The 56,186-nt window shown below is 71.4% G+C and carries 57 protein-coding genes, 1 tRNA gene and 1 riboswitch (1 of these 59 running past the window's edge); of the genes, 28 read left to right on the forward strand and 30 right to left on the reverse strand.

Annotated features, from left to right (window positions below; translation table 11 throughout):
* Nucleotides 1-36: 36 nt before the first annotated feature.
* Nucleotides 37-306 (reverse strand): DUF3892 domain-containing protein, encoded by a 270-nt coding sequence (locus VHA73_12655; GenBank protein HVX18876.1) that lies wholly within the window; start codon nucleotides 304-306, stop codon nucleotides 37-39.
* A gap of 333 nt (nucleotides 307-639) precedes the next feature.
* On the opposite strand from VHA73_12655, the gene VHA73_12660 reads away from it, so the two are divergent.
* On the forward strand, nucleotides 640-846 hold the full coding sequence (locus VHA73_12660) for a hypothetical protein (GenBank protein ID HVX18877.1): 207 nt from the start codon (nucleotides 640-642) through the stop codon (nucleotides 844-846).
* 173 nt (nucleotides 847-1,019) lie between these two features.
* Here the strand turns inward: VHA73_12660 and VHA73_12665 are convergent, their stop codons facing one another.
* Entirely contained in the window at nucleotides 1,020-1,613 is a 594-nt protein-coding gene (locus tag VHA73_12665) for an isoprenylcysteine carboxylmethyltransferase family protein (protein ID HVX18878.1), read from the reverse strand.
* A 64-nt stretch (nucleotides 1,614-1,677) separates the two neighbouring features.
* On the opposite strand from VHA73_12665, the gene VHA73_12670 reads away from it, so the two are divergent.
* Nucleotides 1,678-2,673 carry an ABC transporter substrate-binding protein gene (locus VHA73_12670; GenBank protein ID HVX18879.1) on the forward strand — a complete coding sequence of 332 codons (996 nt, stop codon included), beginning with the start codon at nucleotides 1,678-1,680 and terminating at the stop codon, nucleotides 2,671-2,673.
* Between the two features lie 10 nt (nucleotides 2,674-2,683).
* Here VHA73_12670 and VHA73_12675 read toward each other — a convergent pair whose 3' ends face one another.
* From VHA73_12675 to VHA73_12690, 4 genes are read right to left on the reverse strand one after another with little or no spacing between them, the layout of a single operon-like run.
* Nucleotides 2,684-3,514: an ABC transporter ATP-binding protein gene (locus tag VHA73_12675; GenBank protein HVX18880.1), complete on the reverse strand. Its 831-nt coding sequence runs from the start codon at nucleotides 3,512-3,514 to the stop codon at nucleotides 2,684-2,686.
* Entirely contained in the window at nucleotides 3,511-4,314 is an 804-nt protein-coding gene (locus VHA73_12680; protein ID HVX18881.1) for an iron chelate uptake ABC transporter family permease subunit, read from the reverse strand. The genes VHA73_12675 and VHA73_12680 overlap by 4 nt, the downstream gene beginning before the upstream one ends.
* A gap of 5 nt (nucleotides 4,315-4,319) precedes the next feature.
* Nucleotides 4,320-4,625, reverse strand: coding sequence for a hypothetical protein (locus VHA73_12685; protein ID HVX18882.1), 306 nt, complete (start codon nucleotides 4,623-4,625; stop codon nucleotides 4,320-4,322).
* Nucleotides 4,622-5,698 carry an iron chelate uptake ABC transporter family permease subunit gene (locus VHA73_12690; GenBank protein HVX18883.1) on the reverse strand — a complete coding sequence of 359 codons (1,077 nt, stop codon included), beginning with the start codon at nucleotides 5,696-5,698 and terminating at the stop codon, nucleotides 4,622-4,624. The genes VHA73_12685 and VHA73_12690 overlap by 4 nt, the downstream gene beginning before the upstream one ends.
* Nucleotides 5,699-5,930: 232 nt before the next feature.
* On the opposite strand from VHA73_12690, the gene VHA73_12695 reads away from it, so the two are divergent.
* Entirely contained in the window at nucleotides 5,931-8,543 is a 2,613-nt protein-coding gene (locus tag VHA73_12695; GenBank protein HVX18884.1) for an ATP-binding cassette domain-containing protein, read from the forward strand.
* Nucleotides 8,540-10,300 (forward strand): ABC transporter ATP-binding protein, encoded by a 1,761-nt coding sequence (locus VHA73_12700; protein ID HVX18885.1) that lies wholly within the window; start codon nucleotides 8,540-8,542, stop codon nucleotides 10,298-10,300. Before VHA73_12695 ends, VHA73_12700 begins: the two co-directional genes overlap by 4 nt.
* Here the strand turns inward: VHA73_12700 and VHA73_12705 are convergent.
* Nucleotides 10,287-12,011, reverse strand: a complete 1,725-nt coding sequence (locus tag VHA73_12705; GenBank protein HVX18886.1) for a dynamin family protein — start codon at nucleotides 12,009-12,011, stop codon at nucleotides 10,287-10,289. The two genes, VHA73_12700 and VHA73_12705, sit on opposite strands and share 14 nt — an antisense overlap.
* Before the next feature lie 19 nt (nucleotides 12,012-12,030).
* Nucleotides 12,031-12,095: riboswitch (Fluoride riboswitch) on the reverse strand.
* Between the two features lie 66 nt (nucleotides 12,096-12,161).
* Here VHA73_12705 and VHA73_12710 point away from each other — a divergent pair.
* A complete protein-coding gene (locus tag VHA73_12710; protein ID HVX18887.1) occupies nucleotides 12,162-12,827 on the forward strand; it encodes a TetR/AcrR family transcriptional regulator in 666 nt (221 codons plus the stop codon).
* Here VHA73_12710 and VHA73_12715 read toward each other — a convergent pair.
* The 3 genes from VHA73_12715 to VHA73_12725 all read right to left on the reverse strand — a co-directional run bounded on the left by VHA73_12715 (nucleotide 12,784) and on the right by VHA73_12725 (nucleotide 16,158).
* Entirely contained in the window at nucleotides 12,784-13,959 is a 1,176-nt protein-coding gene (locus VHA73_12715; protein ID HVX18888.1) for a cytochrome P450, read from the reverse strand. The two genes, VHA73_12710 and VHA73_12715, sit on opposite strands and share 44 nt — an antisense overlap.
* Nucleotides 13,956-14,768, reverse strand: coding sequence for a hypothetical protein (locus VHA73_12720; GenBank protein ID HVX18889.1), 813 nt, complete (start codon nucleotides 14,766-14,768; stop codon nucleotides 13,956-13,958). Before VHA73_12720 ends, VHA73_12715 begins: the two co-directional genes overlap by 4 nt.
* A gap of 163 nt (nucleotides 14,769-14,931) precedes the next feature.
* Nucleotides 14,932-16,158 (reverse strand): SRPBCC family protein, encoded by a 1,227-nt coding sequence (locus VHA73_12725; protein ID HVX18890.1) that lies wholly within the window; start codon nucleotides 16,156-16,158, stop codon nucleotides 14,932-14,934.
* A gap of 112 nt (nucleotides 16,159-16,270) precedes the next feature.
* On the opposite strand from VHA73_12725, the gene VHA73_12730 reads away from it, so the two are divergent.
* Nucleotides 16,271-17,500 (forward strand): cytochrome P450, encoded by a 1,230-nt coding sequence (locus VHA73_12730; protein HVX18891.1) that lies wholly within the window; start codon nucleotides 16,271-16,273, stop codon nucleotides 17,498-17,500.
* A gap of 3 nt (nucleotides 17,501-17,503) precedes the next feature.
* On the opposite strand, the gene VHA73_12735 is transcribed toward VHA73_12730, so the two are convergent.
* Complete coding sequence (locus VHA73_12735; protein HVX18892.1) at nucleotides 17,504-17,968, reverse strand: tetratricopeptide repeat protein; 465 nt, start codon at nucleotides 17,966-17,968, stop codon at nucleotides 17,504-17,506.
* A 62-nt stretch (nucleotides 17,969-18,030) separates the two neighbouring features.
* Nucleotides 18,031-20,310 (reverse strand): EAL domain-containing protein, encoded by a 2,280-nt coding sequence (locus VHA73_12740; GenBank protein ID HVX18893.1) that lies wholly within the window; start codon nucleotides 20,308-20,310, stop codon nucleotides 18,031-18,033.
* Nucleotides 20,311-20,410: 100 nt separating this feature from the next.
* Here VHA73_12740 and xseA point away from each other — a divergent pair, with 100 nt between their 5' ends.
* From xseA to VHA73_12755, 3 genes are all read left to right on the forward strand, one after another.
* Nucleotides 20,411-21,733, forward strand: coding sequence for an exodeoxyribonuclease VII large subunit (gene xseA / locus VHA73_12745; protein HVX18894.1), 1,323 nt, complete (start codon nucleotides 20,411-20,413; stop codon nucleotides 21,731-21,733).
* Nucleotides 21,730-21,963: an exodeoxyribonuclease VII small subunit gene (xseB, locus tag VHA73_12750; GenBank protein HVX18895.1), complete on the forward strand. Its 234-nt coding sequence runs from the start codon at nucleotides 21,730-21,732 to the stop codon at nucleotides 21,961-21,963. Before xseA ends, xseB begins: the two co-directional genes overlap by 4 nt.
* A 75-nt stretch (nucleotides 21,964-22,038) precedes the next feature.
* Nucleotides 22,039-23,118, forward strand: a complete 1,080-nt coding sequence (locus tag VHA73_12755; protein HVX18896.1) for a polyprenyl synthetase family protein — start codon at nucleotides 22,039-22,041, stop codon at nucleotides 23,116-23,118.
* Between the two features lie 29 nt (nucleotides 23,119-23,147).
* On the opposite strand, the gene VHA73_12760 is transcribed toward VHA73_12755, so the two are convergent.
* Both VHA73_12760 and VHA73_12765 read right to left on the reverse strand, forming a co-directional pair.
* Nucleotides 23,148-24,374, reverse strand: a complete 1,227-nt coding sequence (locus tag VHA73_12760; GenBank protein ID HVX18897.1) for a hypothetical protein — start codon at nucleotides 24,372-24,374, stop codon at nucleotides 23,148-23,150.
* 9 nt (nucleotides 24,375-24,383) lie between these two features.
* Nucleotides 24,384-25,382 (reverse strand): hypothetical protein, encoded by a 999-nt coding sequence (locus VHA73_12765; GenBank protein HVX18898.1) that lies wholly within the window; start codon nucleotides 25,380-25,382, stop codon nucleotides 24,384-24,386.
* 307 nt (nucleotides 25,383-25,689) lie between these two features.
* Here VHA73_12765 and VHA73_12770 point away from each other — a divergent pair, with 307 nt between their 5' ends.
* Nucleotides 25,690-27,147, forward strand: coding sequence for a DEAD/DEAH box helicase (locus VHA73_12770; GenBank protein HVX18899.1), 1,458 nt, complete (start codon nucleotides 25,690-25,692; stop codon nucleotides 27,145-27,147).
* Nucleotides 27,148-27,160: 13 nt separating this feature from the next.
* Complete coding sequence (locus tag VHA73_12775; protein HVX18900.1) at nucleotides 27,161-27,427, forward strand: hypothetical protein; 267 nt, start codon at nucleotides 27,161-27,163, stop codon at nucleotides 27,425-27,427.
* A gap of 25 nt (nucleotides 27,428-27,452) precedes the next feature.
* Here the strand turns inward: VHA73_12775 and VHA73_12780 are convergent, their stop codons facing one another.
* From VHA73_12780 to VHA73_12795, 4 genes are read right to left on the reverse strand one after another with little or no spacing between them, the layout of a single operon-like run.
* Entirely contained in the window at nucleotides 27,453-28,112 is a 660-nt protein-coding gene (locus VHA73_12780) for a hypothetical protein (protein ID HVX18901.1), read from the reverse strand.
* Nucleotides 28,109-28,687, reverse strand: coding sequence for a sigma-70 family RNA polymerase sigma factor (locus VHA73_12785; GenBank protein ID HVX18902.1), 579 nt, complete (start codon nucleotides 28,685-28,687; stop codon nucleotides 28,109-28,111). The genes VHA73_12780 and VHA73_12785 overlap by 4 nt, the downstream gene beginning before the upstream one ends.
* A gap of 39 nt (nucleotides 28,688-28,726) precedes the next feature.
* Nucleotides 28,727-29,542: an SDR family NAD(P)-dependent oxidoreductase gene (locus VHA73_12790; protein ID HVX18903.1), complete on the reverse strand. Its 816-nt coding sequence runs from the start codon at nucleotides 29,540-29,542 to the stop codon at nucleotides 28,727-28,729.
* Nucleotides 29,539-30,087, reverse strand: a complete 549-nt coding sequence (locus tag VHA73_12795) for a carboxymuconolactone decarboxylase family protein (protein ID HVX18904.1) — start codon at nucleotides 30,085-30,087, stop codon at nucleotides 29,539-29,541. Before VHA73_12795 ends, VHA73_12790 begins: the two co-directional genes overlap by 4 nt.
* A gap of 40 nt (nucleotides 30,088-30,127) precedes the next feature.
* On the opposite strand from VHA73_12795, the gene VHA73_12800 reads away from it, so the two are divergent.
* Nucleotides 30,128-30,370, forward strand: a complete 243-nt coding sequence (locus VHA73_12800) for a hypothetical protein (protein ID HVX18905.1) — start codon at nucleotides 30,128-30,130, stop codon at nucleotides 30,368-30,370.
* A gap of 24 nt (nucleotides 30,371-30,394) precedes the next feature.
* Here the strand turns inward: VHA73_12800 and VHA73_12805 are convergent, their stop codons facing one another.
* Nucleotides 30,395-31,597: a cytochrome P450 gene (locus VHA73_12805; protein ID HVX18906.1), complete on the reverse strand. Its 1,203-nt coding sequence runs from the start codon at nucleotides 31,595-31,597 to the stop codon at nucleotides 30,395-30,397.
* 17 nt (nucleotides 31,598-31,614) lie between these two features.
* A complete protein-coding gene (locus VHA73_12810) occupies nucleotides 31,615-32,742 on the reverse strand; it encodes a TIGR03857 family LLM class F420-dependent oxidoreductase (protein ID HVX18907.1) in 1,128 nt (375 codons plus the stop codon).
* Nucleotides 32,743-32,831: 89 nt separating this feature from the next.
* Here VHA73_12810 and VHA73_12815 point away from each other — a divergent pair, with 89 nt between their 5' ends.
* A complete protein-coding gene (locus tag VHA73_12815) occupies nucleotides 32,832-33,752 on the forward strand; it encodes an NAD(P)-dependent oxidoreductase (protein ID HVX18908.1) in 921 nt (306 codons plus the stop codon).
* A 24-nt stretch (nucleotides 33,753-33,776) separates the two neighbouring features.
* Here the strand turns inward: VHA73_12815 and VHA73_12820 are convergent, their stop codons facing one another.
* A complete protein-coding gene (locus tag VHA73_12820; GenBank protein HVX18909.1) occupies nucleotides 33,777-35,126 on the reverse strand; it encodes a DUF222 domain-containing protein in 1,350 nt (449 codons plus the stop codon).
* A gap of 243 nt (nucleotides 35,127-35,369) precedes the next feature.
* Here VHA73_12820 and VHA73_12825 point away from each other — a divergent pair, with 243 nt between their 5' ends.
* The 3 genes from VHA73_12825 (at nucleotide 35,370) to VHA73_12835 (ending at nucleotide 38,011) form a co-directional block, all read left to right on the forward strand.
* A complete protein-coding gene (locus tag VHA73_12825) occupies nucleotides 35,370-36,650 on the forward strand; it encodes a hypothetical protein (GenBank protein ID HVX18910.1) in 1,281 nt (426 codons plus the stop codon).
* Nucleotides 36,651-36,769: 119 nt separating this feature from the next.
* Nucleotides 36,770-36,842 (forward strand) — tRNA-Lys (locus VHA73_12830).
* 254 nt (nucleotides 36,843-37,096) lie between these two features.
* The gene (locus tag VHA73_12835) at nucleotides 37,097-38,011 is read left to right on the forward strand and encodes a TIGR03564 family F420-dependent LLM class oxidoreductase (GenBank protein HVX18911.1); all 915 of its coding nucleotides are present in this window, start codon (nucleotides 37,097-37,099) and stop codon (nucleotides 38,009-38,011) included.
* A gap of 427 nt (nucleotides 38,012-38,438) precedes the next feature.
* Here the strand turns inward: VHA73_12835 and VHA73_12840 are convergent, their stop codons facing one another.
* Nucleotides 38,439-39,266 (reverse strand): phytanoyl-CoA dioxygenase family protein, encoded by an 828-nt coding sequence (locus tag VHA73_12840; GenBank protein HVX18912.1) that lies wholly within the window; start codon nucleotides 39,264-39,266, stop codon nucleotides 38,439-38,441.
* A gap of 121 nt (nucleotides 39,267-39,387) precedes the next feature.
* On the opposite strand from VHA73_12840, the gene VHA73_12845 reads away from it, so the two are divergent.
* From VHA73_12845 to VHA73_12860, 4 genes are all read left to right on the forward strand, one after another.
* Complete coding sequence (locus tag VHA73_12845; protein HVX18913.1) at nucleotides 39,388-39,738, forward strand: phosphomannose isomerase type II C-terminal cupin domain; 351 nt, start codon at nucleotides 39,388-39,390, stop codon at nucleotides 39,736-39,738.
* A 361-nt stretch (nucleotides 39,739-40,099) separates the two neighbouring features.
* Nucleotides 40,100-41,032 (forward strand): oxygenase MpaB family protein, encoded by a 933-nt coding sequence (locus VHA73_12850; GenBank protein HVX18914.1) that lies wholly within the window; start codon nucleotides 40,100-40,102, stop codon nucleotides 41,030-41,032.
* The gene (locus VHA73_12855) at nucleotides 41,029-41,664 is read left to right on the forward strand and encodes a TetR/AcrR family transcriptional regulator (GenBank protein ID HVX18915.1); all 636 of its coding nucleotides are present in this window, start codon (nucleotides 41,029-41,031) and stop codon (nucleotides 41,662-41,664) included. Before VHA73_12850 ends, VHA73_12855 begins: the two co-directional genes overlap by 4 nt.
* A gap of 193 nt (nucleotides 41,665-41,857) precedes the next feature.
* A complete protein-coding gene (locus VHA73_12860; GenBank protein ID HVX18916.1) occupies nucleotides 41,858-42,607 on the forward strand; it encodes a YceI family protein in 750 nt (249 codons plus the stop codon).
* On the opposite strand, the gene VHA73_12865 is transcribed toward VHA73_12860, so the two are convergent.
* The 7 genes from VHA73_12865 to VHA73_12895 all read right to left on the reverse strand — a co-directional run bounded on the left by VHA73_12865 (nucleotide 42,594) and on the right by VHA73_12895 (nucleotide 49,673).
* Nucleotides 42,594-43,232: a DUF4232 domain-containing protein gene (locus VHA73_12865; GenBank protein HVX18917.1), complete on the reverse strand. Its 639-nt coding sequence runs from the start codon at nucleotides 43,230-43,232 to the stop codon at nucleotides 42,594-42,596. The genes VHA73_12860 and VHA73_12865 overlap by 14 nt on opposite strands.
* Nucleotides 43,233-43,392: 160 nt before the next feature.
* Nucleotides 43,393-44,502: a nicotinate-nucleotide--dimethylbenzimidazole phosphoribosyltransferase gene (cobT, locus tag VHA73_12870; GenBank protein HVX18918.1), complete on the reverse strand. Its 1,110-nt coding sequence runs from the start codon at nucleotides 44,500-44,502 to the stop codon at nucleotides 43,393-43,395.
* A 5-nt stretch (nucleotides 44,503-44,507) separates the two neighbouring features.
* Entirely contained in the window at nucleotides 44,508-45,443 is a 936-nt protein-coding gene (locus tag VHA73_12875; GenBank protein HVX18919.1) for an aminotransferase class I/II-fold pyridoxal phosphate-dependent enzyme, read from the reverse strand.
* A complete protein-coding gene (gene cbiB / locus VHA73_12880) occupies nucleotides 45,440-46,429 on the reverse strand; it encodes an adenosylcobinamide-phosphate synthase CbiB (GenBank protein HVX18920.1) in 990 nt (329 codons plus the stop codon). The genes VHA73_12875 and cbiB overlap by 4 nt, the downstream gene beginning before the upstream one ends.
* A 14-nt stretch (nucleotides 46,430-46,443) precedes the next feature.
* A complete protein-coding gene (locus tag VHA73_12885; protein HVX18921.1) occupies nucleotides 46,444-47,160 on the reverse strand; it encodes an adenosylcobinamide-GDP ribazoletransferase in 717 nt (238 codons plus the stop codon).
* A complete protein-coding gene (locus VHA73_12890) occupies nucleotides 47,160-47,657 on the reverse strand; it encodes a bifunctional adenosylcobinamide kinase/adenosylcobinamide-phosphate guanylyltransferase (GenBank protein ID HVX18922.1) in 498 nt (165 codons plus the stop codon). Before VHA73_12890 ends, VHA73_12885 begins: the two co-directional genes overlap by 1 nt.
* 84 nt (nucleotides 47,658-47,741) lie before the next feature.
* Nucleotides 47,742-49,673, reverse strand: coding sequence for a S53 family peptidase (locus VHA73_12895; GenBank protein HVX18923.1), 1,932 nt, complete (start codon nucleotides 49,671-49,673; stop codon nucleotides 47,742-47,744).
* A 110-nt stretch (nucleotides 49,674-49,783) separates the two neighbouring features.
* Between VHA73_12895 and VHA73_12900 the strand changes: the two genes are divergently transcribed.
* The 6 genes from VHA73_12900 (at nucleotide 49,784) to VHA73_12925 (ending at nucleotide 53,951) form a co-directional block, all read left to right on the forward strand.
* A complete protein-coding gene (locus tag VHA73_12900; GenBank protein ID HVX18924.1) occupies nucleotides 49,784-50,458 on the forward strand; it encodes a TrmH family RNA methyltransferase in 675 nt (224 codons plus the stop codon).
* Complete coding sequence (locus VHA73_12905) at nucleotides 50,455-51,180, forward strand: TetR/AcrR family transcriptional regulator (GenBank protein ID HVX18925.1); 726 nt, start codon at nucleotides 50,455-50,457, stop codon at nucleotides 51,178-51,180. Before VHA73_12900 ends, VHA73_12905 begins: the two co-directional genes overlap by 4 nt.
* A gap of 64 nt (nucleotides 51,181-51,244) precedes the next feature.
* Nucleotides 51,245-52,246 (forward strand): hypothetical protein, encoded by a 1,002-nt coding sequence (locus tag VHA73_12910; GenBank protein ID HVX18926.1) that lies wholly within the window; start codon nucleotides 51,245-51,247, stop codon nucleotides 52,244-52,246.
* A gap of 41 nt (nucleotides 52,247-52,287) precedes the next feature.
* Nucleotides 52,288-52,671, forward strand: coding sequence for an ATP-binding protein (locus tag VHA73_12915; protein ID HVX18927.1), 384 nt, complete (start codon nucleotides 52,288-52,290; stop codon nucleotides 52,669-52,671).
* A 133-nt stretch (nucleotides 52,672-52,804) separates the two neighbouring features.
* The gene (locus tag VHA73_12920) at nucleotides 52,805-53,179 is read left to right on the forward strand and encodes a hypothetical protein (GenBank protein ID HVX18928.1); all 375 of its coding nucleotides are present in this window, start codon (nucleotides 52,805-52,807) and stop codon (nucleotides 53,177-53,179) included.
* Between the two features lies 1 nt (nucleotide 53,180).
* Entirely contained in the window at nucleotides 53,181-53,951 is a 771-nt protein-coding gene (locus VHA73_12925) for a SigB/SigF/SigG family RNA polymerase sigma factor (GenBank protein ID HVX18929.1), read from the forward strand.
* A gap of 28 nt (nucleotides 53,952-53,979) precedes the next feature.
* On the opposite strand, the gene dut is transcribed toward VHA73_12925, so the two are convergent.
* Complete coding sequence (dut, locus tag VHA73_12930) at nucleotides 53,980-54,441, reverse strand: dUTP diphosphatase (GenBank protein HVX18930.1); 462 nt, start codon at nucleotides 54,439-54,441, stop codon at nucleotides 53,980-53,982.
* A gap of 471 nt (nucleotides 54,442-54,912) precedes the next feature.
* Between dut and orn the strand changes: the two genes are divergently transcribed.
* Nucleotides 54,913-55,497 carry an oligoribonuclease gene (orn, locus tag VHA73_12935; protein HVX18931.1) on the forward strand — a complete coding sequence of 195 codons (585 nt, stop codon included), beginning with the start codon at nucleotides 54,913-54,915 and terminating at the stop codon, nucleotides 55,495-55,497.
* Between the two features lie 34 nt (nucleotides 55,498-55,531).
* On the forward strand, nucleotides 55,532-56,186 hold the 5' portion of the coding sequence (locus VHA73_12940) for an MBL fold metallo-hydrolase (GenBank protein ID HVX18932.1). Its footprint extends 401 nt past the window's final position; the window shows 655 of its 1,056 coding nt (coding positions 1-655); it begins with the start codon at nucleotides 55,532-55,534; its stop codon lies off the right edge, out of view.

The following is a 56,186-nucleotide window of genomic DNA, read 5'->3' on the forward strand; positions in this document are numbered from 1 at the left end:
GTGTTGCCAAGGCAGCAACGCCGGCAGCCACTCGACTCAGTAGGTCGGTAGCGCCAAGAGGTTGTCAGTCCAGATGCCGTCCTTGTGCGTGCGGATGTACTTGGGTGTTGCGTTCACAACGCCCACCTGCACGTACGAGGACCCGGCAGCAACCCGAGCATCGCCGCCGGTCTCGATCCAGCCGACCATGTCAGCTCGGGAGGATTGGTCCGTGACCCCAGTCGAGCGGTCTTCCCACGTCACTTCGGCGATGTGCTCATGCCGCGAGCCGCCGACAAGGTGAATCTGCGTTATGTAACGAGCCATAGTGGCCCCTTCCCGGCGCAGAGCGCCGATTTGGGCCGAGACCAGGTGGCGAATCGCACCCCGGCTTCCACTTGGGTAGCGTGGGGTTGTCAGAGCGATCGGGTCACCACCCGGTCCCGGCACGAGCCCAGGCCATCTCGGCCTGGGCTCTTGTCGTTGGAAGTGATTTGCTTCCGGCACCAACAGTACCCGGCGGGTGCGACAGTCTCGGTGATACCACCTTGCTGGCTCGGTGATGGCGGCATGCTGAGAGGCGAGGGGCGCGAGCAAGCCGCGCGCGATCTGCTCGCTCGGTGCTTGACCTACGCGACTGTAATTACTATGCTGTAGTTTGTGACCACTACCCAAGTTGCGAGCAGCACGCAAGCCAGGACGACAACGGCGATCCGGTTCCCTGAGGAGCTGCACGAACGACTGAGGGTCGCAGCTGAAGGTTTCGGATTGCCGTTGAACTTCATCGTGGTCAAGGCGATGGAGGACTTCCTGGACCGCATGATCGATCCCTCCGAGTTCCGGCTCACCAAGGATCAGCCCGCCTAGGCAGACCTCGTAGCGCTTCGCAGACGCTGGAAGGCTTCTGGCGGGTTCGAAAGCGCATGCAGGGCGTCCGCCAAACGGTCCGTAGGCGTGCGCCCGGGTCCGGGGCCATCCACCACCGATGGCCTCTGACCTGGGCAAGTGCCCGCCCGGCTGCCCATCGGACGCGGCCCGCCTCAGCTCTCCCCAGCCTCAGACCACCGACCGAGGCCCGGGACGAACCGGCCCGCCACCGTTGCCCAGGCCGTGAAGGCCGGCCCATGGGTGGTGCGCAGGTACGGCTCCTCCACGGCGCGGGCTTGCAGCTCCACCCCGGCTGTCATGGCGAGCACCGCGGCCACGGTCAGCAGCGACGGCACCACGAGCAGCTGGCCGACGGCGAACACCACCATGCCGGTGTAGATGGGGTTGCGGACACGGGCGTAGAGGCCGTGACTGACGAGCGCGGTGGTCTCGTTCGGGTCGACGCCGACGCGCCACGACGCACCCATCTGCACTTGCGCGACGGCGACCAGCGCCACCGCCGCCAGAGCGATCACGACCCCGGCTGCTCGGGTCGGCCAGGGCGAAGACCACGGGCCGACGGCGAGCGAGGCGCCGAGCAGCGCCCCTGCCGTGAACATGAGGGCCCGCGCGGCACCCGCCGACGCGCGGTGCGGTCGGCCGAGCCGCCACCCCGAGTCGCGGGTGCGCCGCCATTGCAACCAGGTGCGGACACCGAACGCGACCACGAGGAACACGATGTCGAGCGAACCTGCCAGCCAGACCATGTCTTGGCCCCTTCCACGTTGCACTTGCAGGGATGCCAACTGTCATTAGTAAGGTATCCTAACTATGACTCTACAAGGGCACCGAATACAACGGCTCGTTCCATTCGCGCTCGTCGCGCTGCTGCTCGCCACGCTCGTGGCCGGGTGCGGATCCTCCGGCAACAAAGCCGACACCGGCGGCGCCGGCGGCGACGCCGTGACCATCCGGCAGGCCAGCGGCGACCCCGTGACCGTCCACGGCATCCCCAAGCGCATCGTCGCGCTCGGCTCGCAGTGGACCGATGCCCTGCTCGCGTTCGGCGTGCAGCCGGTTGCGTTCGTGGGCGACCCCAATTCCGGCAAGGCCGGCAAGCTCCCGTGGCAGGGCGCCCTGTCGTCGAGCGCCACCGTCATCCCCTACACCGGCGCGATCCCCTTCGAGCAGGTGAGCAAGGCGCACCCCGACCTCGTGCTGTACCCGGGGTGGGCCGTGCAGAGCAAGGGCGACGTGACCCGCCTCACCGCTGGCGGCCAACGGCCGGCGCTGGGCGCACTCACCGACCGCCAAGTCGATCCGTGGCAGGACCAGATCACCGCGCTCGGCAAGATCCTCCACCAGACCGACAAGGCCGCCCAGATCATCAAGGGCGTGAACGACCAGGTCGACGCGCTGGCCAAAGACCTGCCCAGTCTGAAGGGCAAGACGTACATCCTGGCCAACTACGTGGCCGGTGACTCGATCACCGTGGTCGCCGACCCCGACGACGGCGCCGCCTCGCTGTTCAAGGGCCTCGGCATGTCGATCGCGCCCGACATGTTGCAAAAGGCCGACGGCGCCACCGGCCGGGTCGACATCAGCCTCGAACAGGTGAGCCTGCTCGATGCCGACGTGCTGTTGTTGCTCACCAACGGCTCCGATCCACACAAGCTGCCCGGCTACGACGACCTCGCACCCGTGAAGGACGGCGCCGTCACGGAGCTCGACTACTCGCTCGCCGTGGCGGTGAACACGCCGTCGTCGCTGTCGATCCCGTACGCGCTGGGCAAGATCCGCCCGGCACTGGAAGCCGCGGCCAAGTAACGCGGCCGCCTCACCTGGCCACGACCCGAGCCCGGGGGATCACCATCGGTCTCCCGGTCTCGGGGTCGGGTTCCACGCGCACCCGAAGCCCGAACACCTCTTCCACCAGCTCGGCGGTGACCACGTGGTCGGGCGGGCCTTGGGCCACGATCGCACCGTTGCGCATGGCGATCAGGTGGTGGGCATAACGGGCCGCCTGGTTCAGGTCGTGCAGCACCACCACGATGGTGCGCTGCTCGCGCTGGTTGAGGTCGTCGAGCAGGTCGAGCACCTCGACCTGGTGGGCGAGGTCGAGGTACGTGGTGGGCTCGTCGAGCAACATCACGTCGGTTCCCTGCGCCAGCGCCATCGCGATCCACACGCGCTGGCGCTGCCCGCCCGACAGCGCGTCGACCGCCCGGTCGGCGAGCGCCGTGGTCTGCGTGGCCTCCATGGCGGCTTGCACCACCGCTTCATCCGACGGCGACCACTGGGCGAACCACCCCTGGTGCGGGGCCCGGCCGCGCGCCACCAGGTCGGCAACCGTGATGCCCTCGGGTGCCAGCGGTTGTTGCGGCAAGATGCCGAGTTGGCGGGCCACCTCCTTGGTGTGCATCCGGTGCACGTCTTCGCCGTTGAGGTAGACGACGCCGGCCTTGGGCTTCAGCAACCGCGCGAGCGCACGCAACAACGTGGACTTGCCGCATGCGTTGGCACCCACGATCACCGTGATCTCACCGGTGGGGATCTCCACGTCGAGCGCGTCGATGACCTGCAACCGCTCGTACGCGAGCGACAGCCCCTCGGCGCGCAAGCCACGGCAATCGGATGCCGTGGCGCCGTCGCGGTGCTTGGCGCTCACTCGCCCGTTCCCATCCGGTTGGCCCGAGCCAGCAGGTACAGCAGGTACGGCGCCCCGATCACGCCCGTGACCACGCCGACTGGCAGCTCGGTGGGAGCGAAGATGCGCTGGGCGATCAGGTCGGACCACACCAGCAACGCCGCGCCGGTCAGCGCGCTCGGCACCAACGTGGCACCGGGGGCACGCACCAACCTGCGGGCGATCTGCGGGGCCACCAGCGCCAGGAACGCCACCGGGCCAGCCGAAGCGGTGGCCACCGACACCAGCACCACCGCGCACGCCATCAGCCCGGCACGTGCGGGCTCCACGCGCACGCCGAGCCCGCGGGCAGTGTCGTCGCCGAGCTCGAGCAGCCGCATCGACCGTCCGAGCCCGAGCGTGGGGGACGCCAGCAACGCCAGCGCGACCACCAGCGGCCATACGTTCTCCCAGCCGCGTCCGTTGAGGCTGCCGGTGAGCCACACCATGGCCCGCTGCGCCTCGTAGATCCCCGCGCGCGTCAACAAGTACTGCGTGATGGCCGTGGTCATCGCCGCCATGCCGATGCCGACCAGCACGAGCCGGTAGCCGAGCACGCCGCGCCGGTACGCGAGACCGTAGATCAGCGCGGCGGCGAGCAGGCCGCCGGCGAGGGCACCGAAGGTGACCACCGTGGCCCCCGCGCCCGCCAACACGATCAGCGCCACGGCCACAACGCCGGCGCCGCCGGTGATGCCGATGACGTCGGGACTCGCGAGCGGGTTGCGCGCCAACGACTGGAAGATCGCGCCCGACACGCCGAACGCCGCGCCCACCAACACCCCGGTCAGCGCCCGGGGCAGGCGCAGCTGTTGACCACGAACGTGGTGTCGACGTTGCCGCGGCCGGCGAGCGCGCGCGCCACGTCGGGCAGCGGGATCGGGTAGTCGCCGACGCACAGGGCAACGGCAACGCCGGCCACCACGACCAGCCCGAGCAGCACCGACACCACGACCAGGCGCGGCTCGACGCGCAAGCTCACGCGCAGCACGGGCAGGCGCACCACGCGTCGGTCGCCCGGCGCGAGCCGCCAGCGGGAGTGGGCGGCGAGCGGCGCGCCCGACGGAGCGGTGGGTGCGGCGAGGTCGGTCACAGCGCTGCCAGGCTCCGCTTGCGCACCAGGGCGATGAACACGGGGGCGCCGATCATCGCCGTGACCACGCCGACCTGCACTTCGCCGGGGTGGGTCACCACCCGGCCCACGATGTCGGATCCCAACAACAAGATGGCCGCCAGCACACCGGCGAACGGCACGATCCATCGGTAGTCGGGCCCACAGATCGCGCGCGCCACGTGCGGCACGGTGAGGCCCACGAACAAGATCGGGCCGGCCGCCGCGGTCGCCCCGCCACACAGCAGCACCACCGACACGCCTGCCGCAGCCCGGGCGAGGCCCACACGAACGCCGAGCGAGCGGGCGACGTCGTCGCCGAGGCTCAAGCTGTTGAGCGACCGCCCGCACCGCATCGCGATCGCGGCGCCGACCACCAGGAACGGTGCCACTTGCCCCACCACCGTGGCATCGCGTCCGGCCAGCGAGCCGACGACCCAGAAGCGGAACTGGTCGAGGGTCGACACGTCGAGCAGCAGCACCGCGGTGGTCAACGACGTGAGCAGGGCCGCGACCGCGGCCCCCGCGAGGGCGAGCTTGGTGGGCGTGGCGCCGTCGCGGCCCAGAGCGCCGAGCGCGTAGACCAGCACCGACGCCACCGCCGCCCCCAGGAGCGCGAACCACACGTAGGCACCGAGGGTGCTCAGGCCGAAGGCGTGCATCACGAGCACCACGGCAAACGCCGCGCCGGCGTTCACGCCGAGGATGCCGGGATCGGCGAGCGGGTTGCGGGTGATGCCCTGCATCACGGCGCCGGCCATGCCGAGGGCCACGCCGGCCTCCACGCCGAGCAGCGTGCGGGGCACCCGCAAGGCGCGAACGATGTCCTGGTCGGCCGAGCCGTCGAAGTGGAAGACGGCGTTCCACACCTGGTCGAGGGCCACGTGCTTGTTGCCGATCGCCAAGCTCACGAACATCACGACGACCAGCACCGCGATCGCCACGCCCAGGCCGATCGCCAGGGTGCGGTTGCCACGCGCCGCGGAGCCGGTCCTGTCGAGGTCCGCGCACACGGCGGGCGCGGGCACGGCAGGCGCCGCAGCGGGCGGGCTCATCACCTGCTCCAAGTGACCAGGGCCACGTCCGGCTGCGCCATGGGTGCGATGGTAGGACTCCCTAGTTCTGACATTCAAACTTGGCCAATGCGATCTATTAGGGTGACCTAATCCCACGACGAACGAACCGCGAACGAGAGGCCGGCGACGTGATCGAGCACCACCCGACGACTTCCACGCTGGTGGATGCCCAGGCGGCCAGCGCGTGGCGACGCGGCGCCAGGAGCGCTCGATGAGCCGCGGGATGCAGGGCACGCTCCTGCGAGCGCTCGGCGCGAACGAATTCGTCATCCGCGTCGACGACGCGTACGACCTCGTACCGGGTCTTCGGCGGGTGCATTGCTCCTCGCCGAGCCTGTTCGAGGCCTTCCAGCCCGGACCCACCGACTTCGTCCGCCTGTGGTTCCCCGATCCGGTCGAACCCGACCTCGAGGTGCAGCGCGGTTACACGATCACCGACCCCGACCCGGCGACCGGCACGTTCGTGCTCGACATCGTGTTGCACGAGCCTGCCGGCCCGGCCGCCACTTGGGCGCAGACCTGCCAGCCCGGCGACGAGGTGGCCGCGACCTCCTATGGATCGCAACCGTTCGAGCTCGGCGACCCCGAGCCCGCAGGCGTGCTGCTGATCGGCGACGCCGCGTCGCTGCCGGCGATCAACTCGATCCTGGGCGTGGTACCGCACCACCTGCCCGTCGAGGTGTTCCTCGAGTGGAGCGACGAGCGCGAGCACGCGATCCCCGTCGCCGAGCACCCGAGCGCCGCCATCCACCGCCTGCCGCGCGAACTGGGCGCAACCAAGGTGGTCGACGCCATCGCCAACCGCGACTGGTCGGACTGGAAGGCCTGGATCGGCGCGGAGCGCATCACCACCAAGCTCGTGAAAGCTGCGCTGAGGGACCAGCACGGCTTCCCCAAGTCGGAGGTGAAAGCCACCCCGTACTGGATCCACGGACGGCCCTACGGCGGCAGTCGCGGCGCGAAGGCGGCGGCCAGAGCGGCGACCGAGGAGCACACCCGCCCCGCATCACCCCGCCCGTCCGGCTCGCACGCCGGGCGCGAATCCTCGCCCGCGCCCGCGGCGGCCGTCGAGGTTCGTCCAGGTCGTTGGCGCGCGAACGCGGGCGTCGACCTGCTCGATCCCGTGCGCTCCACCATGCGCCTCGCGGGCGTGATCGAGGGCATCGTCACCCTCGCCGGCCTGGTGCCGTTCGTGCTGCTCGCCGAAGTGGGTCGCCGCCTGCTCGACGGCCAGACGGTGAACGACCAGTGGCCGGTCGCCAAGGTCGCCCTGATCATCTTGGGCAGCTCGGCGCTCGCCGAGTCCGCGCTGATGCTGTGGCTGCACGTGGTCGACGCCCGCTTCGCGCTCGACGTGCGCCGGCGGCTGCTCGCCAAGCTGGCGCGCCTGCCGCTCGGCTGGTTCACCGACCGCAACGGCGGCATCGTGAAGCAGGCCGTCACCGAGGACACGGCGCGGTTGCACAGCCTGGTCACCCATGCCGCTCCCGACGCCACGGCCGCCGTGGTCGCGCCGCTCGCGGTGCTGGTGTACCTGTTCGTGGTCGACGCCCGGCTCGCCGCGGTGCTGTTGATCCCGGTGATCGCGTATGTGGCGGTCTTCTCCTCGATGACCGGTGCCAGCCGGGCCACCATGCCGAAAGTGACGGCGTGGGCCCGGCGCATGGACGGCGAGGCCGGCGGCTACCTCCAAGGCCTGCCGGTGGTGCGGGTGTTCGGCGGATCGGCGGCAAGCCGCTTCCGGCGCAGCGTCGACGAGTACACGGGCTTCCTCGCCTCGTGGCAGCGCCCCTTCGTGTCGAAGAAGGCCACCGCGGCGCTGATCACCGACCCCACCACGTTCTTGTGGATCATCGTGGCGGTCGGCGGGGTGCTGGTGGCGTCGCACCACATGGCGGGCGCCGACCTGCTCCCGTTCCTGCTGCTCGGCACCACGTTCGGGCCCCGGCTGCTCGGCCTGGCGTACGGGATGGTGGGCGTCCGCGAGGCACGCGAAGCGGCCAAGCGGATCGGCCTCACCCTCACCGAAGACGAGCTCGAGACCATGCCAGACCTCCGTGCCGGCGCTGCCTCGGGCGGCGCAACACCCGCGGCCGAAGTTCGCCTCGAAGGGGTGACGTTCGAGTACCGACCCGGCCACCCCGTGCTGCGCGACGTCGACGTGGTGCTCCCCGCGGGCACGGTCACGGCCCTGGTCGGACCTTCCGGCTCGGGCAAGTCGACCCTTGCCGCGCTCGTCGCCCGCTTCCACGATCCCATCGCCGGTCGCATCACGATCGGCGGCGACGATCTGCGAGCGCTCGCCCCCGACGACCTCTACCAGCGGGTCGGGTTCGTGCTGCAAGACGTGCACCTGCTGCGCGAGACCGTGCACGACAACATCGCCCTGGCGCGGCCCCACGCCACCCGGGCCGAAGTCGTTGCCGCCGCCGAGGCCGCCGCCATCGCGGCCCGCATCGACGAGCTGCCCCACGGCTACGACACCGTGCTCGGCGACGAGGTCGGGCTGTCGGGCGGCGAAGCGCAGCGGATCACGATCGCCCGGGCGATCCTGGCCGACACGCCAGTGGTGGTGCTCGACGAGGCCACCGCGTTCGCCGACCCCGAAGCCGAGCACCAGGTGCAGGTGGCGCTCGGGCGGCTGCTGCGCGACCGCACGGTGCTGGTGATCGCGCACCGGCTGCACACGATCGTCGACGCCGACCAGATCGTGGTGCTCGACGGTGGCCGCGTGGTGCAGAGGGGCACCCACGGCGAGCTGGTGCACGCCGTGGGCCGCTATCGCGACTTGTGGCGACCGGCCACGGTGGGGAGCGCACGATGATCCGCATCCTGCTCGGGCTCGTGCCGGACCACGGCAAGCCACTCCTGCGGCGGTTCGTCGCGCTGCTCGCGGCCACGGTGGTGTTCCGCGCGGCCACCTGCGTACTGCTGGTCCCCGTGCTGGCCCGGCTGTTCTCCGACGACCCCGGTTCGGCGTGGGGGTGGATCGGCGCGTTCACCGCGGCGCTGGCGCTCCAGGCGTTCACGCGGTTCCGCGTGGCGAAATCGGGCTTCGAGCTCGGCCTCACGGTGGTGGGCGAGCACCAACACCGCCTGGTCGACCACGTGGCGGCGCTCCCGCTCGGCTGGCTCAGCGGCACGCGGCGCGCCCAGGCGCAGCGCTCGATCGCCGCGACCGCCCCCGAAGTCGCCCAGACGATCGGCAACCTGGTCACGCCCCTCGTTTTGGCGGTTGCGCTGCCGCCGGCGATCGCGATCGGCCTGCTGTTCATCTCCTGGCCGCTCGGCCTCGCCGCGCTCGCCTCGGCTCCGCTGCTGGTGGCGGCGTGGTGGGCGGGCAACCGCTGCTCCAAGCGCGCCGACGCCGCGTTCGCCGATTCGGTCACCGAGGTCGACGACCGGGTCCTCGAGTTCGCCCGGGCGCAACGCGCGCTGCGCGGTGCCCGACGCGCCCACCCCGAACAGTCAGCTGCCGGGCGGGCGCTGGCCGACCAGCACGTGGCCACGGTGAGCTTGTTGCGCTGGTCAGTGCCGAGCGAGCTGCTGTTCTCCGTGGCGAGCCAGCTCGCGCTGTTGATCCTCGCCGTGGTCGCGCTGGCACAGCTGCGCAGCGGCGCCGTGTCGGTGGCCGAAGCCGTTGCGCTGCTGGTGGTGGTCGTGCGCTTCTTGGAGCCGTTCACCAACTTGGCCGAGCTGGTGGGTGCCCTGCAATCGAGCACCACCACGTTGCGCGGGATCGACGAACTGCTCCGCGCCCCGGCGCTCGACACGCGGCACGACCTCACGGTGCCGGGTCGCGTGGCCGGCCCGCCCGAGGTGCGTCTCGAAGGGGTGCGCTTTCGGTACCCCGGCGCCACCGCCGATGCCGCGGCCGGACTCGACATGGTCGCGCCCGCCGGGTCGACCACCGCCATCGTGGGCCCCTCGGGCGCCGGCAAGTCGACGATTCTCGGCCTCGTGGCGCGCTTTCACGACGTGACCGATGGGCGCGTGCTGGTCGGTGGCCGCGACGTGCGCGGCGTCGAGCCTGCCGAGCTGTACGCGGACCTGAGCGTCGTGTTCCAGGACGTGTATCTGTTCGAGGGCACGATCCGCGACAACGTGCTGGTTGCCGCCCCCCACGCCAGCGACACCCAGCTCGCCGACGTGGCAGGTCTGTCTCGGGTCGACGAGATCGTGGAGCGCCTGCCTGCCGGATGGGACACGCCCGTCGGCGAGGGCGGCATCGCCCTGTCAGGTGGCGAGCGCCAGCGCGTGGGCATCGCCCGTGCATTGCTGAAGGAAGCGCCGCTCCTCCTGGTCGACGAAGCCACCAGCGCGCTCGACCCCGAGAACGAGCAAGCCGTCGCGGCGGCGCTGGCCGACGGCCGCGGTCGTCGCACCACGCTCGTGGTGGCGCACCGGATGCGCACCATCGAGCAGGCCGACCACGTGGTGTTCATCGACCAGGGGCGCGTGGTCGAGTCCGGCCCCCGCGACGAGCTGTTGGCGAGCGGCGGGCGGTTCGCCGACTTCCACCGCGACCGCGTGGCCAGCGGTTCGTGGACGATCGGCCGCGCCGCCGTCAGCGTGCCGTGACGGCAGCCGCGTCACCCCCAGACGGCGCGTCGCTTGCGGCCTGCACGATCTGGCGGGCCAGCGCCTGCACCTGCTGATCGTGCTCGCCATGACGAGCGATCTCGTCAGCGGCGACCCGCCGGAGGTGCTCGCCGTGCGATGCCGCACACAAGATGGCGTCCCGCGCGCTCGACAGCTCGTCGCGCAACATCGACTCGAACGCCGCGCGCGCCTCGCCAAGACGGCGCGTGAGATCGTGGCGGATCCGGCCCGCATGCTTGTCGAGCTCGACGCGGAGGTGCCCGCGGCCCCACATGAGCGCACGGCGACGCAACAGAGCGCTCGGAACCAGGCGTCGCCCGACCGCGAGAAGGGGCTCGGACAGGCTCGTGCCCGTCGGGAACAAGTAGAAGAACCGCTCGCGCTGTCCAGAGATGGGTGGCAACCTGACCGCGGGCAAGTCGATCTCGAAGATGTCGGCTGCCGCCTGGCGGACGGACGAGATCCGCTCCGAAGCGCGGCCGCTGAGCTGCGCCGCGATCGCCAACCACTCCTCGTCGGCTTGATCGGCGCGCCGGGTCCTGAAGCCGTCGAACTCGTCCTCGACGATCCGTTCCACCGCACGGCGGACCCGCTCACGGGCCTGACGCGCGGGACCCGAGGCGACCACAGCCTCGAGCTCGCCGCTGCGCCGGTCGGCCGCGGCGCGGGCGAATGCGGCGAGATCACGCCCAAGGCGCGCGGCCAGCTCTTCGACCTCCCTGGCGAGCACCAACTGGTCCTCCGAGAACAACCGGTCCTGTGCATCTGCGGCCGCTCGAAACGCCGCGACGCGCCGGTCGAGCTCGTCGGCCTCGAGCGTCGCCGCCGACTCCGCCAGGCGGGCGTCGTCGACGACGCGCTGCAGGAGGCGCTGCGCGTCGGCCAGCGCCACTTCGTCCCGCGCGGCAGCGAGCTCTTCACCCACGAACGCCGACAACGCCGCGAAGAACGCGTCGAACCCGGGTTCCGGCGGGCCGCCTTCAGTCCGGGCGTCCAGCGCCGCTCGGGCGCTCAAGGGCCACACCGGCGTACCTGGGTCGTCGATCACCGAACGGACGAACGCCACGACCTCGGCGACGTCGTCGTGGTCGAGGTGGTCCACCTTGTTGAGCACCACGAAGCGCCGGGCGCGGCGACGCCGGAACGCCTCGAGCAGGTCTCGTTCGCCGGCAGACAACGGCGCATCCGCAGCGAGCACGATCACCGCGCCATCGGCGTCAGCCGCGGCCGCGAGCGCCGCATCGGTGTTGTGACCGTGCACCGAACCGATGCCCGGTGTGTCGACCAGCGTCAGGCCGGGCCGCAACAGCGGGGCCGGCACCCGCACCGCGACACGCTGCACTCCCCTCTCGTTGCGCGGGTTGGCCGCCTCGGTGACCCAGTCTGCGAGCGAGGTGACGGACGCGTCACGTTCGGTGCCGTCGAGCAGGTGGATCGTCACACCGGGCGGCCCGTAGGAGACCTCCGTGCCGAGCGCGGTGAGCGGCAGCACGCCGCTCGGCAGCACGGCTTGGCCTACCAGCGCGTTCACCAACGTGGACTTCCCTCGCTTGAACTCGCCCAGCACTGCGATGTGGAACTGGCCTTCGGCAACTCGCTTCGCCAACATGCGAGCAGCACGGCGGACGGCGGGAGAAGTGGCGAGCTCTGCGAGAGCTCGAGCTTGGGTGATGAGACGGTCACGATCCACGCCACGAGCCTCCGAGTGGGTGTTCGTAGGGACCGTCAGCCAGAGAACTGGCGCTTGTGGGTGAGCCCCATCACCAACCCGACAGCGTACCGCCGGCGGTCCACCCCGTCGGTTGCCTGGTGCGACGGCGGGCGTGCAAGCATGCCTCCAATGGAGGGAAGAACCACGAAATCACGTCGCGGCCGTGGTCGCCCACCGAAGTCCGAAGGTCTGGTCACTTCGCAACGGTTGCTGGAAGCTGCCGCGGCCGCCTGCGCCGAGTACGGCTTCGACGGCAGCACGCTGGCGCGCATCGCCGAGAAGGCCGATGTACACCCGACCGCGATCTACAACCACTACAGGTCACGCGAGGAGCTGCTGTACGCGGCGGCGGTGCAAGCGCTCGACAAGATCACCGCGGTCGCGTTCGAGCCACCCGAGGGCCCGCGCTCGGTTCGGACGATCGCGGCGGCCTACTTGCAGCCCGGCATGGCGCAACAGCGCCGGCTGATCGCCGAGATCCACGTCGCCAGCAGCCGCGACCCTCGCTTGGCGGAGCTGCTCGTCGAGTGGCACCGGGCTTGGGCCGAGCCGTTGATCGAGCTCCTGGCCCCGACCGACCCGAACCCGCGGGCCACCGTCAAAGTGCTGTACCTGCTGTTGCTCGGCTTGTGCCACCTCGACGACGTCGCTGATGTCAGAGCGAACCGGTCGTCGGTCGTCGAGCGGGCCGAGCGGCTCGTCGACGTGCTCGTGCCCGGAGTCGACAGCCGCCGCGAGGGAACGGACCCCGTCACCGGGGGTCGACCGCGAGCTCGAAGCGCTCGACGGCCTTGACGAACACGTTGGCCTCGTAGACCGGCGCCGCGGCCGGCCGCAGGGTGGTGTACCGCGCGGTCAGTTCCTCGAGCACCACGCGCATGGTGAGCCGTGCCAAGTGCGCGCCGAGGCAGAAGTGGGTGCCGAACCCGAACGCCACATGAGGGTTCGGGTCGCGCCCGAAGTCGACGTCGTCAGGGGCAGCGAAGACCTGCTCGTCGCGATTCGCCGACGGATACACGAGGGCCAGCCGGTCGCCGGCGCGGATCTCGGTCCCGTCGATCTCGACGTCGCTCGCGGCAGTGCGGAACATGTTGTTCAGCGGCGTGATCCACCGCAGCAGCTCCTCGACCGCCGCGGGGATCCGGGCAGGATCGGCCGCGAGCTGCTCCCAGAGATCGTTCCGCTCGCTGAACAAGATCAGCGACCTCGCAATGGTGGTGCGGGTGGTCTCGGCGCCGCCCGGGATGACCAGTCCAAGCTCGGAGTTGATCTCTTGCAGGCTCATCGGGCAGCCGTCCAGCTCGGCATTGGCCCAGCGCGACAGCAAGTCGTCCGCAGGGCACGCGCGCTTGGCCTCCACAGTCGGATTGGTGAGCATCGCGATCTCGTTGACCGCGCGGATGCCGTCGGACAGCTGGTTCATGTCGACGCCCATCGTGTCGACGCGCATGAGCCGTTCCGACCACGACCGGACGTCGCGCCAGTGGCTGTCGGGCCAGCCGAGCAACCGGCACGTCAACACCGACGGGACCCTTGCCGCGAGCGCGTCGACCACTTCGAACTGCGGCGCGAAGGCAACCGCAGCGAGGGAGGTCGTCACCACTTCCCTCACCTCGGCTTCGAGGCGGCCCACCGCGCGGGGCGTGAAGCGATCCGAAACCAAGCGGCGCTGCCGTGCGTGGGCCGGATCGTCCCGGCTGATCATCGACGTCTCGGTGGGCATCCACACCGAGCGATAGCCCTGGCTCGACACGAAGTCCGCCGCGCGCCGCTCGACGTGGCGGAGGTGCTCCATGCGGGTCAGGCACAAGATGCCGTTGCGATCGCGGTAGATGGGCTCGTGCGCGCGCATCCACCGGTACGCGGGATGCGGATCGCCCACGTGGAACCGCGGGTCGACCAGATCGATGTCGGGACGCCCGCTCACTGCACCGCGAACAGGTTGATGCCGAGCAGGCCACCAGCTGTGAAGAGGCGAGCCGACACGGCGTCGACGTGCGCCACCACACCATCCGCGACCCTCGCGATGCCGGCGACGTGCAGCGAAGCCGGCTCGCCTTTGTGGTCCTCCACCAGCGGACCGAGCCCGCCGCGGTACGCGCCGTTCAACGTGGCGTGGAACGGCACTGACGCGCCGGCGGAGAACAGGTCGTTGATCGTCACGCCGGCCACGTCGAGCACCGGCTCGTAGACCGCCCCGGTGCGCCCGTCGTCGATGTGGTGCGATGCCGCAGCAGCCAGGTTGCCGGCCTCGAGCCACGACCGGACCACCGCTTCGGCCGCCGAGTCGGCCGGCACCGGTTCCGTGCCCACCCACGGGTCGACGTGGGGCGGCATCAGTGGGTGCGCCGCGCCGGTGGTGGTCTGCTCTTGCATCGCGAAGTAGTCCTGCTCGACGTAGTTCTCCGTGAGCCGCGTGCCGTTCCACTTGTACAGCCCGATACCCCGCCAGCAGGCCAGCGCGCGCCCGTCGGCCGCGGGCATCGCCGCGTGCTCGCTGAAGTACATGCAGAGCCGATCGCCGTTGAGGACGAACTCGTGCACGACCAGGCCGAGGCCCGGCGCCGCGGCGAAGATCTGGCTCACGGCCGCGGCATACGAGCTGGAGCGAACCAGCTCCATGCCGTTGATGTGCACGACGTAGTCGGGCTCCATGATCTCCTCGTAGAGCGACTGGTCGTGGGAGTTCGTGTAGTCGATGCAGTACTTGCGCATCAGGGCGACGAACGGGTGCACGGGGCCTCCTCCGTTGGGACGAGATGGAGATGATCGACGATGGCCACGACGATCGCGGCCACGACGTGCGAGCGGGCGGCGGGTTGCAGGTGCTCAGACACCAGCGAGCCAGTCGAGCGTGAGCTCCTCGACGGAGCGAGGCAGCAGCTCGCCGTCGCCCACGTCAGGCCTCCACGAACGGGCCGAGCACTGGCGGAACCCGGAGTTGTTCGGCCACGCGCTCGACGCCGATCGTGCGGTCGAGCGTCTCGTGCAGGTGGTAGATCCGGCGCTCTTGGTAGCTCAGCCGGAACGAGTCGATGCCACCCGCGTCGATCGACACCTGGATGCCCGGCAGGACCTTCAGGTCCTCGAACAGCACGGCTTGGTTGAACTCCACGAACGGCTCCAGCAGCGTGGGCGCCAGCTCGTCGTCGGGACCGACCGACGAGCACCAGTGCACGTGGTACGTCGACGTGCCCGGCCCGGTTGGCCAGTTGGTGATGAAGAACAAGAAGCCCGGCCCACCGAAGACGATGCTGAGGTTCGGGAACACGTGGTACGAGAACGTCCCCACCAGCGGCAGGTCACCGACGCCACCGACGAGCGGTGGGAACGGCGTGTCGAACTGCATACCGTCGTGCAGGCGGACCAGCATTCGGGAGTGGCCGTTGCCGAGCAGCTGGATGCCGGTGGCGGCCTGCCGCAACCCTTTGGCGGCGGTGTCGCGGTGCACGTAGTTGACGTGGTAGGTCTCGACGTTCGCGTCGACCGGGATCTTCCAGTTCACCGGCACCTCGCGGGCGCGGTGGTCGGCAAGCCGGAGGCGACCGTTCAGCTCGGAGATCTCGCTCAGGTCCTCGCCGACAGCGCCCAGGTAGTCGGTCAGGGGCCCGGCATCGGGGTTCAGGTTGATGAACACCAACGGCCCCCAGACCTCGCACCGGACCGTGGTCAAGCCGAGACAGTCGCGATCGAGGTCGGCGAAGTTCCCGGCTTCCGGGTAGCCGACCAGCGCGCCTTCCAGCGAGTACACCCAGTTGTGGTAGGGGCAAGTGAGCCTCCGGCCGGTGTTGCCCTCGGCCTCGTCGAGGAGGGCCGCACCCCGGTGCTTGCACGTGTTGTAGAACGCGCGGATGCGCTCGTCTTGGCCCCGGACCAGCACGATCGGCTGCGGTAGCTGGTCCAACAGCCGGAAGTCGCCAGGCTCGGGCAACTCCTCTGTGTGCGCGACGAACAACCAGGTGCGACCGAACACCGCCTCGGCTTCGAGCGCCGCGAAGTCGGGGTCGCGGTATCGACCAGCTGGCACGGGCGGAAGGATCGGAAACCCGTCGGGGTAGGTGCTGCGCTCGGCTTCGGCGGCCGCACGGCTCTTGATCGTGTCGATGAGCGTGACGGACATCGTCATGGGGTCACCTCGGGGCGCAGCGAACCGCTTCAGAAATCAACGCGTGCATATATACTGCGAGTCTCAACCCTTCCGCAACCGACCGCCCCGGGCTGGGGCCGCCGAGGTGACCATGCGATACGACCCGTTCGACCCGGCGATCGTCGGCGACCCCTACCCCGTGTACGAGTGGCTGCGCGACGAAGCGCCGGTGCACTGGGCACCCGACACCGGCACGTACGTGATCTCTCGCTACGACGACGTGGCGGCAGCGCTGGCCGACGCCGACTCGTACAGCTCCGACGCGATGCGCGGGGTGCTCCTCGGCCAGCCGACGGGCACGGGCCAGCAACGGCTCCCGCGCGAGGAGGCCATGGGCACGTTGGTCGCGGTCGACCCTCCCGCCCACAGCGAGCTGCGCCGCATCGTGAACCGTGGCTTCACCCCCAAGCACATCAGCGGCTGGCGCGATCGCGTGACCGAGCTCGTCGACGAGCTCATGACGCCCATCGCCGGCGACGCAGCGTTTGACGTGGTGGCCGGGTTGGCCGCTCCCCTCCCGGTGCGGGTGATCGCCGAGATGCTCGGCGCCGACCCCGAGCAGGCCGCGCAGTTCCGGAGGTGGGCCGATGCGACCACCAAGATGATGAGCGGGTCCGCCCGCAACGGCGAGCTCGACAGCGAGGGGGTGACCGCGGCCATGCAGCTGGCGGAGTACCTCGGCAACTGCATCGACGAGCGCCAGCGCGAGCCGCGCGACGACCTGCTCACGTCGCTCGTCCGGGCGGCCGGCGAGGAGGTGCTGACCCGAGCAGAAGCGGTTGGCTTCGCGGCGCTCCTCCTCTTCGCGGGCACCGAGACGTCGACCAACCTGATCGGCAACGCCGTGTGGGCGCTCGCCCAGCACCGCGACCAACTCGATCAGGCGATGGCCGACCCGTCCCTCCTCGAGGCCGTGCTGCAAGAGACGCTGCGCTGGGAGTCTCCCGTTCAGTACGTCTTCCGCCGCGCCACCCGCGAGATCGTCCTGCACGACACGACGATCCCGGTCGACGCCACCGTCACGCTGCTGCTCGCCGCCGCCAACCGCGACCCTCGCTACTGGGGCGAGGACGCCGATCAGTTCGACATCACCCGCAACGCGTCGGGTCACCTGTCGTTCGGCTTCGGGCCGCACTACTGCCTCGGCGCGTCGCTCGCACGGACGGAGGCGGCCGCCGCGTTACGGCATGTCTTGCCGCTGCTGGCCGCCAGCGACGCCGTCGACGGTGGCGACGATCTGCTTGATTCGATGCAGTTCCGCGGCCGCCGGCGCCTGACGTTGACCTCGCACCAGCCCGCCGGCGCCCGCGACGGCGGCTGACAGCTAGAAGCGGGTGATCGGCTCGGTGGGCGGGGCGGAAGTGGGCTTGCGAGACGCCGCCACCGTGGCCGACATCGTGGCTTGCAACAGCGCCAGCGCGACCGGGCTCTGCGGGTGCTGCTGGAGCACGAGCGAGATCTGGGTGGCCGCAGACGTGGTGTCACCCCGATCGAGCAGCGACCGGGCATAACGCAACCGGAGGCGCACGTCGCCCGGTCGAGCCGCGACCTCGTCGGCGAGCACCTTGGTCAGGTCGGCCACGATCGCCGGCGGCGGGGTCGGGTCGTCCGACGCCGCGAGCTCTGCGGCCACCGCTTCGGCGAGGCCCGCCTTGTCGACCGTGGAACCCGGACGCACTCCAGAGTCAGCCCGGCGGAACCGACCGGTCATCTGCCGCGGCATCGGCCCGCTGATGCCGCCGAGCCCCCGCTCTTCGGGGGTGGGATCCGGGGGATGTTGGACGACCACGTGACAAGTATGTCGGGGCAGGCCACGCAACCCAAGGGCACTTGGTGTGCTGCGGTGCGTTGCTACCGGCGGAGGCGGCCGTGCGGTGACGCGCCCGCCGCGTCGGGGCCCTCGACGCCGGCCGTCTCGGCGCTCTGCAACGCCAGGATCCGCTCGCGGATCTCACGACCGGCAACCGGACGTCCGAACAGGTAGCCCTGCACCAGGTCGCAGCCCAGCCGGCGCAGCACCTCGAACTGGCTCTCGCTCTCCACACCTTCGGCGACCACCACCGCGTCAAGGCCCCTGCCGAGCACCACCAGCGCGGCGACGATGGCCTCGCTGTGGCTGCCGGGATCGTCGAGGTCGACCACGAACTGGCGGTCGATCTTCAGGCCGGCGAGGCGGGCGAGCTGCCTGGCGTACTCGAGCGACGTGTAGCCCGACCCGAAGTCGTCGATCGCCACCCGTACCCCGATCGCGGACAGCTCCTCGATCACCCGGGCGACGACGTACGGGTCGTCGGCCAGCACGCTCTCGGTGACCTCGAGCCACAGGCGTGACGGGTCGACACCGAACTCGTCGGTGAGCGCCTTGACTTCCTGCACCAGACCGGGTTCGACCATCTGGCGTGCCGACAAGTTGGTCGTGATGTGCAGGCCGGCCAACAGCGGGTCCCTCGACCAGCTGGCCGCTTGGCGCACCACTTCGCGCAGGACCCATGACCCCAACGGCACGATCAGGCCCGTCTCTTCGGCCACGTCGACGAACTGCGCGGGCATGACCAGGCCGCGGCCAGGACGGTTCCACCGGACCAGCGCCTCGAGGCCCACGACCGTCCGGTCGGCAACCTGCACGAGGGGCTGGTAGTGCATCATCAGTTCCTCGCCGGGGACGGCCCGACGAAGGTCAGCCTCGAGTTGCAGCCGCTCGACGACTTCGTCGTGCATGGGGCTCTCGAACACCACGTGCACGCCTCGGCCCCGGTTCTTGGCTTCATACATGGCGGCGTCGGCGTCACGGATGAGCTGTTGCGGGTCGCCCACTCCGGCGGCCGCGACCGCCACGCCCACGCTCACGCCGACCACCACTTCGACCCCGTCGAGGGTGAACGGCGTCGCAAGTGAGCGGATCAGCCGCTGCGCCAGCGCGCCGGCCGCCCGCGGGCCTTCCACTGCGTTGGCCACCACCACGAACTCGTCGCCGCCGAAGCGACCGATCGTGTCGCCTTCGCGCAACAGCGCCTGCCAACGCTCGACCACCAGGCGCAACAAGCGGTCTCCGGCAGTGTGGCCGAGGCTGTCGTTGACGACCTTGAAGCGGTCGAGGTCGCAGAACAGCACCGCCGCGCCGTCGAGGTTGCGAGCGGACAGTGCCAGCGCCTGCGCGATGCGCTCGACGATGAGCGTGCGGTTCGGGAGGCCGGTCAGCACGTCGTGCAGCGCCTGGTACGCGAGCGCCCGCTCCACCATGTGGCGCTGGATGATGATGGCAGCGAGGTGGGCGGTCTGCGCGAACTGCAGGCGCTCCGCCTCGGTGGGCCGACGGGCATCGGGCACGAACAGGCAGAACGTGCCCATCTCGGTGCCGTCGTCGTCGACGAGCATCCACGACCAACAGGCACCGAGACCCGTCTCGGCGAAGGCAGCACCCAGCGATCCCCAGGCGGGATCCGTCGCGAGGTCGCGGGAGATGACCGGTTGGTCCGCCGCGCGCAGCGCCTCCCCGAGCGGGCTACCGGGCCGTACGGCGTCGAACCGGAGGACGAGGTCGTCGGGGAGCCCGTGGTCGGCGATGGCGCGGATCACGCCGTCGGGCTCACGCAGCGCGACCAGCGGGATGCAGCCGGGCACCGACCGACGTTCGATGTCGACGAGATCGGCAAGCATCTCGTCCATGCCCGCGCCTTGCGCCAACCGCTCGAGCAACACGGCGCCGTCGAGCACTTGTTCCTCGCGACGACGGACCTCGGTGATGTCGCGGGCGGTGATGAGCAGGCCCCCGACCTCGGGGTCGTCGATGAGGTTGCGTCCCAGCACCTCCATCAAGTGCCAGCGTCCGGTCGCGCCGCGCACCCGGATCGTGACCGGCGGCCGGGTGTCTTCCACACCGTTCGCCGACAGGGACCCCAGCCAGCGGAAGGCCTCGATGGCCTCGTCCCGGTCGTCTGGGTGGATGAACGAGAACACGTCGGCGTCGGCCTTATCGAGCGACACCCCGAACAGGCGGTGCGCGGCCGGGCTCGCATAGCGCACGGCCCCGTCGACGCCGAGAAGGATGATCACCTCCGAGACCCCAGCGATCAACGCCCGGAACCGGGCTTCGCTTCGGATCAGCGCTTCCATCGACGACACCGCCGCCATACGGAAAGTATCGCAGGGCGCACGGAGAGCGGCCTACTGGGCGCCGAGCGAAGGGGCGCCGAGTACCGTCGGCGCCCATGGGTGACGGGGTGACGCACCGATGAGCGACCGGCTGCCGCTCGATCTGCCGGCGCCCGAGCGCACGTGGGAAGTGCGCGAGCTGGTGCACCAGATCGGCGCGGTGCTGCGCGACGCGTTCGCTCCCGAGCTGTGGGTGCAAGGCGAGCTGCGAAATCTCCAGCCGAGTGAGCGAGGTGGCACCCGCAACCTGTTCTTCGACCTGGCGGAGCCGGGCGCCCCCATCGGGGCCCGGCCCGCGTCGTCGCTCCCGGTCGTGCTGTGGGACGAGGACCGTCAGCGGGTCAACGCCAAGCTCCGGGCCAGTGGGCCCACCGTGAAGATGGACGAAGGCGTCCGCATGCGGATCCTCGTGCGGCTCGTCTGGTGGCGGCGCGGCGTCCTGCGGCTGGTCATGGTCGACATCGACCCGGCGTTCACGCTCGGGAAGTTGGCCGAGGACCGCCACCGCCTGCTGCGCACGCTCGCCGCCGAAGGTCTGCTCGACGCCAACGCCAGCCGTCCGCTCCACCCCGTGCCGCTTCGGGTGGGTTTGGTCACCGCGCGGGGCAGCGCGGCCGAGCGCGACGTGCTGCACGAGCTCGAGCAGAGCGCCATCGGGTTCCGGGTGCTGGTCGCCGACTCCCCCGTCCAAGGACCCCTCGCCCCCGCCGGTGTCGCCCGGGCTCTGGCGGTGGTGGCCGGCGCCGAGGTGCACGTCGTGGTCGTGGCGCGCGGCGGTGGCGCGCGCACGGAGCTGGCGGCGTTCGACGATCCCCGCGTCGCCCGCGCGGTAGCGCGATGCCCCGCGCCGGTGTTCACGGGCATCGGTCACGAGACCGACCGCAGCGTGGCCGACGAGGTCGCGCACACGGCCTGCAAGACGCCCACTGCCGCCGCCGCGACGGTGGTGGCCACGGTCCGAGGGTCGCTCGATCGGCTCGACCGGAGCTGGGACTCCGTCTGCGCCGGCGTCGACGATCATCTCGGCCGGCATCGCCAGAGGATCGGCCGCGTGGCCGAACGGACCGCTTCGCAGACCTCCGGCGCGCTCCGGCGAGAAGCCGCGCGCCTCGACCAGATCGCGAGCCGCGCACCCGAGCAGGCCGCTCGCACGCTCGCGCGAGCGCGTTCCCGCCTCGACGACCTCGACCGCCACGTCCGCTCGCTCGATCCCGCCCAGCTCCTCGCCCGCGGCTGGTCGATCACCCGCGATGCCGACGGTCATGTGGTGCGCGACCCGACCCAACTCGCGTCCGGCGACGTGCTGGTGACCGAGCTGGCAGGCGGTCGGGTCACGAGCAGGGTCGAGGCGCTGGCCGAGGCCGGCGGCAACGACGGCGGCGACAACGGGGGAACGCCATGACCGACGAACCGACCGAACGCGAGCAGCACGCCGACCACGTCCCGTACGCGGCCGCCGTGGCGGAGCTCGATCGCATCTTGGCGGCGCTCGAGCGCGACGACCTCGACGTCGACGCGGTGGCAGGCCAGGTCCGGCGCGCCGCCGACCTCATCGCCATCTGCCGCGCCCGGATCGATGCCGCGTCCTACGAGGTCCAGCGCGTGGTCGCCGACCTCGACGAGGAGGGCTGACCCGCCAGCTCCGCGCCCGCACACCGGCCTGGCCGATGCCGGGCACGTGCGGGCGGAACCGTAGGCTGATCCTGCATGGACGCCGCCGGTCCCAGTTCCGTCGCTCGGGCGGTCCCACCCAGCCTCACCTTGGTGGCCGAGCGCGTCGACCAGCGGCTGATCGCGTTCCTCGACGGTGAGCGGCACCGCTGGTCCGCCTTCGCCGACGACCTCGACCAGCCGCTCGCGTCCCTGATGCAGCTGATCCTCAGCGGCGGGAAGCGGCTGCGCCCGGCCTTCACGCATTGGGGCAACGTCGCCGCCGGCGGCGACCCCGACGATCCTCGTGTGATCGACGCAGGAGCTGCGTTCGAGCTGCTCCAAGCCTTCGCGCTGGTGCACGACGATGTCATGGACGATTCGTCGCTGCGGCGTGGCAACCCCACCGCCCACCTCACGTTCGCCGACCACCACGCCAGCGACGAGTGGCGAGGCGAGTCCCGCCGGTTCGGCGAGGGAGTGGCCGTCCTCGTCGGCGACTTGGCCCATGTCTACGCCGACGAGCTCATGACCGGCATGCCGCGCGACGCCCTCGCGGTGTGGAACGAGCTGCGGGTCGAGCTGATGGTCGGGCAAGTCCTCGACTTGTTCGGAACGGCGCGGGGCGACACCGACCGCGACTCGGCACGGCGCATCTCCCGCTACAAGTCCGGCAAGTACACGATCGAGCGGCCGCTCCACGTCGGCGCCTCGCTCGGCGGTCGGCTCGACACGCTCGCCGGGCCCCTGTCGGCCTACGGCGACCCGCTGGGCGAGGCGTTCCAGCTGCGCGACGACGTGCTCGGCGTGTTCGGCGATGAGGCACACACCGGTAAGCCGGTGGGCGATGACCTCCGCGAGGGCAAACCGACCCCGCTGCTGGCATTGGCGGTCGCGTCGGCGTCACCCGCACAAGCCGAGGCACTCCGAAAGGTCGGCGACCCGGCGCTCGGAGCCGACGAGATCGCGGACCTGCAGCAGGTCTTCGTGGCGACCGGTGCGGTGCGACAGCTCGAAGCGCTGATCCACGGCTTGGCCGACGAAGCCATCGACGCGATCCGCGCTGCGCCGATCCCGCCCGACGCCCGCGACGCGCTGGTCGACTTGGCGCACTTCGTGGCCGACCGCGACCGCTGAGACACCGCCGCAGGGCTCGCAGACCGGGTTCAGCCGCGGCTGCGGCGCTGGCGGCGACGTTGCCGGGCGCGTTGGCGGCGGCTGCGCCCCGGCCGGTCGGCGAGCGGGCCCGCCGCCAGCAGCCGGCGGCGAACCACCAGCACCCCCAGCCCTGTCGCCAGCACCACGCTCCCGGCAATGAGCGCGAGCCAGCCGCGTTCCAACTGATCGGTGGCCGGACCCGTCGATGCGCGGGCGGCCTTCGGCGCGGCGACCTGGTGTGGACTGCGCACGATCGGCACCGAGCTCGGCGTCGGCACCAATGCACCCGACGCGTCGCGCGCCGGAACGGGCGGGAGCTGATCGTCACCCGGCGACGACCGGGTCAGCCAGCCGAGGTTCATCAAGTTGGTGGCGTCGCGCACCGGGTCTGACGCGCCGACCACCACCACGATCAGCGTGCGGCCGTTGCGGGTTGCCGCCGCCACGAGTGCATGCCCGGCCCGCTCCGTCCACCCCGTCTTCAGGCCGATCGCACCCGGATACGTCAACATGAAGTGGTTGTGGCTGCGGATGACGTGGTCGATGCCGTCGCCACCTTTGAAGCGGTACTCCTTCTGGCGGGCGATGTTCGCCAGGACCGGGTCGGCCAGCACCGCGCGGGCGGCGATGGCGAGGTCCCGGGCACTCACGAGGTTGCCGCCGGCGATCGAGAAGTGGCCGTCGAGCCCGGCCGGGTCACGCAGCACCGGGTGGTCCGCGAGTCGAAGCGTGCGGGTGAGGTCGGCCACGCGCTGCTCGAAGTTGGGGAGGTGCGGCCCCGACGCTTCGGCCAGGGCCATGGCCGCGTCGTTCGCCGACACCAACAAGAGGCACTCGAACAGGTCAGACGCCTTCCACACCTGTCCCGCCTTGGCGTTGATGTTCAACGCCGGCTCCCCGGCGGCCAGGGGCGAGATGATGACCGGGGCGTCCAGCGGCACGCGCTCGCGCGCCACCAACGCGGTGAACAGCTTGGCCGTCGACGCCACGAGCATCGGGGTGCGATCGTCGTCGGCGGCGAGCACCCGGCCGGTGGCGGCGTCGACCATCACGAACGCCTTCGGGGGCGCCAGCGCGGGGGTGGGCGCAGGCGTCGACGGTGGTGCGGGCGTGCCGGTCGACGCCATCCGAGGGGCTGCCGTCGCAGGTGTGAGCAAGGTGGGCACGACGCCGACGACGGGCAACCATGTCGCGGCGAGCGCGACGACGATCGCCGCAACAGCCCGGAATCGCATCCGACTTGTCTAGTGCTGCGTCATCCAACTCGGCGGGGTCGGAGGCGCCGCAACCTGGGTGGTGGTCGTGACCGGGTGGGCGGCGGTGGTCGGCGGCGCGGCGGTCGGCGGAGGTGCGACCGTGCCGCCCGAGCCAGAGCCCGACGAGGAGCCGCCGCCGGTGCTCGGCGCGGCCGACCCCGCGGACGCGGCACCGACGTGGCCGCTGGAGCTCCGCGGCGTGGTGGCCGACGACCCGGACGAAGCGCTCGCCAGTGCGGCATCGGACGCTGGTTGCTCGCCCGACGTGGCAAGCGTGCTCGACGGCGCCGGAACGCTGGAGCTCTGTTGCACTTGGCTGGTCGACGACGAGCCACCCGCGGCGACGTCAGGGTTGTGCGAGGACCGGGCCATCAGCACGCTCATCACCAACAACACCAAGAAGGCGGCCGGGGCAGCGATCGCCACCACACGACGCCTCGACGACACGGACCGAGCGTGGGCTTCGCGCCCGCGGGCGACCGCCCGCTCCCGCAGCACGGCGGCGTCGCCCCCCGCCAGGGCCGGCTCAGCGACCTGAGCCGCGGCCAACGCGTCCCTGGTGCGAGCCGCCTCGGCGGACTGCAGCGGGGTGGTGCGGCGCACCGCGGCGGTGATGCCGCCCGGCAGGTCCTCGTCGCGGGGACCCGCACCGACGAAGTCCCCGAACGACGAGTCCTGTTCGGCGCCGGTGTGGACCTTCATCGTCGGGTTCTTCGACGCGGCGGGCGCGACGGGTTCCGCAGGCGGGGCGTCGAAGAACGACGCGTCGAAGGCCGGCAGCCGGTTGAGTACGCCTTCCGCTCGGGGCGGTGCCGCATCGCCGTCGACCCAGTCAGTGGGGTGGTCGAGCACGCGGACCGCGATGCGAGGTGCGGCCGGTCGCGGCGCAGGCGGCTCGGGGGCCACGTCGCGGGTCGTCTCGGCCGGCGCGTCGTCGGCGGGCTTCGTCAGGTCGACTGGCCCACTGCCCTCTTCAGGATCCTGCATGGATCTCGCCCATCCCCTGTGCTCGCCCGGTTGCCGCCGCTTTCCCGTAGTTTCGCGAGCTACACCCGTTTGTGACCAGTTTACGTACGGATTTCCTCATTCCTCGCCACGCTCCGTGGCCGCGGGGACACCACCGCCACGGAGCAGAGCCGAATCGGGATCCGGGGGTCGCACCCACTAGAGTGGTCGACGACCTTCCGGCCCGCGGATCACGCACCTCGCGTGTGGGGACCGGAGATGCCACCGACGGTGGCACGCCGGTCGGGCGGACCCCGACCAGTCGACTGGAGCGACCCACCCTCGCTCCTTGAGGAGCATCGTGCAGCATCCCCCCGGCGCGCGCGCCACGTTCACCACTTTGGGAGTCCCAGGCCCCATGGTGCGCGCCCTGAAGGCTCGGGGGATCGACGACCCGTTCCCGATCCAGGCCGCCACCATCCCCGACCTGCTCGACGGGCGCGACCTGTGCGGCCGCGCCCCCACCGGGTCCGGCAAGACGCTCGCGTTCGGCATCCCGCTGGTGGCCACTGTCCACCACGGCGGCAAGGCCCAGCCTCGCCGCCCACGGGGCCTCGTGCTGGTCCCCACCCGTGAGCTGGCCGCTCAGGTGTGCCGCGAGCTCCAACTGCTCGGCAAGCCGCGAGGACCGTGGGTCGAGGCGTTCTACGGCGGCACCCCGTTCCCGCGCCAAGTTGCCGCGCTGCGCCGCGGGGTCGACATCGCGGTCGCGTGCCCCGGGCGGCTCGCCGATCTCATCAACCAGGGCTGTGTCGACTTGTCCGACGTCGAGATGGTCGTGCTCGACGAAGCCGATCGCATGGCCGACATGGGCTTCTTGCCCGAAGTCAAGCGGCTGCTCGATCGCTGCACGAGCCGCCGCCAGACCGTGTTGTTCTCCGCCACGCTCGACGGCGACGTGCAAGTCATCGTCGACCGGTACCTGACCGACCCCGCCGTGCACGACATCGGCGGCGACGATCACCACCTCGACCGCTCCGACCACCACTTCTGGAAGGTGCAGCCCACCGACCGCGTGGCGACGGCCGCCAAGCTCGTGCACCACCACGGACCGACCATGGTGTTCTGCCGCACCAAGCGCGGCGCCGACCGGGTCAGCCGCCAGCTCGAGTCAGCCGGCATCACCTCGGCGGCGATCCATGGTGACCGCAGCCAGAGCCAGCGCGATCGGGCGCTGCGCTCGTTCCACTCCGGGCAGGTCCGTGCGCTGGTCGCGACCGACGTCGCCGCGCGGGGCATCCACGTCGACGGCGTGGCTTGCGTGATCCACTACGACCCGCCGGCCGACCACAAGGACTACGTCCACCGCTCCGGACGCACCGCCCGCGCCGGCGCGACAGGTGTGGTGGTGACGCTGGTGGTGCCGGCGATGACCGGCGCGGTCAAGCGCTTGCAACGCGACCTCGAGTTGCCGTCGGGCCTCACCGTCCCCGATCCCGGGCTCCCGACCGTCGTGCGGGCAACCCCGCGGGACGACCGGCGACCCGATACAACTGAGGTCGATCCATCGCCCCGCCCAAAAGCCAAGCGCCGAAACGGATCGACGCAGTACCGAGGGGCGGGCAGCCCGCGCCGGAGGTCGGGCCAGCAACGAGCGACGTCGCCGCGGGCGACGTCGACCAAGCGCTCGAAGGCGGGCAAGAACCACAACCGCACAACCGGTGCCGGCACCAGGGCGTCCAGCTCGGCCGGCACCCGGACCAGACCAGGCCGCCAGGGCGCCAGTGGGCGCTCGGGCCGCAGATGAGGAGGTCCTCCACATGGCAACGCAACGCAACACCTTCCAGAAGCGCCAGCGGGAACGCGACCGGCAGCAAAAGCAGGCGATGAAGCGCGCCCGGCGCCTCGAGAAGAACGACCTCGACCCTGAAGAGGAAGCCGCGCCCGAAGCCGCCGCGCCGGCTGTCGACCAGGGCAAGTTGCTCGAGGAGCTCGCCGAGATCCACCGGCTGTTCGACGACGAGCAGATCGACTTCGACACGTTCGAGCAGCGCAAGGCCGACATCACCGCGCAGCTCACGGGTTGACCCGATCCGCTGCTCGGCGCGCCGCTCAGAAGTGCGCCGAGCAGTACACGCGGCCGGAGCGGTCGATGAGTGCGACCGCGCGAACCCGGGCGGTGTCGACGGTCGTGACCTTCCCCCAGGCCGGATGCTCGGCGCTGAGGTTGACGGGACCCGTCGTCGAGGTCGACCCGTCGACCATCTGGAACCGCAGCCGGTACGCGCCTTGGCCGACGCCGGGCGGCAACCACCCCGGAACCGCGATGAACACCGTCGCTGGGTCGCGGCCGAGCTCCACGCGCCCGACCCGGCCACCCGACGGCGTGATCATCGCCGCGCTGACGACGGCGCCGTGACCCCCACCTGAGCCTCGGGTGCTGCGCCAGCCGACCACCACCCCGAGGGCCACCAACACCAACGCCGCGGCGGCGGCACCGAGCCAGGCGACCACACGCCGGCGGCGCCAGATCGGGACGGCACCGGGTCCGAGGCGGTTGAGCACGCGGGACTCGAAGCCGGCCGGCGGCTCGGCCGCGGGCGCGGCCAACAAGAGGTCGTCGACCACCGCCGCCAGCGCGTCGACTTCGGCCTGGCAGGCTCCGCACGTCGCCAAGTGGTCGAGGAGCGCCGCCCGCTCGGGCCCCGCGACCAGACCGAGCGCGATCTCGGCTGCCTGTCCACGCACTTCCGCGCACGAGATGCCGCTCACGTTCCGCCTCCTCGCTCCGCCGACCCTTGCTCCGCTTCTTGGAGCGCGGCCCGCAGGCGGATGAGCCCACTGCGGATCCGGGTCTTGGCCGTCCCGAGCGGGACGGATTCGGTCTCGCTCACTTCTTGCGCGGTGCGTCCGCCATACGCGGCCAACATCACCGCGCGCCGCTGTTCGACCGGCACCGACAGCAGCGCTCGCCGCACCCGTCCCGCGAGCTCGGCCGTCTCGGCCTGCTCGCCGGGCCCCGGCCCGGGCGCGGCGAGCAACAGCGCGAGGTCGTCCGGCTCGACGGGGCGCAACCGGCGGCTCCGCACGACATCGATGGCCAAGTTGCGAGTGATGGTCAACAGCCACGGCGCCACCGGGCCGCGGCGGGCGTCGTACGCCGCCGCATGGCGCCACGCCCGCACGAACGCCTCTTGGGCGACATCTTCGGCGAGCGCGGGGTCGTGCAACACGGCGAGCGCCACGCCGAACACCCGGTGCTGGAAGCGACGGACGAACGCGACCGCGGCCTCACGGTCCCCGGCGCCGTAGCCGGCGAGCAGCGCGTCGTCCGACACTTCTCGCATGCCAGCCTTACGTGCCGCAGCGTCGGAGGGATTGCCCGCTCACCCGATGCGGGCCGCCTGACCGCCGTCGACGGCCAACACGACGCCCGTGATGAACGCGGCCTCGTCGGACGCCAGGAACAGCGCGGCGTTGGCCACGTCCCACGCGGTGCCCTGGTGGCCGAGCGGGACCAGCGACGCCCTGGCCGCGGCGAGCTCCTCGCGCGAGGTGCCGCTCGCGCCGGCGGCGGCGTCAACCGCCATCGGGGTGTCCATGAAGCCCGGCATGATCGCGTTGGCGCGGATACCGAACCGGGCGTTGTTCAAGGCGAGCGACTGCGTGAGCGCGTTCACCCCCGCTTTGGAGATCTTGTACGCCGTGAGCTTGGTGGCGGCGGCAACCGCCGCGAGCGACGAGATGTTCACGATCACACCCGCTCGCTGCTCGCGCATGATCGGCACCACGAGCTTGCACGTACGCCACAACGCCTTGAGGTTCACGTCGACGATGCGGTCCCAGGCATCTTCGGCGAGCCGGTTCGGTGTGTTGTCGCCGGCGCCGATGCCGACGTTGTTGTGCAAGATGTCGATGCGAGCGAACGCATCGAGCGCGCCTGCCGGGATCGACGCGCACGCGTCGGGATCGGAGATGTCGGCCACCACGCTCGCCGCCAGGCCACCCGCTTCGGCCACCAATCGCTCGGTCTCCGCCAACGACACCGGGTCGCGGTCGACGAGCACCACACTCGCCCCTTCCTGCGCGAACCGCAGCGCGGTCGCGCGACCGTTGCCGACCGTCTCACCCGGCGTCTGTCCGGCGCCGACGATCACCGCGACCTTGCCCTCGAGCCGGCCTCCGGCCGTGTCGGGGCTCACGCTTCACCCAACCCGGGCAGCGGGCCTTCGGTCGGCACACCGAAGCTGTTGAGCGCGCCGGCCAGCATGGCGTAGTGGCCCGACAGCAGCGGCAGCTCGACCAGCTGGCGCTCGTCGTGCGTCGCCGCCAGCGCCGACCAGGTCGCGTCGCTCATGCAGTGGTGGTCCTGGAGGTCGTCGACCATCTGGAGCACGGCCGCGTCGGCCGGGTCCCAACCGGGCGCGCCGGCACCGTCCGCCACCCGGCGGATCTCGTCGTCGGACAGCCCCGCTTCGCGCCCGATCGCGACATGCTGGCCCCACTCGTACGCGGAGCCGCACCGGTATGCGGTGCGCAAGATGATCAGCTCACGTTCGCGCGCGGTGAGCTTCGACCCGGCGAGCAGCTTGCCGCCGAACGGAAGCCACTTGCGGTACAAGCCCGGGTTGCGGACCAGGGTGGCGAAGATGTTGAGCGACGGCCCGGGACCGAGCAGCTCACGCTGCTCGCCGGTCAGGTCGTCGGGCCCGAGGGGCGCGAGACGAGGGGCGGATGGTTGGTTCATGTGCCGGAGCGTAGGGGCGATTGCCGATAGCGTCCGATACATGTCTGACTACGTGATCCCTGACCCGGAGCCGAAGGAGATCGACGAGAAGCTCGCGATGGAGCTGCGCATCCTTTCGTCGAACGCCGTGCTCAAGGGCCACCCCAGCGGTGACGAGCAGTGCGACAACTGCCTCTACTACCTCGAGGACACGGCCGAGATCTCGTATTGCTGGCACCAAAAGATCCGGATCCTCGTCGGCGCCACCTGGTGGTGCCAGTGGTGGGAGAAGGCCCCGGGCTGATCTGCCGGACGTTCAGGCGAACGTTCAGCCGGTCGTGACCGGCAGCTTCTCCCAGCCGCGGACGCTGGGCGTGTGCGCCTGCACCGCCCGGTCCCAGTCCACGTCCCACTCGGGGAAGCGGTTCAGCACCTCGTCGAGCGCGATCCGGCCTTCGAGCCGGGCGAGCGCCGCGCCGAGGCAGAAGTGGATGCCGTAGCCGAAGCTCAGGTGCTGGGGGATGTCGCGGTGGATGTCGAAGCGGTCGGCGTCGGGGAAGCGGCGCTCGTCGCGGTTGCCGGACCCGTTGAGCAGCACCATCGCGCTGCCTTCGGGCACCTCGTGGCCGTGGTGCTCGACCGCGTGGGTCATCGTGCGCGCCTGCACCGGTGAGGGGGCCTCGTAGCGCAGGATCTCCTCGATCGCGTTGGGGATCAGCGACCGGTCGGCCACCAGCTCGCGACGCTGGTCGGGATGCTCGGCGAGGAGCTTGCCGGTCCAGCCGATCAGCCGGGTGGTGGTCTCGTTGCCGGCCCCCGCGATCAACATGATGTACGTGAGGATCTCCTCGCGGGTGAGGCGCCGCGTGGTGCCGGTCTCGTCTTCGAACTCGGCCGTGAGCATCTCGGTCATGAGGTCGTCGGAGGGATGCTCGGCCCGCCAGTCGACGTAGTCCGCGAACATCGCCATCGACTCGGCACCATCGGCCATCGTGTTGACGCCCTGGGTGTAATCGTGGTCCTCGTCGATGCGCAGGCCCGCGTCGAGCCGGTCGCGGATGACCTCCTGGTCCGACTCGGGGATGCCGAGCAGCATGCCGATCGTGCGCATCGGCATCTGCGCGCCGAGGTCGGCGATGAAGTCGAACTCGCCGGAGCCCACCAGCGGGTCGAGGCTGCGGGCGCAGAACGCCCGCACTTTCGGTTCGAGCGCGTTCATCTTGCGCGGCGTGAACACCCGGGACAGCAGCCCGCGGTGCACGTCGTGGATCGGCGGGTCCTCCATCAAGATGATGCCCGACGGAAGCTCGACGTTGGCCTTGATGATCTCGAGCGTCGACCCCTTGCCGGACCGGTACGTGTCCCAGTCGACGAGTGCCTTTTGCACGTCGTCGTAGCGGCTCAGGGCGAAGAAGTCGTAGCGCTCGTTGTACCAGAGGGGCGCTTCGTCCCTCATACGCCGCCAGATCGGGTGCGGGTCCTTGTCGATCTCGATGTCGAAAGGGTCGTAATACAGGTCGGTCGACGTCATGGTGCGGTGCTCCCCCGTCACGTTCGTGCTGTTGCCACGCTCGTCCGGCCCGGGTTGGCCTCGAGCCCGTCGAAGCGGCCGGCCGGTCGGATCTCACGGTAGGCGGCGACGACCGGCGCGAGCTGATCGGGCGACGCGCCGTGCAGGATCACGCCATCGACGCCGAGGTCGAACTGTCGCAGCACCCGCTCGGCGCATCGCTCGGGCGAGCCGGTGGCGCTCGGTTCCAGCCACTCCTCGGGCAGGATCGAACCAATGTGCTCCAGCGCGGCCGTGTCGCCCTTGGCGTCGATGGCGCCGGGTACCGAGCGGACCACGTCGTCGGCCCGGAACCGCTCGAGCACGGCGGGATCCCAGTGGTTGGTCGACACGAGCAGGTCGCCGTAACCCTGCAAGTACGTGGCCATCCGGCCGACGGTCTTCTTCAGACGGAGGTCGTACGGCAATCCGTCGTGGACCACGGCGTAACACGACCAGATCCGCACCGACGCAGGGTCGCGCCCCGCCGCCTCAGCCGCGTCGCGCACCGTCTGCACGCAACGCGCCGTCGTCTCGTCGGTGAAGAAGGTGTGCAGCACCACCATGTCCATGCAGCGGCCGGCCAACGACAGCGAGTTCGGGCCGAACGCGACGAAGCCGATCGGGATGTCCTCGTCGAACGACGCGTCGAGGTGCAGCACCGGGTACTTGCCTGCAGGGCCGTCGTGGCCCAGCACGAGCTCGCCTTGGAACAGGCGCCGCAGGATGCCGACGAAGTCCTCGACTTGGGCCGTGGTGATCGGCGGCAGCCCGTACGCGTCGAACAGCGGCGCGATGCCCCGCCCCAAGCCCAGCGTGAAGCGGCCACCGGTGAGGCGATGCATGGTGGTGGCCATCGACGCGGTCACCAGCGGGTGGCGGGTGTTGTGGTTGGTGGCTGCCGTCGCGATGCCGAGCCGGTGTGACGCCGCGCCCACCGCGCCCGACAACGTGAGCGCTTCTTTGATGTTGAAGCGCTCGGAGATGAACGCGCTGCCCAGCCCGAGCGCTTCGCCTGCGGGCACTTCGTCGAGCAGTTCGGCCGGCGACTCCGGCGCGCCGGCGAGCACGTAGAACGCCAGCTCGTTGAGCGGCTCGGGTCCGGCGGCGGTCACGTCACTGGTCATCGCCGGACCCTACCGGCGACCCGTGGATCGGCGCGCGGGTCACGCGCCGTGGTTGGCTGGTCGCAGAAGCCGAGCTCGGAGGTTTCGTCGTGAAGGTGTTCGTCAGTGGTTCGACGGGCGTGGCGGGACGCAGCGCGGTGCCCGCGCTCGTCGCGGCCGGTCACGAGGTGACCGCCGCGGTGCGGTCGGAGGCCAAGGCCCACCAAGCGCGCTCATCGGGCGCCACCCCCCTGATGGTCGACTTGTTCGACGCCGACGCGGTTCGTGCGGCGCTCGACGGACACGAAGCGGTCTGCAACCTGGCCACCCACATCCCGCCGTTCAGCCGCGCCGGCCTGCCGGGCGCATGGAAGGAGAACGACCGGATCCGCCGCGAGGTGTCGGCCAACATCGCCCGAGCCGCAGTGGCGGCCGGGGTCGCGGTGTGGGTGCAGGAGTCGGTCAGCTTCGTGTACGCCGACCACGGCGACGCGTGGATCACCGAGTCGGTCGCGCCCGGTGGCGGCAAGGTGACCGAGAGCTCGCTCGAGGCCGAGGCCAATGCCCGCGGCGCCGAGGCGGGCGGCGTGCGGCCGGTCGTGTTGCGCTTCGCGCAGTTCTACGGCGCCGGCACGGTGCACTCCCAGGCGATGTTCCGCATGGCGCGTCGGCGGCTGTCGCCGATCGTCGGCCGGCCGGAGGCGTACTTGTCGTCGATCCACACCGACGATCTCGGGCCGGCCATCGCGGCCGCGCTCGACGCGCCAGCCGGCACGTACAACGTGGTGGACGACCAGCCGGTCACCCGCCGGGAGCTGCGAGCGATGTTCGAGTCCGCCCTCGGCAGGCGGCTGGTGCAGATGAGCCCGGGCATGTCGAAGCTCGGCGGTTCGAGCCTGGAGCCGGTGAGCCGGTCGTTGCGCATGTCGAACAAGGCCTTCAAGGACGCCACCGGCTGGGCGCCGACGTTCGTCTCGTGCCTCGAGGGATGGCCGGCCGTGATCGACACGCTGCGCGGCCGCGGCGGCTGAGCGGCCGCGTGTGGTCGGCCAGGGTCAGGCGGCTTCGCCGTCGGCGGGTGGCGGCCGGTTCGGCGGTTCGGGTGGTGGGCGGTGTCGTCGTGGTGGGCGGGGTGGGTAGCGGGGCGGCAACCGGTTGGGTCGCCGGCGTTCGATCTCGGTGCCGTCGGGACGGGTGAACCGCAACTCGCCGTCGTCGCCGCGTGCGGCCGCGAAGCCGCCCTCGTGCACCAGATGGTGGTGACGCGAACACAACAACGCCAGGTTCGCCAGGTCGGTCGGGCCGCCGGCTTCCCACCGCACCAGGTGGTGTGCTTCGCACCACTGGCCGGGCCGGTCACAACCAGGGAACACACAGCCCTTGTCGCGCACGAGCAACGCCCGACGCTGATCCTCGCTCGCCAACCGCACCGACCGGCCCAACTCCAACACCGCGCCGTCCGCGGTGGCCGCCAACGTCACGATCCCGTCACACGACAGGCGCCGCACCATCTCGGGATCGACCCGGCCCCCACCATCGACCTCACACACCGCACCCAACGGCGCCACCCCACCCGCCGGGCCGTCCAACAAGTCCGCGTCGACCAAGGCGATCACGCTCGGCCGCGCCGGCACCCCACCACGGCCGGCCGTCGCCCGCCTGGTGAGCTCCATCAACGCCTCCGACCGCCGCCACGCCGCGCTCCGGGGCACTTCCTCCGACCCCACCCCGCTCCCAACCACCGGTCCACCGGCTCCTCCACCGCCCGCCTTGTCGGCGTCGGCGTCGGTGTCGAGGTCGCGGACGATGGCCTGCAACGCCCGGCTGAACGCGCTGCCCCACTCCGCGTCGAGCCGACCCTTGATGATGTGCGTCCCGTCAAACGTCTCGGACACGAACAGCTCGCACCGGTCACGCGGATCGGGCGCCGGCCCATCCGGGCGCACCGTGCGCTCCCAATGCGCCAACAACTGCCCGCACTGATCGACCGTCAACGGCTCACACCACCCCACCAGGTCGGCCTCGGCCTCATCGAACCGCTCGGCCAGATCCTCGCGGCGCGCCTCAGCCAACAACCGGGCCTTGCCGGCACCGATCCGACCTGCCTCCAGCGCCGCCACCGTCACCGGCATGCACGCCAGGCGACGAGCCACCCGCAACTCGCGCAACGCGTCGGACCGGCTCACCTCCCCCTGACTCGCACGCCACGCCGCCGGCGACACCGCGCCGTCGACCGCCCACACCTGCCGCTGCTGCCACGCCGCCAACACCCGCGACCGCGCCAACAACACCTGCGCATCAAACCGGTCGAGCTCGGCCAACCAGTCATTCAACTCCGCGTCGGTCGCCGCGCCAGGGTCCGCGGCCACCGCCTCGAACCACCTCGCCTCACCGATTCCGAACATATGTACGAGACTACCAGCCACCTACGACACTTCCAACGGTGGTTCGTGCACTTTCCGGAACGCCTTCCGGCATCGCTCATCGGTCGCGGCGACGCCCCCAGGTGCGGCCGCCGCCACCCGAAGTCGGTCGGTTGCGCGATTAAACGCCACAAACCGGACACGCCGCGCGGGACGAAACCCACCCAGGCGCCAAACCTGTCGTCAAGTGGCCCGGCGGCGGGCCGGGGCGAAAGCGGGCGTGCGATGGGCAGGCGGATCTGGGCGCTGATGTCGGTGGCCACCCTCGCGTTGGCCGTCATGGTGAGCTCGGGTGGGGCGGCGAGCGCGGACCCGATCTCGAGCACCGGCCCGCTCACGTCGATCACGACGACACCCGACCTCAACTGCGCGGTCAACCACGCCGGCGACACCGACGGCGAGTGGTACGGCGGCACCGCGTGCGGCACGTTCGTGGCGACCGGCGGATCGGTCTACGGCCCCGTCAGCGTGCCGGCCGGCTTCTCGCCGTCGCGGTGGACGCCGGTGAGCCAGTCCAACTCCGGAAGCGGCTCGGCGGCCTCGCCGTTCACGATCACCACCGCCGTCACCAACGGCGTCGGCCTCGACGTGACGCAAGTCGACTCGTACGTCGAGGGCCAGGAGTCGTACCGGACCGACGTCACGCTGCACAACACCACCGCCGCGCCGATGCCGGTCATCTTGTACCGAGCCGGCGACTGCTACCTGGCGGACAGCGACGTGGGCTTCGGCCGCGTCGACGGCAGCGCGCCGACCTGTGTGGCCGTCGACCCGACCACCCATGCTGCGGGAACACGGGTCGAGCAACTGCTGCCCCTCACCGGCGGCAGCGACTACGTCGAGGACTACTACGGCACGGTGTGGAGCGACGTGCACTCGGGCGCGCCCCTGCCGAACACGTGTGCCTGCAGCACCGCGATCGACAACGGCATGGGCTTGAGCTGGTCGGCCACGCTCGCACCAGGGGCATCCGCGTCGTTCGCGCATCTCACCACGTTCTCGCCCACCGGCCAGGTCCCCGTGCAAGTCGACATCCAGGCCGACGCATCGACCGCGATCGCCAGCAGCACCGACGGCTACACGGTCACGATGACCAACGACAACGCCACGCCCGCCACGATCGACTCCGTGGCGACGCAACTGCCGCAGGGGTTCAGCTACCAGACGGGCACCACCACCGGCGCCACCACCGCCGACCCCCAGATCAACGGGCAGACGATGACCTGGAGCGGGCCCTTCACGATCCCTGCCCACGGTACGGTCACGTATCACTACGACGTCACGGTCGCGAGCACCGACGGGCACTACGAGAGCTCGGTCGACGGCGCCTCGTCCACCGCCACCGTCGCCAACTCGCTCGACACCGCGCCCATCGACGTCGCCGCCGTGCAGCCGCTCCCGGCCTTCCCGGTGAAGGGCCTACCGATCGCCGGGTTGATCGTGGTCGCCGCTGCGGGCGTCGTGGTGTGGCGCCGCCGGCGCTCGCGCACCCAGCACACCGCCTGATCCTGCAGCGTCAGGCCGCCTCGGCCGGGTTCACCTGAGCCGGGGGCCGGGGGGGTGTCGCGGAGCCACGACCCCGCGCCGGACGTGGCGCTCGGCCCTGACGGTTAGGTTGCATCCCAGGGCCGCTAGCTCAATTGGCAGAGCCGCGGACTTTTAATCCGTTGGTTGTGGGTTCGAGTCCCACGCGGCCCACTGCGCCTCACCACCGAGGTCCCGCGCGGAGCGGCCCGCCGAGTGCCGGAGAGCGACGGCGGAGCGAAGGCGTCCCGCCTCGAGGTACCTCGTGAACACCCTGGCTTCGCGGCTGGCACCTGCTGGGTCGGGGTCGGGACCTCGGGCATTCGCGCCGGTCGGGTCGGAAGAATCGAAGCGCGGCGGCAGACTCGTGTCACCATCCGCACCAGGTGGCCCCCGCACCGAGGTGACCCACTCGAAAGGATCACACCATGCGCATCGGCCTCCCCGGGATCGGCAGCTCCCTCGATCGCATCGTCCACCAAGCCGAGCGCGCCGAGGCCGACGGCTTCTCGAGCCTCTGGTACGCCAGCGGAACGCTCGGGGACCCGCTCGTCGGCATGGCGGTCGCGGCTCGGGCCACCACGTCGATCGAGGTCGGCACCGCCATCGTCCAGACGTACCCGTGCCACCCCATGCTGCTCGCCGCCCGCGCCAACGCCACGACCGAGGCCATCGGCACCGCCGGGCGGTTCACGCTCGGCATCGGCCCGTCGCACCAACCGGTGATCGAAGGCATGCTCGGCCTGTCGTACGACCATCCCGGCCGTGACACCGAGGAGTACGTGCAAGTGCTCGCGCCGCTGCTGCGGGGCGAAGCCGTGAGCTTCCACGGCGAGGCCTACCAGGTCAACGCCGGCCCGCTCGCGCTCTCGCCCGCCGGCGAGACCCCGGTCCTGATCGCAGCGCTCGGGCCACGGCTGTTGCGCATCGCCGGCCGGCACACCGCCGGCACCGTCACGTGGATGGCCAACGCCCGCGCCATTGGCGAGCACGTGTCGCCGCGGATCCGCAAGGCCGCTGGGGATGCCGGGCGCGCCGAGCCTCGCATCGTGGCCGGGCTGCCGGTGGCCGTGCACGACGACGTCGACGAGGCACGCCAAGTCGCCGCCAAGTCGTTCGGCATGTACGGCACCTTGCCCAACTACCAGCGGATCTTGGAGCGCGGCGGCGTGTCGGGACCGGCCGACGCGGCGATCGTCGGCGACGAGGCCTCGGTGGCCGCGCAGCTGCAGGCGCTCGTCGACGCAGGCGTCACCGACGTCTGGGCCGCGCCGTTTCCGGTGGGCGACGACCGCCAGGCCTCGCGCGACCGCACCCGCGACCTCCTCAAGTCCCTGCTGTGAGCACTTGACCACCCCCACAGTGGCTGAGCGCTCACAGCACGAGGGGGCAAGGACCCCGAAGACCCCGCTGTGAGCACTTGACCACCCCCACGGTGGCTAAGTGCTCACAGCACGAGGGGGCAAGGACCCCGCAAGACCCCGCTGTGAGCACTTGACCACCCCCACGGTGGCTAAGTGCTCACAGCACGAGGGGGCAAGGACCCGCAAGACCCCGCTGTGAGCACTTGACCACCCCCACAGTGGCTGAGTGCTCACAGCACGAGGGGGCAAGGACCCGCAAGACCCCGCTGTGAGCACTCGACCACCCCCACGGTGGCTGAGTGCTCACAGCACGAGGGGGTTGCCAGGTCACGCCGGGGCGGTCAGCACGAGGGGGCGGGCGGCCGGGGTGGGCCGAGGGGCTGGTCCGACGGCGGCGGCGGCGCGGTCAGAGCAGGATGTTGTCCTCGTGGTCGGCGGGGGCGCCGGGCGGGCGGTCGCCGAGCCAGATGCGACGGTCGAGATCCTGCGCGGGGGTGAGCTCGTCGGCCACGAGGGCGCCGTCGGCGTAGTAGATGACGGTCATCACGGTGCGGAGCTGGTCGGTGTGGTTGCGGCCCGCCGAGTGCAGCGTCCACCCGCCGTGGAAGGTGGCGTCGCCGGCGTGCAGCGCGCCGTACGTGTGCGTCGGGATGCCCTGCTGCTCGAGGAGTGCCGCGAACTCGACGTCGCCTTCCTTGCTGATGGCCTTGCCGCGGAGGTCGCCGAGCAGGTGGCTGCCCGAGGCGAACGTCATAGAGCCGACCTCGGGGTCGAGGTCGATCATCGGCATCCACATCGTGATCATGCGGTCGGTGTCGAGCGGCCAGTAGTAGTGGTCCTGGTGCCACGGGGTGCGGCCGCCGCCCGGCCCCTTGCACAGCGCCTGGTCGTGATAGAGCCGCACCCGCTCCACGCCGAGCAACTTGGCGGCGACCTCGGCGAACCGGCGGGCGAGCACGAACCGGGCGATGCGCTCGTCGACCCGCCAGAGGTTGAACGACTGGAGGAACGCCCGGTCGAGGCTGCCCTCGGGACCGATCTGTTCCTTGTTGCGGGCGTGCTCGATGGCGGCCGTCTCGATCAGCGGGTGGTAGGCCGCCGCTTCCCCGGGCGAGCACAGGCCCGGCACCATCGCGTGGCCGTTGGCGGCGAAGCCGGCGATGACCGCGGCGTCGAGGTCGTAGGACCCGTCGAGGTCGGGTGGGGCGACGGTCGTCGCCTTCGTGTCGGTCATCTCCGCCTGCCCCCAGCGACTTGGTCAACGCGAGGGACCTGAGCTTTGCTGGCGGGCCGCCGCGTTGTCAACGACGGCGGCGGTCCCTGCCCCGCGGGGCGGCACGCGCCACACTTGGCCGGTGACCGCAGAGCACGACGAGCGTCCCTGGGGCTCCTACACCGTCTTGGACGACACGCCCACCCACAAGGTGAAGCGCATCGAGGTGCTGCCTGGCAAACGGCTCAGCTACCAGCGCCACCAGCAACGGGCCGAGCACTGGTTCATCGTGTGCGGCGAGGCCGACGTCACCCTCGATGGCGCTCCCCACCACTTGGTGGCCGGCGAAGCGGTCGACATCCCCCGCGGCGCGGCCCACCGCATCGCCAACCCGGGCGACGACACGATGGTGTTCGTCGAGGTGCAGCACGGCACGTACTTCGGCGAGGACGACATCGAGCGCCTCGAGGACGACTACGGCCGGGCCGGCTGATCAAGGCCGCACCATCTGACCAAGGCCGCACCAGCTGACCAAGGCCGCACCAGCTGACCAAGGCCGCACCAGCTGACCAAGGCCGGACCACCTGACCAAGGCCGGACCACCTGACCGCCGCCGGGCCACCTGACCGCCGCCGGGCCACCTGACCAAGGCCGGGCCAAGGCCGCACCAGCTGACCAAGGCCGCACCAGCTGACCAAGGCCGCACCGGCTGACCAAGGCCGGGCCAGGCCGGCTGACCGCCGCCGGAGGGAACACCTCCGCCGCCACCCGAACGTGACCTGGCAGACGACGCCGCTGACGGCCGAATCACCGGGAACCTTGCCATGGCGAGCAGTGGTACATAATCTGTGCTTATGTACCAACCCACGGATGCAACCGCGGCCCCCGGCGCGGCGCCACACCCGGAGCTCGGACCCGATTCGCTGCTGTGGCGCTGGGCGGGCGACACCAGGATCGCGTTCATGGCCGGCACCATCGGGCTGTTGCAGACCATGCACCCCGCCATCGGCCAGGCGTTGATCGACCACTCCGACTTCTTCGACGACCCCGCCGACCGCGTGTTCCGGTCGCTGCCGGAGATCCTCGGCACCGTGTACGACGCGCCCGACGCGCCCACCGGCCGTTCCGTGCGCGACGCGCACCGCGACATCAAGGGCGTGCATCCGAGCGGCGAGTCGTACCACGCCCTCCAGCCCGACACGTTCTGGTGGGCCCACGCCACGTTCCAGTTCATGGTGGAGCAGGTGATCGACCGCTTCGATCGCCACCAGCTCACCAACGGCGAGCGCGACCGCCTCTACGCAGAAGGCGTGGCCTGGTATCGACGCTATGGCGTGAGCGAGCGCCCGGTGCCGCCGAACCGTGCGGCCTTCCAAGAGGTCTGGGACCACTACTGCGCCGAGGTCCTCCAACCCAACCCGGCGTCGGACTGGCTGATCGCCACGATCCTCGCCGACCGCATCCCGAAGGTTCGCATCCCGCTCCCCAACCTGCCCGCATGGACCATGCCGGTGGTCAACACGCGCACCACCCGCAAGCTGCTCCAGCCGGGAGTGCGGATCACCGGCTTCGGGGGCCTGCCACCGATCGTGCGGGAACGGTTTGACATCCCGTGGACCCGCGCCGACCAGGTCGAGCTGCGCGCGCTGGAGACCGCCATCGCCCGCGGCTGGCCGCTGGTGCCGTGGCATCTGCGGTGGCAGCCGCGTGCGAAGGCGGGCTGGCGCCGCGAAGGGGTCGGCCGGCGCGGATCGACCAGCCCGCTGCGCCGCCGCTCCGCGGCATGAGCCGGCGCCGACCTGACATCCAGCTGGGCTCCGTGCTGGCGGCGGTCGGCGCTGCGGGCCACCACGACGCCACCTCGAACGTCGTGCTCGATGCGGGGGAGCAGCTCCTGCGGCGCTACGGCCTGCACCGCTGGACCATGGCCGACGTGGCCGACGCCGCGCACCTCGGTCGCACCACGGTGTACCGCTCGTTCGCCAACCGCGACGACCTGGTCCACGCCGTGCTGGCCCGCGAGCTCCACCAGACCCTGGCGGCGATCGCCGGCGCAGTCGAGGCCGAGACCAGCATCGAGGACAAGGTCGTGGCCGCCGCAGTGGTGGGGCTCCGGGCACTGAACGGCTCGGTCGTCGACCAGCTGCTGCACAGCGACCCGGCCACGTTCCTACCGTTCCTGACCACCGACGCCGGGCCGCTGCTGGCGATCGCCCGCACGTCGTTGGCCTCGCAAGTGCGGGCGTTCGACCCGGCCATCGACCCACGGCTGGCCGAGGAAGTCGGCGAAGCCGCGGCCCGCCTCGGTCTGTCGTTCATCTTGACCCGCGACAGCGTGGTGCCCCTCGACGACCCGGTCGCCGCCCGCCAGTCGGTCCGCCGCCTGCTCCAACCCCTGCTGACCACGCTGCGCGCCTGACGGCCGTGCCGAAGCGCCGGCCCGCCGCAGCTCGAAGACACCGCGTCCAGGCAGCTCCCAGGTCGCCCCGAGGACTCGTCCAGCAGGTCATGCGATCCTGTTGCGTCGGGCGGCCCCAATCCATCAGGGCCGCCCGGCCGTACCTGCCACGAAACCGCCCATCGGCGACCGCCGCCAGCCACAGGAGCAACCCATGGCCCTCCGCACGTCTTTCCGCGACCATCGAGGCCGGTGGTTGGTCGGAGCCGCCGTCGTGGTCGTGGTCCTGATCGTCGGCGCCATCGGCATCATCAAGTTGATCCAGGGCAAAGGCGACCCGGAGCTCACCTTGAACGACGCGCCGACCGTCCCGGCGCAGGCCGACTCGTCGACCACGGCACCGAGCGGTGGCAGCACCAGCACCGTGGCCAGCAGCAGCGACGGCATCGCCGGGACGTGGAAGATCGCGTCGGGCTCCCAGGTGGGCTACCGGGTGAAGGAGACCCTGTTCGGTCAGTCGACGACCGCCACTGGGCGCACGACGTCGGTCACGGGCAACCTCACGATCGACGGCACGGCTGTCACCAACGCCTCGTTCACTGTGCAGATGGCCGATGTCACCAGCGACCGGTCGCAGCGCGACGGCCAGTTCCGCGGGCGCATCATGGAGGTCGACCAGTTCCCCACCGCCACGTTCGAGTTGACGTCGCCGATCACGCTGCCGTCGGTGCCCGCGATCGGCACGGAAGTCCACGAGAAGGCCACCGGGAAGCTCACGCTGCACGGCACCACCAAGACCGTGACGTTCACGGTGAACGCCCGGCGGGTGTCCGGCGGCATCCAGGTGCAGGGCCAGATCCCCGTCACCTTCGCCGACTACAACATCGACAACCCGAGCGGCGGGCCCGCCAGCGTCGGCAACGACGGCACCCTCGAGTTCGCGCTGTCGTTCAGCCGAGCTTGAACGCGGTGACCGACACCCGGCCGCCGTCGCACACCGGCCCGCCGCCCCACGCAACCGTGAGCTGCTGAGTCGAGTCCGGCGGGGTGATCTGCAACTTCGTGCCACCGGTCAGGCACGACGGCGACACGTCGGTCCACGAGATCAGCGACGTGGCCGTGCCCGAGGCCGGCACGGTCAAGTGGTGCGGCCCAGGGTCGACGCTCGCCAGGTAGCCACCGCGGTCGGTCGACACGGCCAGCGCGTGGCCCGACGTGTCGAGCAGGCCGAGACCCGGGTAGCCGTACACCGTGCAGCTCTTGGCCGATGTGTTGGTGAACGTGATCTGCGCGGCGAGGTGCCCGGCGCCGGGTTGGCCATCGGGTGGCGGACCGAGCGCCGCGCTCAACGACGACACGTCACACCGGTTCGAGCCTCCGGGGCTCGTGCTCCCGCTGGTGGTCGAGCTGCCGCCGGACCCGGTGGTCGACGAACCCCCCGGGGAGGTCGACGACGAGCCGGCCGACGATGCCGAGGTCGAGGTGGTGGTGGTCGTGTTCTTCTTTGAGCTCGAACTGCACCCGGCTGCCACCACGAGCAACCCCAGCACGGCGATCGACGGCACGACCACTTTCAGGATCCGAGACATAGACACCTCCGCTCCTTCGCGTCGCGTCGCCACGCGGCGGCCTCGCCCGTCCCAGCGCCGAGCCGAACCACCGCCGAGCCGAACCACCGCCAACTTACGCGCGGTCCGACCCGCCCGTCCGGGACCGGGTCGCCTGCCGCGCCCGGCAGCCAGCTGCCGATCAGGCCTCGCTGACGCCCGCGTCGCCGAAGGTCGCCATCTCCCCGAGGATCCGCGCCGCCGCCACGACGAGCGGTACGGCCAGCGCCGCGCCCGACCCCTCGCCGAGGCGCAACCCGAGGTCGAGCAGCGGCTCGACGCCGAGGTGGTCGAGGGCCGCCGACGCGCCGGGCTCCACCGAGCGGTGACCGGCGATGACCGCCGCAGCCACGCCGGGCGCGAGCGCGTCGGCCACGAGCAGGGCGCTGAGGGCGATCACGCCGTCGACGACCACCGGCACGCGGGCTGCGACCCCGCCCAGGATGAAGCCGGCCAGCGCGGCGTGCTCCAACCCGCCGAGCTCGGCGAGGACGACCAACGGATCGGTCGACGAGCCCACACGGGCCACCGCGGCCGCGACCACGGCGGTCTTGCGATCGAGCGTCTCGTCGTCGATGCCCGTGCCACGGCCGGTGACCTCGGCCGCGCCGCGGCCCGTGAGAGAGGCGACCAGCGCCGCCGAGGCGGTGGTGTTGGCGATGCCCATGTCGCCCGTCACCAACAAGCGCGCGCCCCCGGCCACGAGCGCCGCCGCCACTTCCGCGCCGACGTCGAGCGCGGCACGTGCCTCGTCGACCGTCATGGCCGGGCGCACCGACAGGTCGTCGGTGCCGGGCCGCACCCGACGGTCGAGGAACACCGGGCCTGCCGCGAGGCTGCCCGCCGGAAGCTCCCGCGCAACACCAGGGATTTCGGGAACGTCGGTGGCAACTCCCACGTCGACGACCGTGAGGGCGGCACCGGCTTGGCGGGCCAGCACGTTGATGGCCGCGCCTCCGGCGCAGAAGTTGGCCACCATCTGCGCGGTGACCTCCTGCGGCCACGGCGACACCCCCTTTGCGAGCACGCCGTGGTCACCGGCGAACACGGCCACCGCCGCGGGTTCCGGCACCGGAGGCGGGCACGTACCGGCGATGGCGGCGAGCTGGGCCGAGAGCGACTCGAGCCGACCGAGCGAACCGGGCGGTTTGGTGAGCTGGTCCTGGCGAGCCACGGCGGCGGCGCGAGCGGCTTCGTCGAGCGGGCGCACGGCGGCACGCGCCTGCTCGAAAGGAGAGTCGGGCGATGGCATGGAGGTCACCTCTCGGCGGTTGCGGCGGCGAGCGCGGCGCGCAGGTTTGGCAAGTCGGTGGGCCGCGGCACGGCGACCCGAAGTGTGCCCGGCATCCCGAAGCTGGTGCAGTCGCGGGTCACCACGCGTTGCGCGATCAGCGCGTCGCGCAGCCAGCTGGCCCCGTCGACCAGCACCCACGGCCCCGCGGTGTCGCGCACGGTGAAGCCCGCACCTCGGAACAGATCGGCGAGCCCAGCGCGCAGGTCGACCACGTGGTCGCGCCAGGCCGCCAAGTCGACCGGTGCCAGCAGTTCCGGCAGCGCCGAGCACACCAGCCCGTTGACCGACCACTCCGGTTGCGCGGCCCGCAACCGGCCCAGGAGGTCGGCATCGCCCGACAGCACGTAACCGACCCGCAAGCCAGGGCACGCCAGGAGCTTCGTGAGCGAGCCCACCACCACTGCGCCCCGGCGGTGGTCGCCGCGCGTCCACGAGCCGGTCGCCAGCGGCCAGAACGCTTCATCCCACACGCCTGCTTCCGCGTCCGCCGGTGCGAGCTCGCCGAGCGGGTTGTTGGGGTTCGACCGCCACACCGGTCCGCCGCCGCGGGGGTACAGCGAGAAGTCGGGCTCGATGACCGACCCGCCGAGTTCGGCAGCCACCAGCGAGATCGCCTCGGCGCCACCGTTGGTCAACAGCACTTCGTCGACCGGCACGGCCATGACGCCGGCCAGCGCGGCGGCGGCAGCGGCGGGGTCGGGATACCGGCCGAGCGCGTCGAGGTGGCGGGCGACGACCGCCGACGGGTCGGGTGCCACCGGGTTGAGGCTGGCCGACAAGTCGAGCACGTCGCCCGGGTCGAGCCCGAGCGAGGCCGCGATGCGGGCGCCGTCGCCGCCGTGCACGCGAGGGTCCGGCGCGCGGCCGCCGACGCCACCCGAACGTGGTGCGGCGGTCATCGGGCGACCCCCCGGCGCGGCGACGCCCGCCGCACGCGTCGCTCGGCGGCCGCGACCGTCGGGGCGACGACCGGGGCGAGGAGCACGGCGGCGAGCGCCAGGTCGACGTCGCGAGCCAACCGGCAGGCGCGGGCGATGTCGGCCACCCGCGCCGCAGATCCGTCGCCCAGCGAAGCGCGCACTTCCCGCCGGTCGCCGTAGTCGTTGGTCCCACCGAGGCGCACGCCCAACGCGGCGGCGAAGGCCGCTTCGACCACGCCCGCGCTCGGGGACGGATGGTTCGGCGCGTCGCGACGAACCGCGCGCCACACCGCGCGGGCACGGTGGGGCCGGACGGCTGCGACGAGCGCAGCGGCGACGCGGGCGGGCACCACGTTGGCCGCGTCGTCGAGCTTGGCCGCCGCCCATCCAAAGCGCTCGTAGCGCGGTGAGTGGTGCCCGACCATCGCGTCGAGCGTGTTGGCCGCCCGGTACACGAGCACCCCGCAGGGTCCCGCGACCGCCGCCCACCAGGCCGGCGCGACCACTGCGTCAACCGTGTTCTCGGCCACCGACTCCACCGCGGCCCGCGCCACTTCTCCTTCGTCGAGGCCCGACGGGTCACGGCCCACCAGCCACGGCAGCTGCTGCCGGGCCGAGCCGAGATCGCCGACGGCCAGCGCGTCGCCGACACGCCGGGCCGCGCGGTCGAGCCCGCCGCCGCCGGTCGCCACCAGCGCCGGCACGAACGCGAGCGCCACCCGCCCCAGGCCGGAGCGCGAGCCGGCGCGCGCCAACGCCACGCCTGCCGCCGCGGCGATGCCGACCCCGATCGCGAGGTGCACGACGCCCGCGGCCCGCGCGTCGCGCCAGGTCCACCGCTCGACGCGGCTCATCGCGGTGCCGAACCACGCAACCGGGTGCCACGCGTCGGGTGGGTCGCCGACGGAGCGGTCGACCACGATCGCGAGCGCCGCCCCTGCGCAGCCGGCGCGGAGTCCGTGCACCTTGATCGCGGACCTCACCACTTGGCAGTGGCCAGCACGAGCGCGACGGTCTCGCCGAGCACCCCGGCGGCTCCGAGGACATCGCCGGTGAAACCACCAAGGCGGACGTTGGCCAAGGCGTACAGCGCCGCTGCCGCCAGCACGACCCCGGCCACCGCCACCACACCCGCCACCCCCGCACCCCAGGCTGCCAGCGCGCCGCCCGCGACCACTCCGACGATCCCGGTCACGGCCAGGGGCAGGGGCCCGTCACCGAGGAACACCGACGCGAGCCCGCCTTCGGCCCGGGCGTACGGCACCAGCACCGGGCCGAGCACCATCACCGATCGCGAGGCGCACCAGATGCCCGCCACCAGCGCGATGTCCGGTCGGATCGACGAGAACGCCGCGAACCGGGCGACGAGCACGACGACCGCCGTGGCGACGCCGAACGCGCCGAGGTCCGGCGCGTCCATGACCTCGAGCCGTCGACGCCGCGGCAGGTGCGGAAGCAGGCCGTCGGCCGTGTCGGCCAGACCGTCGAGGTGCAGCATCCCGGTGAGGCCGAGATCAGCCACGACCGCCAGCGCAGCCGGCACCAACGGGCTGGTCCACCCCTTGCCCGCGCCCCACCAGACCACGCCCACGAGCGCGCCGATCGCGGCGCCCACCGCGGGGAACCACCGCATGGTGCGGCCGTCGGGGATCGACGCGCCACCGAACAAGGTGAGGAACCCGAGCGCCTTTCGCATCAGACCTCGATGGTGCGGCCGGCGACCACCAGCAGCACCCGGTCGGCGGCTGCCGCCACCGCCTGGTTGAGGTCGCCGAGCGCGTCGACGAACTGCCGGCCCGCCTGCGATCCGGGGTGCACCGACAGCCCGACTTCCTCCGACACGACCACCGCGTCGCCTGCCCGCGAGCGCAGCGCGTCGACCAGCCCAGCTGCGTCGACCTGCAGGTCCGGCGCGGCCGCCACCCAGGTGCCGAGGCTGTCGAGGAGCGCGACGCCGCCGAGCGACGACAGCATCGGTGCCATCAGCGCGGTGTCGACGATCTCGAGGGTGGCCCACCCGACGGGTCGCCGGGCTCGGTGCGCGGCGATGCGGGCAGCCATGGCGTCGTCGGTGGCGATGCCGGTGGCGACGTACGTGACGGCGGCGCCGGTGGCGTTCGTGAGGTCGCGCGCGATGCCTTCGGCCACGGCCGACTTCCCGGACCTCGTCCCGCCCAACACCAACGTGATCACCGCACCTCCGCCGGCATCGTCGGGACCCTGGCCACGCGCCGAAGCTACTGCGCGCCCGTCACGATCCCGAAGGCCGGACGGAGGTCAGGGAGCGACGGCGTCGGCGATGAAGCGGGTGAGGTTCGGCGAGCCCCAGCCGGTGACGTAGTCCCACCCGGCGTGGGTGGTGTACAAGCCGTTGCCGACCACCGGCAGGCCGAGCAGCCCGGTGGTGACGTCGAAGAAGTCGCGCTGCTGGTGGGCCTTGCCGAGGCGATAGATCGTCTCGTTCGCGAAGCCGAGCCCACCCGTGTCGGTCGACGCGGCTTGCGCCCGGGCCCACATGCCGACCCACAGCGGCGACGACAGCGACGTGCCGCCGCCCGAGGAGTCGGAGCCGTCGCTGACGATCGGGTAGTAGTTCGTGAGCGCGTCACCGGAGAGCGCGGCGATGTCGGGGATGCCGCGGCACGGCTTGGCGGTGTTGGTCAGCTTGCCGTCGCTGGTGCCGAGGCAGGGCAGGTTCACCCCCGACACACCTGCCTGGTACGCGGGCTGATCGATGAACAACGTGTCGCCGCCGCCCCCGAAGGTCCAGCCGTACTCGAGCGCGCGCTGTGGCGGCGTGGTGGTCGTGGTGTACAAGACGGTGCCGCCGACTGCGGTCACGTACGGGCTGCTGGCGGGATACAGCGTGAACGGCACGGCTTGGTTGGCCACGCCGTTGCCCGCGCCGACCACCGGCAGGTACACGATCGGGCACGACGAGCCGGCGTCGCCCGACGCGGCGAACAGCGTCTTGCCCTGCAACGTGGCCTTGCGGAGCGTGGCGTCAGCGACGGGCTGCAGCTCGTTGATCAGGCCGGTGCCGGCGCCGAGCGACATGACCGACGGGTCATTCAGGATCTTGCCCAACAGGCCGTCGATCACATTGCCGGGCAACGACTGCTCGCACTCACCGAACGAGGCGTTGGCCTGTCGCGGTGCCCCGGCGTCGGCTGCCCAGGTGTCGAAGAGCTGTGCGACGTGGGCGTCGCTGAGGTCGGGCGCGAAGTACAAGTCGATCCGCGACAGCCCGGGCGCCATGCCGGCGGCGGCCTGGGTGTCGATGTTCCACTCGGCCAAGCCGGACGTGTCGCCGAATGAGCCGCTGCCGATGTGGTGCACGGTCACGGGCGTCTGGGTGGGCAGGTGGAACTCGGTCTCGAAGCGGTGCAGGTCGAGGATCACCTGGCCGGTGGCGCCGGCGCCGAACACCGCGACGGTCTGGCCGCCGCCGATGTTGCCGCTCGGCATCTGGTACGCGCCCCAGAGGTCTTGCGGCGTCTGCTCGTCGATGTTGGCGTCGAGCAGGTTCGCCACCGGCCCGAGCGCGGAGGTGGCACGCCGGGCGGCGGCGCGCTGACGGGCACGCTGCGCCCGCTCGTGGGTGGTGATCGACTGCTGCAAGGTGTTGAGCCCGAGCACCGACGAGATGCCGAGCTGCGACGGCACGCGGGGCGCCGCCGTGTTGGCGAGGAACGTGGTCGCGCCCGAGCGGAACGTGTGGAGCCGCACGCCGAAGCGCGACTGGACCTGGCGCACGGTGCCGCTGACCCCGATCAGGTCGCGCAGCGGCGACGAGTACGTGACGCGCAGGCCTGCCGCCTCGAGCCACTTGCGAGTGGCGGTCCAGCGCGCCGCGGGCGCGCCGAAGCGGTCGGCGATCTGGGTGGGCGTGAGGTAGCGGTGATAGCTGGAGCCCCCGGCCGTGTAGATCGCCCGGTACGCCGCCGCCTCACCCGCCGGGTTGGCGCCCGACACGGCCACCGCCAAGTCGAGCTTGGTGCCCGCGGGCGCGGCGCCGAGGTCGGTCAGCGATCGGAGGCCGGGCACGACCAACCCGTGGAGCGCGACGAGGTGACCCTCGGGCGTGCGGCGCCCGGTGGCCCGTTCCGCGGCTGCCGGAAGCGCCACGGTGGCCACGAGGACCACCACCAGCGCGGCGATGGACACCGTCCGTCGCGGGATGCGTCCGACTTTCACGTTTCGCGACATGTTCACGATCTACGACGATATGCCCCGATCCTCCTGCTTTGCAGGCGAAGTGCGCCGATGCGCGGCGCCACACGGGGGTGCGGACCAAGGGCTCTCGTACGCTGTCTGACGTGGACCAGCAGCGACCAGCCGGCGGCGAGGACCGCGAGGTCGGAGTGGGCCCGCACCCGCGCCCGTGGCCGGACGACCCGCGGCTCGACCCCGAACTGCTGGCCAACGGTGACCGGCGCAACGTGGTCGACCGGTTCCGCTACTGGCGGGTCGAGGCGATCGTGGCCGATCTCGACGCCCGCCGTCACCCGTTCCACGTGGCGATCGAGAACTGGCACCACGACCTCAACATCGGCACCGTGGTTCGCAACGCCAACGCGTTCGGCGCGGCTGCTGTCCACATCGTGGGCAAGCGCCGTTGGAACCGGCGCGGCGCGATGGTGACCGACCGCTACCAGCACGTCGCCCACCACCCCACGATCGAAGGTCTGGTGGACTTCGCTCACCACGAGGGACTGGCGGTGGTCGGCATCGACAACGTCGCCGGCTCCCGCCCGATCGAGCAGGTGGTGCTACCCGAGCGGTGCATCTTGCTGTTCGGCCAGGAAGGGCCGGGGCTGTCGGCGGCGGCCCGTGCCGCGTGCTCGGCCGTGTGTTCGATCACCATGTACGGTTCGACCCGCTCGATCAACGCAGGGGTGGCGTCGGGCATCGCCTTGCACACCTGGGTGCGCCAGCACGCCACGGCCGCAGCACCTGCCGGAGCGTCCCTCGACCCGAGCCTCGAACCGTGACCCGCAAGCACCATCCCAAGCCCCGCCGCACACCCGACCAGACCCGGGCCGAAGCCCGCGCCGAGCGCCGCTCCGGCCTGCTCGACGCCGCTCTGGTCGCCATCCGCCGCGACGGCTCCAACATCTCGATGGAGGCGATCGCCGCGGAGGGCGGGGTCACCAAGCCGATCCTGTACCGCCACTTCGGCGACCGGGAGGGTCTGCTGCAAGCGCTCACCGAACGGTTCGGCGACACGCTCGTGGCCCGCCTCCGCGCCGGCCTGCCCGCTGGCAGCGACGTCCGCGAAGCCACCCGCACCGCCATCGACGGCTACATCGGCACGATCGAACAAGACCCCGACCTCTACCGGTTCATCATCCAGCAGACGCCGGTCGGCGGGGGCACATTGCAGGGTTTGGTCGACCAGGTGGCCGCGCTGCTCGCCACCGTGATCGGCGAGACGCTGCGCACGATCGGCGCCGACTCGGGTGCCGCCGAGATCTGGGCCTATTCGATCGTCGGGATGGTGCACGTGGCGGGTGACCACTGGGTCGCGCACCCCACGATGCCCCGCGAGCGCCTCGTCGAGTACCTGACGGGTCTGCTGTGGACCGGCATGGCTGGTAGCTCGATCCGCCTGGTCGGCGACCCCGAGATCCGGCGGACGCTCGCCGACGGCCTCGCCGACGACTTGGCGAAGGGCCAGTCGCCCGACCCGGCCGCGCCGCTCAGCGGGCTGTGAGCGAGCCCGGGCCAACGGCCGGTCCGGTCATCGCCTCGGCCGGTGGCGGCGCTACCGTCCGGCTGTGCGCCGACTGACCCCGCTCGACGAGCTCCTCGCCCACCAGATCCCCGAGCCGATCACGACCGTCGGCATCGAGCACCCGCACTGGCGCGAGTCGTACTTCTTCGAAGCCCACGGTCCGAGCCCCGACAGCGACATGGTGGCCGTCGGGTTCGGCTGCTACCCGCAACGCCAGGCGATGGACGCTGTGGTGCTCGGCCGGATCGGCGACCAGCCGCTGTTCGCGCACGCCCGGCGCGAGTGGGGCCTCGACCCGCAGACACCGGTGGCCGGCCCCGTCCGCGTCACGATCGAGGAGCCGTTCGAACGGATCCGCTTGCAGATCGACGGCGCCAACGGGCTGCAAGCTGACCTCACGTTTCGGGCCCGCACCGAGCCCTACGGGTTGCGGCGGGGACGACTGCTCGATGACAACGGGCTGTTGATCTGGGACCAGTCACACATGATCCAGAGCGGCGTGTGGTCCGGCGAGTACCGCTTCGGCGGCGTGTACCAGACCGTCGCCGGGTGGGTTGGCCAGCGCGACCACTCGTGGGGCGTGCGAGACCACGGCCGTGCGCCGCTGTGGATGTGGTTCGCGATCCAGCTCCCTGACGGCATGCTCGGCGCCTGGCACTGGGAGGACCGCAACGGCGCCCGGATCTTCACCGACGGTTGCTGGGCACCGGCCGATCGCAGCGACCCGATCCCGGTGATCGACGTGCGCCACTCGATCTCGTGGCTCGACGGCGGCGGCCAGCCCACCACGTGGGACGGCCAGGGCGAGTCGGTGACCGGTCTGGGCGGCCGGGTGGTGTTCACGCTGGCGGGCGGCCAGCAGATCGAGATCTCCGCGCGCGGCACTTGGGGGGCCCGCTACACGCCGTTCCACGGCGGCGGCCAGCACCTCATGGCGGTGACGGCCGACGACGGCCGCGAAGGCACCGCAGTCTTCGAGGTCACCGGCTGCGACCACCACCACTTCTTCCCGCTCGGCTACCAGCCCGGCCCGCTCCCGGCCTGACGCGGCGTTTGCGCGAGCGTCCAGTGGGGCAGGCGGCGAACGTGTTCCGAACGCAACTGCCGCCTGTGCCCGCCAACGCGCGCGCGGCGCGGCAGTTCGTCACCGCGGCGCTCACCGACTTGCGGTGCAGCCACTTGGAGGCCACCGCGGCGCTGCTCACCAGCGAGCTGGTCACCAACGCCATCGTGCACGCCCACACCCCAATCGAGGTCCGCGTGGTGCTGAGCCGGCCAGGGCGGATCCGCATCGAGGTCGACGACGACGATTCGGCCGAGCCGGTCGCGCCGCCCACCCCGATCTGGCCGAGCGGCGACGACGAGAGTGGCCGGGGCCTCGCCATGGTGGCGGCCCTCGCCGCGGCATGGGGCGTCGACCTCCACACGCCGCCGGCGCCCGGCAAGACGGTCTGGTTCGAGCTGAGTTGAGCCGTCTTCGGAGCGCAACAGCGCCTGGGCGCGCACCGCAGCGGCCGGGCGTCGCGCGGGTCGCCGGCCCGGTCGGCCGTTCGGGCGGGTGTGCCAGACTCGACCAGCCCCTCCCACACCCGTGAGGTCCCGCGTGTCACGAGACGAGGTCCGACTCACCCTGCCGGCCGTCCCCGAGTACGCCCGCATCGCGCGGCTCACCGCGGCGGGCCTGGCAGCCCGGGCGAGCTTCACGTACGACGAGGTCGAGGACCTGCGCATCGCGCTCGGCGAGGTCTGCTCGCTGCTGTTCGGCCCCGAGCCCACCGGAACGGTCGAGTTCGTGTTCGAGCTCGACGACGACGTGGTCGAGCTCACCGCCACCCGCCACGGCGGCGAGGCCACACCAGGAGGCGACGACTCCGACCCGGACCTGTCCGAGCAGATCCTGGCCGCAGTGGTCGACGCCTTCCGGCGCGGCGACGACGGCACTTCGGTGCAACTCCAGAAGCGCCACGTCGAGGACTGAGATGCCGCTCGAAGACCACGAGCGGGCACATCAACGGGTCCTTTTCGCCGAATACGCGCGCACCCGCGACCCGAAGGTCCGCGACGAGCTCATCGCCGCGCACCTCCGACTCGCCCGCCACCTCGCACGTCGCTTCTCCAACCGGGGCATCCCGCTCGACGATCTGGTGCAAGTGGCGTCGCTGGGCCTGGTGAACGCTGTCGACCGGTTCGACGCAAGCCGGGGCCTCGAGTTCTCGACGTTCGCGACGCCCACGATCATGGGCGAGCTGAAGCGCCACTTCCGCGACAAGGGGTGGTCCGTGCGCGTGCCGCGGCGCATCCAAGAGCTGCACATCGAGATGAACGCGGTGATCGCGCGCCTCAGCCAGCAGCTCGGCCGCACCCCCACCGTCGCCGAGCTCGCCCGCGCCACCGGCAGCACCGAGGAGGAGATCCTCGAGGCGATGGACGCCAGCCAGGCCTACCGCTCGGCGTCGATCGATGCGCGGATCGGCGGCGACGAGTCCCGCACCCTCCACAACGTGCTCGGCCGCGACGACACCAACATGGAGCTGGCCGAGCAGCGCCACCTGCTCGGCGATCTGCTCGACAGCCTCCCCAAGCGCGAGCAGCTGATGATCCGCCTGCGGTTCTGGGAGGGCATGACCCAGAGCGAGATCGCCGAGCGCCTCGGCATCTCCCAGATGCACGTGTCGCGCCTGCTCACCAAGAGCTTGGCGTTGATGAAAGAGCGGGCTGACATCGACCCCGAGGACTTCCTCGAGTCGTAGCGGTCCGGGCGGGCCAGCGCCGGAGGGTTCAGCGGCCGGTGTGGCCGAACCCGCCGAGGCCCCGCGCCGAGTCCGGCAGCTCGTCGACCACGTCGAAGTGGCACCGGGCCACGGCGTGCACCACCAGTTGGGCGATGCGGTCACCGCGCCGGATCTGGTAGCCCTCGGAGGGGTCGGTGTTCACCAGCACGACCCGCAGCTCGTCGCGGTAGCCGGCGTCGATGAGGCCCGGGCTGTTGAGCACCGTGACCCCGTGGCGCAGCGCCAGCCCGCTGCGGGGTTGCACGAACCCGGCCGTGCCCTCGGGGAGCGCGATCGCGATCCCGGTCGGGACCAACGCCCGCCCGCCGCCCGGCTCGAGGTACGCATCCTCCCGGGCGACCAGATCGGCCCCCGCGTCACCGTCGTGCGCGTGCGCGGGCAGCGGAAGGTCGGGGTCGAGCTGCCGCACGAGGATCGTCGCGGCGAACGGTCCGGCGGCTTCCGTCACGGCACCGACGCTAGTGGTGCATCCCCGCAATGGCAGCAGAGGCCCGGCAAGCCATAGCCCGTGGGTCCAGAAGCAGGGCCGAGGCCCTGCATGCCGTGCGCAGGGCGGCGGCCCACCCGTCGGCATCAGGGGGAGCCGCGCCATCTGCGTCGTCGCCTCACCCATCGCACGACCGACGTGAGCACGGTCACCCAGAACAGAAGGTTGAACGTCACGCCGACGACCGTGCCGAGATCGTCGCCGTCAACGATCGCAACACCTGCGAACCAGACCGCCAAGGCTACGCAGGCGATGGCGATCCAGCGCGCTACCGCGACCAAGCGGTCGGCCTCCGGCCCAGGAAGTAACCACCCAACCTATTTCACAGACGGACCACTAGCCCGGCGGATTCAAGGGCTGTCACGGCTGACCGCCCGCTGAACGATGATGGCCGCAGGTCGGGCCCGCCCCGCCACGACCTAACCTGCCGCCATGCTCGCCTGGATGGACCTCGAGATGACCGGGCTCGACCCGGCCCGGCACCGGATCGTCGAGATCGCCACGATCGTCACCGACGACCAGCTCGAGATCGTCGCCGAAGGTCCCGACCTCGTCGTGCACCAACCCGCTGCAGCGTTGGCCGAGATGGACAAGGTCGTCGTCGAGATGCACACGCGGTCGGGGCTGCTCGAGGCGATCGGCGCGTCGGCGATCGACCTGGCCGACGCCGGCCGCCAGACGCTGGAGTTCCTCCAGGAGCACATCCCCGAGGCCCGCACCGTCCCGCTGTGCGGCAACTCGATCGGCACCGACCGCCGCTTCCTCGCGGCCTACCTGCCCGAGATCGAGGAGTTCCTCCACTACCGCTCCGTCGACGTGTCGACCATCAAGGAGTTGGCGAAGCGCTGGTATCCGTCGCTGGCCGACACCATGCCGCACAAGGCAGGCGCGCACCGTGCGCTCGACGACATCCGCGAGAGCATCGACGAGCTGCGGTGGTGGCGCGAGCACGTGTTCGTGGCCGGCAACGGGCAGGCCGGCGGCGACGGGCCCGACCGCGGCGCCGCGTCCGGATGAGGGATTGACCGAACGGTCAAGTACGATCGCTCCGATGGCAACGGAGCGACCACGGCGGCAGGAGCAGGAGAAGGCGACCGACGAGATCACCGAGGTGGCGCCCGGCGTGCTCCGCCTCCAGCTCCCCATCGAGCTCCCCGGCCTCGGCCACGTCAACTGCTACGCCATCGAGGACGAGCGAGGGGTGGCGCTCGTCGATCCCGGTCTTCCAGGGCCCAAGCCGTACCAGACGCTCAAGGCACGCGTCGAAGCAGCGGGGTTCCCGCTCGAGCGCGTGCACACCGTCATCGTCACCCACTCGCACCACGACCACTTCGGGGGTGCGCCCCAGCTGGCCAAGGACACCGGCGCCGACATCGTCACCCACGAGAGCTTCCGGCTGTGGTGGGACGCCGGCCAGGACGGCGAGGAGCTGATCGACGCGCCCACCAACGCCGACGGGTCGCTAGCCGACCCCGATCGGCGCCAGGCGCCGTGGGGTGGCGAGCGGCCCCGCCCGCCGCGGCGGGTTCGGGTCAAGGCGAGGGTCGGCAAGCTGCTCGGCCGCAACTGGTGGCGGGCACCCACGCCCACGGTCCGCCTCACCGACGCCGAGACGATCAAGCTGGGCGGACGCGAGTGGGTTGCGGTCCACACGCCCGGCCACACCAGCGACCACCTGTGCCTGTTCGACCCCACCGAAGGCGTCC

This window comes from Acidimicrobiales bacterium (genome assembly GCA_035547835.1).
Taxonomy (GTDB): Bacteria; Actinomycetota; Acidimicrobiia; order Acidimicrobiales; family Iamiaceae; genus DASZTW01.

Bases quoted from the DNA above. Each gene is read 5' to 3' on its own strand.
- VHA73_12655 (HVX18876.1), bottom strand. From the start codon at position 306: ATGGCTCGTTACATAACGCAGATTCACCTTGTCGGCGGCTCGCGGCAT.
- VHA73_12665 (HVX18878.1), bottom strand. From the start codon at position 1,613: ATGGTCTGGCTGGCAGGTTCGCTCGACATCGTGTTCCTCGTGGTCGCG.
- VHA73_12670 (HVX18879.1), top strand. From the start codon at position 1,678: ATGACTCTACAAGGGCACCGAATACAACGGCTCGTTCCATTCGCGCTC.
- VHA73_12690 (HVX18883.1), bottom strand. From the start codon at position 5,698: ATGAGCCCGCCCGCTGCGGCGCCTGCCGTGCCCGCGCCCGCCGTGTGC.
- VHA73_12695 (HVX18884.1), top strand. From the start codon at position 5,931: ATGAGCCGCGGGATGCAGGGCACGCTCCTGCGAGCGCTCGGCGCGAAC.
- VHA73_12700 (HVX18885.1), top strand. From the start codon at position 8,540: ATGATCCGCATCCTGCTCGGGCTCGTGCCGGACCACGGCAAGCCACTC.
- VHA73_12710 (HVX18887.1), top strand. From the start codon at position 12,162: ATGGAGGGAAGAACCACGAAATCACGTCGCGGCCGTGGTCGCCCACCG.
- VHA73_12725 (HVX18890.1), bottom strand. From the start codon at position 16,158: ATGACGATGTCCGTCACGCTCATCGACACGATCAAGAGCCGTGCGGCC.
- VHA73_12730 (HVX18891.1), top strand. From the start codon at position 16,271: ATGCGATACGACCCGTTCGACCCGGCGATCGTCGGCGACCCCTACCCC.
- VHA73_12740 (HVX18893.1), bottom strand. From the start codon at position 20,310: ATGGCGGCGGTGTCGTCGATGGAAGCGCTGATCCGAAGCGAAGCCCGG.
- xseA (HVX18894.1), top strand. From the start codon at position 20,411: ATGAGCGACCGGCTGCCGCTCGATCTGCCGGCGCCCGAGCGCACGTGG.
- xseB (HVX18895.1), top strand. From the start codon at position 21,730: ATGACCGACGAACCGACCGAACGCGAGCAGCACGCCGACCACGTCCCG.
- VHA73_12755 (HVX18896.1), top strand. From the start codon at position 22,039: ATGGACGCCGCCGGTCCCAGTTCCGTCGCTCGGGCGGTCCCACCCAGC.
- VHA73_12760 (HVX18897.1), bottom strand. From the start codon at position 24,374: ATGCGATTCCGGGCTGTTGCGGCGATCGTCGTCGCGCTCGCCGCGACA.
- VHA73_12765 (HVX18898.1), bottom strand. From the start codon at position 25,382: ATGCAGGATCCTGAAGAGGGCAGTGGGCCAGTCGACCTGACGAAGCCC.
- VHA73_12775 (HVX18900.1), top strand. From the start codon at position 27,161: ATGGCAACGCAACGCAACACCTTCCAGAAGCGCCAGCGGGAACGCGAC.
- VHA73_12785 (HVX18902.1), bottom strand. From the start codon at position 28,687: ATGCGAGAAGTGTCGGACGACGCGCTGCTCGCCGGCTACGGCGCCGGG.
- VHA73_12795 (HVX18904.1), bottom strand. From the start codon at position 30,087: ATGAACCAACCATCCGCCCCTCGTCTCGCGCCCCTCGGGCCCGACGAC.
- VHA73_12800 (HVX18905.1), top strand. From the start codon at position 30,128: ATGTCTGACTACGTGATCCCTGACCCGGAGCCGAAGGAGATCGACGAG.
- VHA73_12805 (HVX18906.1), bottom strand. From the start codon at position 31,597: ATGACGTCGACCGACCTGTATTACGACCCTTTCGACATCGAGATCGAC.
- VHA73_12810 (HVX18907.1), bottom strand. From the start codon at position 32,742: ATGACCAGTGACGTGACCGCCGCCGGACCCGAGCCGCTCAACGAGCTG.
- VHA73_12820 (HVX18909.1), bottom strand. From the start codon at position 35,126: ATGTTCGGAATCGGTGAGGCGAGGTGGTTCGAGGCGGTGGCCGCGGAC.
- VHA73_12825 (HVX18910.1), top strand. From the start codon at position 35,370: ATGGGCAGGCGGATCTGGGCGCTGATGTCGGTGGCCACCCTCGCGTTG.
- VHA73_12835 (HVX18911.1), top strand. From the start codon at position 37,097: ATGCGCATCGGCCTCCCCGGGATCGGCAGCTCCCTCGATCGCATCGTC.
- VHA73_12840 (HVX18912.1), bottom strand. From the start codon at position 39,266: ATGACCGACACGAAGGCGACGACCGTCGCCCCACCCGACCTCGACGGG.
- VHA73_12850 (HVX18914.1), top strand. From the start codon at position 40,100: ATGTACCAACCCACGGATGCAACCGCGGCCCCCGGCGCGGCGCCACAC.
- VHA73_12855 (HVX18915.1), top strand. From the start codon at position 41,029: ATGAGCCGGCGCCGACCTGACATCCAGCTGGGCTCCGTGCTGGCGGCG.
- VHA73_12860 (HVX18916.1), top strand. From the start codon at position 41,858: ATGGCCCTCCGCACGTCTTTCCGCGACCATCGAGGCCGGTGGTTGGTC.
- VHA73_12865 (HVX18917.1), bottom strand. From the start codon at position 43,232: ATGTCTCGGATCCTGAAAGTGGTCGTGCCGTCGATCGCCGTGCTGGGG.
- cobT (HVX18918.1), bottom strand. From the start codon at position 44,502: ATGCCATCGCCCGACTCTCCTTTCGAGCAGGCGCGTGCCGCCGTGCGC.
- VHA73_12875 (HVX18919.1), bottom strand. From the start codon at position 45,443: ATGACCGCCGCACCACGTTCGGGTGGCGTCGGCGGCCGCGCGCCGGAC.
- VHA73_12885 (HVX18921.1), bottom strand. From the start codon at position 47,160: ATGCGAAAGGCGCTCGGGTTCCTCACCTTGTTCGGTGGCGCGTCGATC.
- VHA73_12895 (HVX18923.1), bottom strand. From the start codon at position 49,673: ATGTCGCGAAACGTGAAAGTCGGACGCATCCCGCGACGGACGGTGTCC.
- VHA73_12925 (HVX18929.1), top strand. From the start codon at position 53,181: ATGCCGCTCGAAGACCACGAGCGGGCACATCAACGGGTCCTTTTCGCC.
- orn (HVX18931.1), top strand. From the start codon at position 54,913: ATGCTCGCCTGGATGGACCTCGAGATGACCGGGCTCGACCCGGCCCGG.